The organism is Streptomyces deccanensis, from assembly GCF_022385335.1.
Lineage (GTDB): Bacteria > Actinomycetota > Actinomycetes > Streptomycetales > Streptomycetaceae > Streptomyces > Streptomyces deccanensis.
The window spans coordinates 2,571,684-2,627,938 of sequence record NZ_CP092431.1 but is presented as its reverse complement, the minus strand read 5'-3'; the positions used below and the strand labels follow the sequence as shown (position 1 = coordinate 2,627,938).

The window sequence follows — 56,255 nt, the reverse complement described above, 5'->3', positions numbered from 1 at the left end:
GGAAGACCCGTGGCAGCAGTTCGCCCGGACCCACCAGATCGGTCAGGTCGTGCCCGGCAAGGTCACGAAGCTGGTTCCGTTCGGTGCGTTCGTCCGCGTGGACGAGGGCATCGAGGGTCTGGTCCACATCTCCGAGCTGGCCGAGCGCCACGTGGAGATCCCGGAGCAGGTCGTCCAGGTCAACGACGAGATCTTCGTCAAGGTCATCGACATCGACCTCGAGCGCCGTCGCATCAGCCTCTCGCTGAAGCAGGCCAACGAGTCCTTCGGTTCGGACCCGGCCTCGGTCGAGTTCGACCCGACGCTGTACGGCATGGCCGCGTCGTACGACGACCAGGGCAACTACATCTACCCCGAGGGCTTCGACCCCGAGACCAACGACTGGCTCGAGGGCTACGAGACCCAGCGCGAGGCTTGGGAGGGCCAGTACGCCGAGGCGCAGCAGCGCTTCGAGCAGCACCAGGCCCAGGTCATCAAGTCCCGCGAGGCCGACGCCGCTGCCGCGGCCGAGGGCGGCGACGCCGCGGGTGCGGCTCCGGCCGCGGGTGGTGGCTCCTACTCCTCCGAGGGCGCGGACACCTCCGGTGCCCTGGCTTCGGACGAGGCCCTGGCGGCCCTCCGCGAGAAGCTGGCCGGCGGCCAGAGCTGAACGCACACGGCTGAGAACTAGCCGACACCACCTCGGGCCCGCGTCCTTCCTGGACGCGGGCCCGAGGTGCGTCATGAACTGGACGTCCCCGCCGAGGTGTTCACGCTCCCGGGAATGCCGGGCCTCCGCCCCGCGTTGTGCAGTACGAACACGAGGAGGAGCGGTCACAGTGCTTGATCCGCAGGGTTTGTACGCATGGGAGCCGAAAGGCCTGGCAGTCGTCGACATGGCACTCGCCCAGGAGTCGGCGGGACTTGTCATGCTCTACCACTTCGACGGATACATCGACGCGGGAGAGACGGGCGACCAGATCGTCGAACGGCTCCTCGGCTCACTGCCCCACCAGGTGGTGGCCCGCTTCGACCACGACCGGCTCGTGGACTACCGCGCCCGCCGCCCGCTGCTGACGTTCAAGCGCGACCGCTGGAGCGACTACGAGGTGCCGGCCCTGGAGGTGCGGCTCGTCCAGGACACCACCGGAGCGCCGTTCCTGCTGCTGTCGGGCCCCGAACCGGACGTGGAGTGGGAACGCTTCGCCGCCGCCGTCCAGCAGATCGTGGAGCGGCTCGGTGTCCGGCTCTCGGTGAACTTCCACGGCATCCCCATGGGCGTCCCGCACACCCGCCCGGTCGGCCTCACCCCGCACGGCAACCGGGCCGAGCTCGTCCCCGGCCACCGCAGCCCCTTCGAGGAGGCGCAGGTACCCGGCAGCGCCGAGTCCCTGGTGGAGTACCGCCTCATGGAGGCCGGACACGACGTGCTGGGCGTCGCCGCTCACGTCCCGCACTACATCGCCCGCTCGCCCTACCCGGACGCCGCTCTGACCGTTCTTGAGGCCGTCACGGCCGCCACCGGACTGGTGCTGCCCACCGTCGCGCACGCCCTGCGCACCGAGGCGCACCGCACGCAGACGGAGATCGACCGGCAGATCCGGGAGGGCGACGAGGAACTGGTCGCCCTCGTGCAGGGCCTTGAGCACCAGTACGACGCCGCCGCGGGCGCCGAGACCCGGGGCAACATGCTCGCCGAGCCCGTCGACATCCCCTCCGCCGACGAGATCGGGCGGGAGTTCGAGAAGTTCCTGGCGGAGCGGGAGGGCGACGGCTGAGCCGGCTGAGCCCTCCCGGGCCCGCTCTTCAGGTGTGTCAGTGGCAGGGCCTAAGCTGCCGGGCATGCTGAAAGTGGGCCTGACCGGCGGCATCGGCGCCGGCAAGAGCGAGGTGTCACGGCTGCTGGTGGAGTGCGGCGCCGTGCTGATCGACGCGGACCGTATCGCGCGTGAGGTCGTCGCACCGGGCACCCCCGGGCTCGCGGCGGTCGTCGAGACCTTCGGCGAGGGCGTCCTCGCGCCGGACGGCAGTCTGGACCGCCCCAAGCTGGGCTCCGTCGTGTTCGCGGACCCGGAGAAGCTCGCCGCGCTGAACGCGATCGTGCACCCCCTGGTGGGCGCCCGCTCCAGAGAGCTGGAGACCGCCGCCGCCGAGGACTCCGTCGTCGTCCACGACGTCCCCCTGCTCGCCGAGAACGGCCTCGCCCCGCTCTACGACCTGGTGGTCGTCGTGGACGCGGCGCCCGAGACCCAGCTCGACCGTCTGGTGCGGCTGCGCGGTATGACCGAGGAGGACGCCCGCGCGCGCATGGCCGCCCAGGCGACCCGCGAGAAGCGGCTGGAGATCGCGGACATCGTCGTCGACAACGACGTCCCCCTCGACGACCTGCGGCGACGGGTGCGGGAGGTGTGGGCGGACCTCACCCGCCGGGCCCACGCGTCCCGGGAGGGATCCGAACACCCGCAGGAATAGCCAGGTCGCGGGGGGCGTTGAACCGTCCCAGCAAGGGAAGGACTCAGCCGTGCCCGAGACCAGCGGTTCCACCGGACGTAGCCCTCAGACGCATGTCATCGACTTCCGCGCCGCCGAGCACCTGCTCGCCGCGAATGACCCGCGGGGCGCGGTCAAGCTGCTCGACCGTGTCATAGCCGAGCATCCCGAGAACACGGCGGCCCGGCTGCTGCGCGCCCGCGCCTTCTTCGCGGCGGCCCAACTGCGGCCCGCCGAGCTGGAGTTCACCATCGTCCTGGAGCGCGAACCGGACAACGCGTTCGCGCACTTCGCCCTGGCCCGCACCTATCAGCGCCAGGCCCGCCCCGACCAGGCCAAGCGCCACTTCCGGCTCGCCGCGGCCCTCGACCCGAACCCGCAGTACGTGGAAGCGGCCCGGTTCGACTCCTGAGGCACTCACCTGTCGCTACGGGTGGTGGGGCCCCGGCGGTGGGTACGGCGGGATGTCACGGCCCGGCTGGTAGTGCGGCCCCTGACGGATGTGGCGCACGACCATCACCAGGTCGACGGTGACGATCAGCCACAGCACCCCGCAGGCGACGGCCCAGCCGGTACGGCCGACGATCGCGAAGGCCGCCGTCCCGGCGATCGCCCAGATCAGGCCCCACACACTCAGCCAGAGCCGCATCCGCAGAGGACTGCGCGCTGTCGTCGGTTCACTGCCGGTACGCATCGACGCCACTCCTCCTCGTCCTGTTCGGAAACGTACTCCTCGTCCCACGCGTTTCCCCAGGAGACCGACGGAAACGGGGAGGCGAAGGTGCTGCTGGACGCGGTGCGGGCGGACGAGAGGCTCGCCGACTGGCTGGGGAGCCTGGAGGAGAGCGGGAGCGCCGCCCCGGTGCGGGCACGGCTGCCTGACACCGACGACGAACTGCTCGACGCGCTGCTGGATCTCGCCGTGCCGTACGAGGACGTCAACGACCTGATCGCGCTGCGCCGCGCACTGGCCGCCGACGAGGGGGCGACCTGGCTGCTCGGGCGGTGCGTCGACGGGTTGGTACGGGACATGGGGAGGGTCGGCAAGGGGCCGAGACTCCTGCCGCTGCCCCCGGACTCGGGCCCTCTCGGCCGCTACTTCCACGTGTACGTCTTCGTGGCGGCCCTGCCGTACGTGCGCGCGTACCACCGGGAGCGCGGCATTCCCGACGACGTCTCCCGGCGCACCCTCGCCGACCTGGGCCGAGGTCTGGTGCTGCACCGCCGGCGGTACGGCGTGGGCGGGCTCGTCGCGCCGACCTGGTACTCGCTGCACTTCCACGGAGAGCTGTTCCAGCTCGGCCGGCTGCAGTACCAGCGGTCCCGCGTGGGCGGACGCGAAGGCGTCGCGCTGGCGGCGGCGGGCCTTGCCCTGGGGCCCGGGGAGCCCTGCCTGGACCTGCACATACCCGACTACGCGGGGCCCCTGACGCCGACGGCGTGCGACCGGTCGCTGGCGTCGGCCCGCGACTTCTTCGCACGGCACTTCCCGGAGGAGCGGTACACGGCGGGCTGCTGCCACTCCTGGCTCCTCGACCCGCAGCTGCGGCGGTATCTGCCGGCGGACTCCAACATCGTCCGGTTCCAGGAGCGGTTCCGGGTCGCCGGCGGCACCGGCGAACCCGAGGACGACCTGCCGGTCCGTTTCGTGTTCGGGGACCCCGACCTGCCGGTGGAGAGTCTGCCGCGCCGGACGCGTCTCGAACGGGCGGTGGTCGATCATCTGCGCGCGGGCGGGCACTGGTACAGCGGGCACGGCTGGTTCACCTGGTGAGGCTCGCGCGGTCCGCCGGAACCGGGACGCCGAGGACACGCTGATTCACCTGATCGGGTGAGGGGTGAGGGGAACGGCCCCTGTCGGCCCGGCCGTTGGACGGACATGGGCATTCAGATGCGTGAGGGATACAAGGGGACCGGGTCCGGCGCGATCACCCCGGACGGCTGCGCGGTCGAGCTGTACACGCGACTGCCGGTGGGGGACGAACCGGAGGTGATCGCGGGCGTCGCACCCGCGGGCGCGCGCATCCTCGAACTGGGCTGTGGAGTGGGCCGGATGACCCACCCCCTGATCGAACGGGGTTACACCGTCACGGCCGTCGACGAGTCGGCGGAGATGCTGGAGCGGGTGCGCGGCGCCCGCACGATCCACGCCTCGATCGAGGACCTCGATCTGGACGAGACGTTCGACGTGGTGCTGCTCGCCTCCTTCCTCGTCCACACCGGGGACCCCGAGGTGCGGCGGAAAATGCTCGCGACGTGTGCGCGCCATCTCGCGGACGACGGCTTCATCCTGATCCAGCGCGAGGGGGAGGACTACCACAGCAACGTCCCCAGGGAACGGGTCGACCCCCGAGGCTTCACCATCCGCATAGCCTCGACCGAACCGATCGGCGACGGGGTCCACTCGGTGACCGCGGAGTACTTCTTCCCGGACGGCGAATGGACTCAGACGTTCCGCTCACGCCCCATGACCAAGGAGCAGTTCGAGGAGGCGCTGGCCGAGGCGGGGCTGAGGGTGGACCGGTATCTGACGGAGGACCGGATCTGGGTGAAGGTGGTGCCGTCGGGGTGAGCGGCCCGGCCGGGGCGCGGATCGAGGCGTGAACTCCTGGCGGGCGGCCATGAGTTCGCGGAAGTGGCGATGAGTTCGGGCGAGCGGCGATGAGTTCGGGGGAGTGGCCCGGTCTACCTCCGTGACAGCGAACACGGAACCGCTTCCCGGAGGAGATCCCATGTCCGAGACCACCGCTCCCGTCGTCCGTACCGAGGCCACCGCGCGCGGCAAGGGCGCGCGCATCTCGCTGCGCGCGCTGCAGATCGTGCTCGCGCTGTTCTACGGGCTCGCGAGCGCTCTGCCCAAGCTGATCGCCCACCCGTCGGCCGTCGAGTCCTTCGACACGCTCGGCTGGGGCAGCGCGGGGATGTACACCATCGGGGTGCTCGAACTGGCGGGCGCCGTCGGGCTGTTGATCCCCGTGCTGGCCCCGGTCGCGGCCGTGTCGCTGGGCGCGCTGATGGTGGGGGCGTTCATCACGCAGATCACCGCCTTCGACGGGGAGTACGCGGCCACACCGCTCATCCTGATCGTTCCGCTCGCCCTGATCGCCTGGGTGCGGCGGCAGGACGCGGCCGGGCTGACGAAGCTCGCACACGGCCGCCGGGCGTGACCGTCGCGGTCGGGCAGGGCAGGGCGTGGTGACGGGCGAGGGCGGCTCGGGGCCGCGCGGGCGGGTGGGGTCAGGTGGGGCCGCGGTGCCGGTCGGCGTTCGCCGCCTCGGCCAGGCCTCGCAGGCGCTCCATGTCCCGTCGGTCGCGCTTGGTGGGGCGACCGGTGCCCCGGTCACGGATGCCGGCGGGGGCGACGGCCTCGCGGGGCGGGGGCGGCGGCGAGTTGTCGACGTAGCACTCGGCGGCGACGGGCGCGCCGACCCGCTTGCGGATCAGACGCTTCACGATCACGATCCGCTCGTGGCCGCCGGCCTGGCGCAGTCGCACCTCGTCGCCGACGCGCACCGCGTAGGCGGGCTTGACGCGTTCGCCGTTGACATGGACGTGGCCGCCACGGCAGGCGGTGGCGCCCATCGAACGGGTCTTGACCAGGCGCACGGACCAGATCCAGCTGTCGATGCGCACGCTCTCGCCGCTCGCCGGTCGGGCCGCCACGGCGGACGTCGCCGCCGATCCGTCGGAGCCCCCGTCCGTCGCGGCCGGATCGCCCGCCCGCTCCTGCCTACCTTCAGAAGCCATGCCTCGACCTTAGCTCCCCGGCCGCCCCACGGGGCAGGCGATCACCGGACGTACCGTGGAGACATGGACGGCGGCGGCAGCGGTGGTGACGGGGTGGTGGCCGACAGCGGCGGCGGTCGAGGCGTCGGTGAGGGCACCGGTCTCGCCGCGCTGGACCAGCGGATCACCGGGTGCCGGGCCTGCCCCCGGCTCGTCGAGTGGCGGGAGGAGGTCGCGCGCACCCGGCGGGCCGCGTTCGCCGACCAGGAGTACTGGGGGCGGCCCGTACCGGGCTTCGGTCCGCCCGACGCCGCGCTGCTGATCGTCGGGCTCGCGCCCGCCGCGCACGGGGCGAACAGGACGGGACGGATGTTCACCGGCGACCGCTCGGGCGACGTGCTCTACGCGGCGCTGCACGACGTGGGCCTGGCCTCGCGTGCCACGGCGGTCGCCATGGACGACGGGCTGGAGCTGCACGGCGTGCGGATCACCTCCCCCGTGCACTGCGCGCCGCCCGCCAACAAGCCGACGCCCGAGGAGCGGAACACCTGTCGGCCCTGGCTGGTGCGGGAGTTGGAGCTGCTGCGGCCGACGTTGCGGGCCGTGGTCGTGCTCGGCGGCTTCGGCTGGCAGGCCGCGCTGCCCGCGCTCGCCGAGGCCGGTTGGGACGTGCCCCGGCCCCGGCCCGTCTTCGCCCACGGCACCCGGGTCCCGCTGGACGGTCTCGACCTCTTCGGTTGCTTCCACGTCAGCCAGCGCAACACCTTCACCGGCCGCTTGACCCCCGCCATGCTGCGCGACGTCCTGCGTACGGCGGCGAGGTCGGCAGGGCTGGCGGTCGTGTCGTAGCCGAGGGGAGAAGCACGCGGCGGCCCGGCGGAAAACCGGCTGCGGACCTCGTCGTACGCCGGTTAGGGTCGCGCAATGCCCCTCTATCCGGAGATCGAACCGTACGACCACGGCCTGCTCGACGTCGGGGACGGCAACCGCGTGTACTGGGAGGTCTGCGGGAATCCGCGGGGCAAGCCCGCCGTCGTGCTGCACGGCGGGCCGGGTTCGCACGCCAACGCCTGGTTCCCCCGGCTCTTCGACCCCGAGGCGTACCGGATCGTGCTGCTCGACCAGCGGGGCTGCGGACGGTCGACGCCGCCGGCGAGCGCGTACGAGACCGACATGAGCGTCAACACGACGGAGCGGCTGATCGCCGATCTGGAGCTGTTGCGGCGGCACCTCGGGATCGGGCGGTGGCTGGTGTGGGGGGTGTCGTGGGGGTCGGCGCTCGGTCTGCGGTACGCGCAGACGCATCCGGAGGCCGTGACGGAGCTGGTCCTCACCGGTGTCGCCACCGGGTCCGACGCCGAAGTCGCCCTGCTGACCCGGGGACTCGGGCAGTTCTTCCCGGAGGCGTTCGAACGGTTCGTGGCCGAGCTGCCCGAGGGGGAGCGGGACGGGAATCTGCCGGCCGCCTACAACCGGTTGCTCGAGTCGCCCGACGAGGCGGTGCGGGCGCGGGCCGCGCGGGCCTGGACGGACTGGGAGACGGCCATCGCGGCGCAGCCGCCCCGCTCGGTGCCGCGCTACGAGGACCCGGTCTTCCGCTACGGGTTCGCCCGTACCGTCACCCACTACTGGGGCAACGGCCACTTCCTCGGCGGCGACGGCGACGGCCACACGGACGGGGCGGTCCTGCGTGACGCGCCGCTGCTCAAGGGCATCCCGGGCACGCTCGTCCAGGGCAGCCTCGATCCCGGCAACCTCCTCGGTATCGTCTGGCGCCTCCACCACGCCTGGCCCGGCAGCGAGTTGATCCTCGTCGACGACGTGGGACACGACGCGGGCGCACCGGACATGACGGAGGCACTGGTGGCGGCGACGGACGGGTACGCCGGCAACGGCTGAGGCCGCACCGCCCGCCAGAGGCGACACGGGCCGCCGAGAGGGGCGGGGGCGCGGACGCCACGGTCCGGCGAGGCGCCGTCGAGCTTCAGCGGCAGCGGGAGAAGAGGCCGGTGAATCCCACGGCCCGCCGGGGCTCACGCCCACCGGGGCTCACGCCCGCCGGGGCTCACGCCCGCCGGGGCTCACGCCCGCCGGGGCTCACGCCCGCCGGGGCTCACGCCCGCCGGGGCTCACGCCCGCCGGGGCTCACGCCCGCCGGGGCTGACGCCCGCCGGGGCTGACGGCTGCCGGGGCTGACGCCCGCCGGGGCTGACGGCTGCCGGGGCTGACGCCCGCCGGGGCTGACGCCCGCCGGGGCTGACGCCCGCCGGTGCTCACGCCCACCGGGGCTCACGCCCGCTGGCGCTCACGCCCACCGGGGCTCACGCCCGCTGGCGCTCACGCCCACCGGGCCTCACGGCCTGCCGGCCCGGCCGGTCGGGGGTTCAGGGCCCGCACGGCTCGGCCGTCCTGTCCGGCCCGCCGCCCTCCCAGGCCGTCCTCCCAGGCCCCGGCCGCCCTCCGAGGTCCGACCGTCCTCTTAGGTCCGGGCGTCGTGTCCGGTCCGGCCGTCTTCTAGGTCCGGCCGTCGTGTCCGGTCCGCCGTTCTCCTAGGTCCGGCCGCCCTCGAGGTCAGGGCGCGAGAGTCCGGTCCCGCCGTCCTCCTAGGGCCCTCCGCCCTTTCCGTTTGTGCCGCCCTCCCTGTTTTCGTCGTCATCCCCGGTCTCGCCGAAGAGGTGGCGCACGGTCGATCGGTAGTTGGTTCGGACGTGGGTGAGGGCGTGTGCGCGGGCGCGGTCCGGGTCGCCCGAGGCGATGGCGTCGTACAACTCACGGTGTTCCGTGAGGAGTTGGGGCCACTCGGTGTTCTGGCGGGTCAGCCAGCGCAGTCGGCCGTCGACCGGCTCCATGACGGAGGCGAGCAGGCTGTTGCCGGCCATGGCGAGGACGCGGTCGTGGAAACGCGTGTTGATGTCGGTGATCGTCTCGGCGTCCCCGGCGCGGGTCGCCTCCGCGGCCCGGTCGAGCAGGGCCGACAGCTCGGCGAGTGACTCCGGCGTGGCGCGGGAGGCGGCGAGCCCGGCCGCGTACACCTCCAGCGCCTCGCGCAGCTCGAAGAGCTCCGCCACGTCCGCCGGGGTGAGGCGGCGGACGACCGTACGGCGCGGGGTCTCGAAGTGGACGAAGCCCTCGGCGACCAGCGCGCGGATCGCCTCGCGGACCGGGACCCGGGAGACCCCGAAGCGGTCGGCCAGCTCGCGCTCGACGAGCCGGTCGCCCGGACGGAGGCGTCCCGCGATGATGTCCTGCCGCAGGGTGCCGAGGACGCGCTCGCGCACCGCACCCAGGGGTTCGATCTTCGCTCCTTCCGGAGCCAGGGAGCTCATGGAGCAATCTTCGCCGACGCGAGGGGTGTTTTACGGGGCGTTAACGACAGCGACATCGGTCAGAACGGTTGACGGGAGCACTATGGGCGCAGTTTGGTATACCAAACAGCTCGTGGTGCTCCCCCGTTCCCGCACGCCGGAGCCGCACCCGTCCCCACCACCTACGCTCGTCTCCTCTCGCTCCTGGAGGCCCCGTGTCCCTCGCCGACAGTGTCGAAGCCACCGGCACCACAGCGTTCGTCCCCGACCCCCGCCTCACCAACGAAGACCTCGCACCCGCCAAGAAGCGGAACTGGAAGGTCTTCGACCTCTTCGCCCTGTGGATGTCCGACGTCCACAACCTCGGCAACTACACGTTCGCCGCGGGCCTGCTCGTCCTCGGCATGAACGTCTGGCAGGTGTTCACGTCGCTGCTCGTCGGCTTCGTGATCATCTACATCGGGATGAACTGGATGGGGAAGATCGGACAGCGCCACGGCGTGCCGTTCCCCGTGGTCAGCCGCATCAGCTTCGGCGTCTGGGGCGCCAACATCCCGGCCCTCATCCGGGCCGTGATCGCCATCATGTGGTACGGCATCCAGACCTACCTCGCGTCCGTAGCGGTCAACGTCATGCTGCTGGCCGCCTGGCCGGGCCTGGAGTCCTGGACGCACAACTCCTTCCTGGGCCTGCACCAGCTCGGCTGGTGCAGCTTCGTCGCCCTGTGGCTCATCCAGGCGCTGATCATCAGCCAGGGCATGGAGTCGGTCCGCAAGTTCCAGGACTTCTGCGGCCCGGCGATCTGGATCGTCATGATCGCGCTGGCGGTCTGGGTCCTCGCCAAGGCCGACTGGACCATCTCCCTCACCTCCACCCCGAACCCGGTCTCCGTCGGCGAGCAGTGGCGGCAGTGGTTCGGCGCGATCGGGCTGGTCCTCGCCACCTACGGCACGCTGATGCTCAACTTCTGCGACTTCTCCCGCTTCGCCCCCGACTACCGGACGGTCAAGCGCGGAAACTTCTGGGGGCTGCCGATCAACTCGACCGCCTTCGTGGTCGTGTCCGTCATCGTCACGGCCGGTTCGCTGGAGGTGTTCGGCGAGGCGATCACCGACCCGGCCGAACTCGTCGCCAAGGTCGGCAACACCTGGGTCCTCGTCCTGGGCGCCCTGACCTTCGCCATCGCCACCATGGGCGTCAACATCGTCGCCAACTTCGTCTCACCGGCGTACGACCTCGCCAACGTCTGGCCGCAGAAGATCACCTTCAAGGTCGGCGGCATGATCAGCACCGTCGCGGCGCTGGTCGTCACCCCGTGGAACCTCTTCTCCAACCCCACCGTGGTGCAGTACTTCCTCGGCGGCCTGGGCGCCTTCCTCGGCCCGCTGTTCGGTGTGATCATGCTCGACTACTTCTGGGTCAAGCGCGGCCGCATAGACGTCGACGAGCTCTTCAGCGCCGAGCCCGGCTCCCGCTACTACTACCGCAAGGGCGTCAACCCCAAGGCCCTGTGGGCGTTCCTGCCGGCTGCCGCGGTCTCGGCGGTGCTCGCCCTGGTCACCACCTTCAGCGAGGTCGCCCCGTACTCCTGGTTCATCGGCACGGCGCTTGCCGCCGGGCTGTACGCGGTGCTGTGCCGGGACGAGCGGGCCGCGGGGTCCTCCTCGACGGCTTCCCCCGGGACTCCCTCGGTCGCCTCGACCCCCGCCGTGGAGGGCTGAGCGTGCGCATCGTCGTCACGAACTGCAACACGACGCAGGGAATGACCGAGGAGATCGTGCGAGGTGCCCGGGCCGCAGCAGGCCCGGGCACCACCGTGACCGGACTGACCCCCGCCTGGGGCCCCGAGTCCGCGGAGGGCTGGCTCGACAGCTACCTCTCCGCCGCCGCCGTCCTCGACACCCTGCGGACCTACGAGGAACCGTACGACGCCGTCGTCATGGCCGGCTTCGGGGAACACGGGCGCGAGGGCGCGCGGGAACTGCTGGACGTCCCCGTCGTCGACATCACCGAGGCCGCCGCCCACCTCGCCTGCCTGCTCGGACGGCGCTACGGGGTGGTGACCACCCTGGACCGCACCTGCGGGCAGATCGAGGACAGCCTGGACGCCGCCGGCGTGGGCCGCAACTGCGCCGCGATCGTCGGCACCGGGCTCGGCGTCCTCGACCTCGCCGACACCGACCGCACCACCCGGGCCTTCCTCGCGGCCGGTCGGCGCGCCCGCGAGGCCGGGGCCGAGGTACTGGTCCTGGGGTGCGCCGGGATGACCGGGCTGCAGCGCACGGTGGGGGAGAAGCTGGGGGTGCCGGTCGTCGACGGGGTCGGAGCGGCCGTGAAACTCGCCGAGTCACTGGTGGCACTGCGGCTGACCACCAGCCGAGTGGGGAGCTACGCGAAGCCGCTGCCGAAGGGGAGGACGTGGGGGAACGGGGCGCGGTAGAGGGCGTGCGGGCTGCGGTCTTATAGGACCAACGCTCCTACGGGACCACCGCCGTCGCCGTGATCTCCACCAGCTGGCCCGTGTAGCCGAGGCAGGCGACGCCGAGGAGGGTGGAGGAGTGGGGGCCGATGCTCAGGCCGGACGCCTCGACGACGTTCCAGACGGCGGAGAGGACGGCCGGCTCACTGCTGACGACGTACACATCGGTGTAGGCGACATGCGCGAAGTCGCTGCCCACCGCCCGTAGTTGCTCCCCGAGATTGGCCAGCACCTGCTCGGCCTGCCGCACCGGATCGCCCTCCCCGACGAGTTTCCCGTCGGCGTCCAGCGGGACGGAACCGGCGAGGAAGGCGAGCTTCGTCCCGGCCTCGACGACGGACGCGTGCGCGTAGACGGGCGGTGAGAAGAGGCTGGGCACGTTGGTGCGCCGGATCATCGCTGAAGACACCCGTCGATGATGCGCGCTCCGCTCTCCCTCCGCATCCGAATTCCAGCGGGGCCCCTCCGCCGCGAGGAGACGTGCCCCCGCGGACCCGACGGCCTCCCGCCCTTCCGCATAGTGCCCCGAAATAATCCTTCGAAAGGGAGGGAGTTTCGCTGTTACCGTCCTCCGCGTGGCGAAACTCAATCAGATCATCGCAGTGGAGAAGGGCGTCAAGGCCAAGTCCCAGCAGGACCTGACGGCCGCTCATCACGGGCTGCAGAAGCCGGCTTTGCTGGCCGGTATCGCGCGTACCTATCAGCCGAAGGACGAGGAGGGCGAGCAGTTGCCGCCCGAGTCGACCCGGGTTCAGGTGCGCGCGGAGGACGTGTTGCGGGAGACGGCGGGAGTTCTCACGCGACTGTTCGACGTGACCGCCACCAAGGACTGGGCCAATTGCACCGCGCGGGCGGATGTACAGGTCGACGGACGGGTGCTCGTCGCCGACGTTCCGGTGGCCTATCTGCTCTTCCTGGAGAAACAGCTCGGGGAGATCAACACGCTGGTGCGGAAGTTGCCCGTGCTCGACGCCTCCGAGGCGTGGGCGCAGGATCCGTCCACCGACGCCTGGAAGACCGAGGCCGTGCGGACGGTGCGGACGAAGAAGGTGCCGCGCAACCATGTGAAGGCCGAGGCGACCGACAAGCACCCCGCCCAGGTCGAGGTGTACTACGAGGACATTCCGGTCGGCTACTGGACGACCGTGAAGTTCTCCGGGGCCCTGCCCGCCCGACGCGTCAACGAAATCCTCGACCGCGTCGAGAAGTTGCAGCAGGCCGTGAAGTTCGCACGGGAGGAAGCGAACGGCGTGGACGTCGTCGACCAGCGGGTCGGTGACGCCGTCTTCGGCTACCTGTTCGGATAGGGCAACCTGTTCGTGCAGTTCGGTGGCCCCATGAACTCCCCGGTCGGCCTGTGAGCCGGGCGGGGTGCGCGAGGAGCGCAAGCTGAAGCTGAGGCTTGTCGTGACGGAGCGGTCCGTACCCGCCCAGAAACTCAGGGACGGGCCGTGATCAATCTCAGACTATTGCTCCAGACTCAGTATTCGCCGCCGATCGCCGCAACGACCGGACTCAGGCCCCGGACGTCGAAATGCTGGTTCAAGTCCAGCCCGCGCAGCTCGATGCGTGGTGGTCCAAAGGCAGGACGCGGCGACATGATGACTGACCTGGGTTCTCAACCGTGGCGGCGTGCCCAAGTGGCGGCATATCAGGGCCCGGGGGCCGGCTACGCCCCCGGGTCCACCTTATTGCGTTCATAAAGAACATGGCCTCTACAGAGATCGTCACATCGCGGTAATGCGAGCGTCCCATATCCTCCAAGTCCGCGACCTACGGTGGAGTGCACGCACAAGCCGCGCACACACGTACACGAACCCGTACGCGCATGCGCACCCGCACCCGCATACGCATCCGCACACCGCCAACGCCCCGGCCACCGTCGCCCGAAGGCACACCCCCGCCCTCACCCGACGACAGGAGCCCTGTGTCCCGCCGCGCCGTCCTCTCCCTGCCGCCCTGGCTTGCCCATGCTCTGCGTGCGCAGCGGGGGCCGGTGCCCTGGAACGCGGTGCTGCGCGGGGCGTTGGCCGGTGGGTCGTTGCTGCTGGTCGCCGTGGTGTCGGGGCACCCCACCGTCGGGGTCGTCGCCGCACTCGGCGCCATGCTCGCCGGAATCAACGACCGCCCCGGCAGCAGGCGCGTCGCCGTGCAACGGCTCGGAGCGCCCGCGCTCGCCGGAGCCGTGGGGCTCCTCGTCGGGACATACGCCGGACAGTACGCCGGAGCCGTCGTCCTCACCCTGCTGCTCACCGCGCTGGGGCTGCTCGCCGGCGCGATGAGCGCGGTCGGGCCCGTGGCCTCCGGAGCGGGCACCCAACTGCTGGTCGCCGCCGCCATCGGCGCCGGGATGCCGCTGCCCGAACCGGGATGGCAGCGGGCGCTCGCCTACCTGGCGGGCGCCGGATGGCTGCTCGCCCTGCGCCTGGCCCTGCCGACCCCGGCGATCCTCACCGCCGGCGACTACCGCTTCGACGGCGAACGGGACGCCGTCGCCGCCGTGTACGACGCGATCGCGGCGCTGCTGGACGCCGTCGGCACCTCCGGCGCCATCGCCCGGCGGGCCGCGCTGACCGCCGCCCTCGACCACGCTCAGGACGCCCTCGCCGGACCCCGGCTGCGGCGCTACGCCAGCTCGTCGGCCGAACGGCGCCTGCACGCCCAGTACACGGCCGCCCTCCCGCTCGCCGAGGCGGCGACCGCCCTGGCCTGGGCCGGGGACGCCGTCGTCGGCCGCGCGTCCGAAGGCCCCCGGCGGCTCGCGGCGGCCGTACGCGGCAACACCGGCACCGGCCCGCTGCCCGCGCCCGCACGCTCGGCGCCCGCGCTGCGCGCCCTCGACGACGCGCTCCTGCGCGCCGCCGAGGCCTTCGACCGGGGCGGCGCCCCCCGCGACCTGCACACCCGCCGCCGTACCCTCGGCTCGCTCGTCCGGCTCGGCCTCGGCTCCGGCGGGCGCGAGTACGGGCTGCGGGTCGCCCTCTCCTTCGGCGCCGCCGCGGCCGTGGCCCAGGCGCTGCACCACCAGCACTGGTACTGGCTGCCCGCCACCGCCGTCTTCCTGGTCAAGCCCGACCTCGGGCCGCTCGTGTCCCGGGTGCTGTGCCGGGCGGCCGGGACCGTGTTCGGCGCCGTGCTCTTCGCCGGGTTCGCCGCGGTCCTGCCCCGGCCGGAGGGGCTCATCGCGCTGGTCGCGGTCAGCGGCGCGCTGATCCCCGTGGCCACCCGGCACTTCGCCGCCCAGACCGCGGTCGTCACCGTGCTGGTGCTCGCGCTCGTCATGGTCGGCGGCGATCCCCAGGCCTCCTGGAGCCGTATCGCCGAGACCCTGCTGGCCTGCGCCATCGTCCTGATCGTCGGTCACCTGCCGATGCCCAGGGGGCAGCGCGGCGGGGGCGTACGCGCCCGGCTCACCGAAGCGGGCACGGCGGCGCACGCCTATCTCGCACACGTCCTGCACGAGGCGCGCACGCCGGGCGCGGGCCCGGGAGGGGGCGGGGCCTCCCCGTCGGGCGGGACGTCCACGCCCCACGGGGTCACCGTGCCCAACGGCGTGACCGTGTCCGTCGGGGCCGCGCTGCCGGGCGAGGCCGACGAGCGGGCCGCCCGCTGGACCCTGCGCCGCGAGGCCTACCGCTCGCTCGCCGGCGCCCGCGCCGCGATCGCCCTCTCCGGGGCCGAACTGCCCGCCCTGGCCCGGCACACCGAGGGCACCGACGAGATCGCCGCCGTGCTCGAACGGCTGGTCGACACCACCACCGCCTGCGCCGTGCACCTCGACGACACGGGACGGCTCGGCCGCCACCACACCGAGCGGCTCACCGCACTTCTCGACGAACTCGCCCGCCACCGCAGGCACGCCGACATCAGCCTCCCCGCCCCACCGGACGTGACCGACCTCCTGCCGAGACAGGGCGTGACGGCGTGACGGCGTGACGGCGTGACGGGGAGGACGGCGTGACGGGGTGACCGGGCGGACGGGGGCATGGACGAGAGGGTGACGGCGCTGACCCGGCGTCGGAGTGACCGACCCGGTCGTGCGCGCGAAGCGGCCGGATCCCGCCCGTCGGATGCCCGAGTCACCCCCTCCCGAGCGGGTCCCGGTCGTACCGTGACGTCATGACGCCGTCTCCGCCCTCACCCCCCTCCTCCGTACCCCCCTCCTCGGTCCCGGCCTCGCCCTCGGCCGTGTCTCCCGCCGATCTCGTCATCACCGGCTGCACCGCCCTCGTCCACGACGAGCACGAGGGCATCGCGTTCGTCGAGGACGCCGCGATCGTCGTACGGGAGGGGGTGATCGCGAGCATCGGACCGGCGGAGGAGACGGCCCCCGTGGCCACGGCGGAACGCATCGACGCACGGGGCCAGGTCGCTGTGCCGGGGCTCGTCAACTGCCATACGCACGCGCCCATGGTGGCACTGCGCGGCATCGCGGAGGACATGCCGGCGGAGGAGTGGTTCAACGACGTCATCTGGCCCGTCGAGTCCAACCTGACGGCGCGGGACGTCGAGCTGGGGGCCCGGCTGGCGTGCGCGGAGATGATCCGAGGTGGCGTGACCTGCTTCGCCGACCACTACTTCACGATGGACACCGTGGCCGCCGTGGTCGAGGAGACCGGCCTGCGGGCGCATCTGGGGGAGGCCTTCTTCTCCTCGCAGGGGCCCGAAGGCCGCGAGAAGTCACTGGAGTTCGCGCTGCGGCACCGGGGCGCGGCCGGCGGTCGCATCACCACCGCGCTCGCCCCGCACGCCCCCTACACCGTCGACGACGCCGACCTCGCCGCGACCGCCGCACTCGCTCGCGACCACGGCCTCCCGGTGCACCTGCACGCCGCGGAGAGCCGCGACCAGACCGACAACAGCCTGGCCCGGCACGGCGTCACGCCCATCGAGGTCCTGGAACGCGCCGGACTGCTCGGCGTCCCCGAGGGCGTCCTCATCGCGCACGGCACCGGAATCGTCGAACGCGATCTGCCGGTCCTGGAGCGGGCGACGGGACCGGTGGCCGTCGCGACCGCGCCCCGGGGCTACCTCAAGTTCGCCTGGCCCACGACCCCGATCCGTGCCCTGCGCCGCATCGGGATCCCCGTCGGGCTCGCCACGGACGGGGCCGCCTCCAACAACTCCCTCGACGTGTGGGAGGCCATGGCCCTCACCGCGCTCGTGCAGAAGTCCACCGAGGGCGACCCGCGCTGGCTGACCTCCCGCCAGGCCCTGCACCACGCCACGCTCCAGAGCGCCCGGGCCGTGGGGCTGGGGGAGAGCATCGGCAGCCTCGCCCCCGGCCGGCGGGCCGACATCGTCCTGGTCGACCTCAGCGGCCCGCACACGCAGCCCGTGCACGACCTCGCCGCCACCCTCGTGCACAGCGCCCGGTCCGCCGACGTGACCACCACGATCGTCGACGGCCGCGTCCTCATGCGCGACCGGGAGCTGCTCACCGTCGACGTGCGGGCGACGGTGCGGGAGATGACCGGTCGTCTGGCCGCGCTCACCGACCGTGGCCACGGCGGCAGGATCCAGGACTACGACAGGCCGCCCGAATAGCCGCCGCTTGCCGCCCTCCCCGGGCACGACGCGTTCGAGAGTGACAAATAGTGCAAGTGTTGGCACGCGGCGTCACCGGAATGTGTGGTTTCTGAGAGGTACCTCACGATCCTTCGTTGACCTCGTGTCAACTACGTCTCAGTACCGTCACTTCGCGAGCCGTTCACCCCATGGTTGGCGTTTAAATCTACGAGCTGACTAGCCGCGGGCTACGGGCTCGCGGGTTCAGCGTGACATGGAGGTGCAGGGTGAACGGGCGAACGGTGCTGGGGCGCTTTCCCGCCGGTGGGCCGCGCGGCTCGTGGCCGGCGGAGGAGTTGGCGCACGCGGCCCGCCTCGAGGGGCAGCAGGCCGAGGTCGTCATGGACATCGCGACGGACATGTTCCTGGTCATCGTGCGCGGCGCCGAGACCGCCGCGACCGCGTCGGCCTGACCGTCACCCCGCCTTCGGTGCGGGAACCCTCTCCGGGGCGGTCCGCTCGGCCGGCACCCGTGCCGCGAACTGCTCCGCCTGGAGCGAGTACAGCTCGGCGTACACCCCGCCCGTGGCCAGCAGTTCGTCCGGGGTGCCGGACTCCACCAGGCGCCCCTGGTCGAGGACGTGCACGAGATCGGCGTGGCGGACCGAGGCCAGCCGGTGGGTGATCAGGACGACCGTCTGACCGGTGCCCGCCAGGGCGCGGATCTTCTCGAAGACCTCCAGCTCGGCGCGTGCGTCCAGGGCGGCGGTCGGCTCGTCCACGATGAGGATGCGCCCGCGCCGGTACGCGGCCCGCGCGATGCCGAGGCGCTGCCACTGTCCGCCCGACAGTTCGTGCCCGCCGCTGAACCCCTTGCCCAGCAGCGTGTCCAGGCCGCGCGGCAGATCGTCCATCACGTCCTGCGCCCCGGCCTCCGCGACGGACGCCGCGAGCCGCTCCTCGGTCATCGGCGCGGCGGGGCGGCCGATCGCCATGTTGACGCGGGCCGTGAAAGGCCAGCGTTTGAAGTCCTGCGCGACCATCGCGATGCGCTCGGCGAGCTGCCGCCGGTCGGCGCCCGCCGCGTCCACGCCGTCCCACATGATCTTGCCCTGGTCCGGGGTGTACAGCCCGGCGAGCAGCTTGACCAGGGTCGTCTTGCCCGAGCCGTTCTCCCCGACGAGCGCCACGATCTTGCCGAGCGGCACGGTCAGGGTGACGTCGCTGAGCGCGGGCCGGCCGGCCTTGCCCGGGTAGGCGAAGGTCACGTTCTCCACCCGGATCTCCTGCGGGTCCTCGGGCAGCGGATCACCGCCCTCCGGGATCGCGCGCTTGGCCGCCTCCACGTACAGCCGCTGCATGTCGCCCACGAACAGGGCCTCCTCGTGCAGGGAGTTCACCTCCAGGACCAGCGTGTCGAGGCTCGCTGAGCCGGTGCGGATCGCGATCACCGCCGTACCCGCGACGGACAGCGCCATGGCGCCGCCGAGCAGCAGACCGCCCAGCGTGGCGTACGTCGCCACGGTGGCCAGCCCCGTCCAGAGGGCCGCGTACAGGCCCGTACGGGCCGCCAGCCGGGCCAGGCGGGCCTGCTCGGCCTCCGCGGTCTCCGACATGGAGCGGAAGTGGCGCAGCAGGAACGGGCCGACGCCGTGCACCCGGATTTCCGGGGCCGCCTCCGGTTCGATCAGCAGCGAGCCGATCAGATAGCCCGCCCGGGCGTGCTGCACCCAGGCGTGGAACGACGTGTAGCGGCGGCGGGCGATCGTCAGGGAGCTCCAGGCGCTCGGCAGGGTCATCGTGACGAGCAGCGGCAGCAGGGCCGGGTGCAGCACGGTCAGCACACCGGCCGCGGCGATCAGCGAGATCAGCGCGTTGACCACACGCGCCGAGTAGCTGATCATCCGGCGGGCCGACTGGGCGCCGTACTTCGCGGTGTCCAGCAGCTTGTGGAAGCCGTCGTCCTCGATCGCGGACAGCTCCACCGCCGCCGCCCGCTCCAGGTACAGCTCGGTCGCGACCCGCTCCACCTTCGGTTCCAGCCGGCCCGTGGCGTACGTCGACGCGGCCCGCAGCAGCGTGGCCACCAGCGTGACGGCGGCGATGGTGACGAGGGCGGGGACCGCTTCCCGCAGCCGCTCCTCGACCGTGCCGTCCGTCATCAGCCGGGCCAGGATCGTGTTCACCGCGAGCAGGCTCACCGCCTGGGCGAGGCCACGGCCCGTCTCGGCGGCCAGCACGGTGCGGGCGGCCCGCCGGTCCGCCTGCCAGGCCAACCGGAAGCTCGACGCGAGCAGGGACGGCAGCCGCCGCACCATCGCGCGGAAGTTCAGCTCGAGAAAGGCGTCGGCGTGCTGCGACCAGCCCATGTCGTACCGCAGCGGCCCTCCGAAGAGCAGTGTCTCCGACTCGGACGTCTCCGGCTTGCCCCCATCACGCGCCTTCCGCACTCACGGCCTCCCCCGAGTCGTCGCAGGGAGCCACTATGCCGACGCCTTCCGCTCCCGACCAGGGCGCACGACGGTGCAAGGGGCGCGCGCTGAAGGGCCGAAGGCTCCTTCAGGGGCGCGGGGAACCGCGCGACCAGGCCCCACAACCGGGCAGCCGTACACGAGACGGATCCCACCTGAACCGAACGCGCACAGGGGCGCAACCCCTACCAGGAACGGCCCGACCGGCGGAGCCCTACGCGGTCATGCGCGACCACGTGGGCGTCGTCCCCGTCACCCGGCACAACGCCAGATACAGCGGTATCGGCGGCGTATAGGGAATCGTCCCTTCGGGCCTGAGGATGAGCCCGGGAGTGTCCGCACCGTCGGAGACCAGCGCCCCGGTGGTGTAGCGCACGGGCGACGGCCACTCCAGCGCGTAGTCGGAGTCGGCCGGCACCAGCCACCACCAGTGCGCGCGGTCCGCGTAGACACAGCCCACGCGGGGCAGCCGGGGCAGGACCATCGGGCCGAAGCGGGCCGGGACGGCGACCGCGTCGCATCCCATGGGCGCGGTCATGCCCTCGGGCAGTGGAATGGGGCGGGGCGGCGCGGCGGAACGCTGGGCGCGGCGCAGTCGGGTCAGGGTGTCGAGGCTCACCACGCGGGCCACTCTGCCCCCACCGGGGGGCCGAGGGGGACCGATCGACGCGCTCACACCCATTCGGCCCCCGCCCGCCGACCGGCCTGCGGCCGGACCCCGGCTTCCGTACGACATTCGAAACCCGTGCGGTACCCGGCCGGGGCACCGCCACGGTGGCTCTCGACGCCGGTGAGACGGAAGGCCTCGGCCTCACCGTCCCGGTCCTCCGTCGGTGGCTTCTTCGCACCCCAGCCCAGATCGGACCGGGCCGCCGTGTCCGCGCCGTTGCCCGCGCCGAGCGTCATGTCCGCACCGAGCGGCCTGTCCGCGACCGCGTCGGGCGCGTCGGCCGCGACGGTCTGCGGCGGGATCGCCGGGGCCGCGGCGGCGAGGAGGCCGCGCGGCACGTCCGCCCACACCAGGAGCCCCAGACCGACCGGCTGCGCACCCCAGGAGCGGCAGAGGGACTCTATGAGCAGCAGCCCCCGGCCGTGTTCCTCCTCGGGCCGCTGCGGCGAGGGGTGCGGCTCGCCGGGAGCGCAGCCCTCGTCCCGTACCGCTATCCGCACCAGTTCGTCGCCGTCGTGCAGCTCGCAGACGATCTGGCTGCTCGCGGTGTGCACGATCGCGTTGGTCACCAGTTCGGACACGACGAGGGCGGCCGTGTCGCAGGTGTCCTCGCAGAGGGCCCAGCCGGTGAGCTGGGTACGGGTCACACGCCGGGCCTGGGCCACGGCACCCGGGTGCGCGGCCAGCTCGAATCGAAACCGGCGCTCGGCGACTGTCTCGGGGCGCGCCCCGGCGGCCGGACCGGGACCGACACGGTCACCGGCGGCGTCTGTTCCTAACGGCGCAGGGGGCGGAATCACGCTTGCCACTATCGCCCCGCCGTGAACACTTGGCAAGTGTCACTCTGAAAATTGCAGAGTGCCGTGTGACTCTCTGAACGGTCGTGGCACACTGCACGCAACAGCACGTGTAGCGGCGCCAGTTGGAAATCCCTCGCACAACGTTCGTATGCACGCACAGTGTTCGTATGTGTACACGGACAGGTGCGGCGCGTGAGGCCTCCGAACGGCGCCGCAGGGCTGTCGGCACCGGGACGGGCCGGACATCGACGCAGGTCAGCGCAGAGTCAGAGGGAAGAGAGGCGAGATGAGCGAGCCGCGGTCCGCGCCGACGGTCGGGCAGGTCGTGCTCGGTCGGCGTCTGCTGGACCTGCGCGAGCGCGCGGGCATCAGACGCGAGGACGCCGCACGCGTCCTGCACGTCACCGCGGCCACGGTCCGCCGTATGGAGACCGCCGAGGTCGCCCTCAAGATTCCCTACCTCCAGCTCCTGCTGAAGGCGTACGGGGTGGGGGACGAGGAGGCCGAGACCTTCGTCCGGCTCGCCGAGGAGGCCAACAAGCCCGGCTGGTGGCAGCGCTACCACGACATTCTGCCGGGCTGGTTCTCCATGTACGTCAGCCTGGAGGGCGCGGCCTCCCTGATCCGCGGGTACGACCCGCACTTCGTCCCCGGCCTGTTGCAGACGGAGGACTACGCCCGTTCCGTCATGACCTCGGGAGCCATCGGCCAGACCAAACCCGCGGACATCGAGCGCCATGTCGACCTGCGCATGCAACGCCAGGATCTGCTCACCCGTGAGGGCGCGCCCCGGCTGTGGTTCGTGATGGACGAGACCGCCCTGCGCCGCCCCGTCGGCGGACCGGCGGTCATGCGCGCACAGATCGACCGACTGCTGGAGGCGATGGAGCTGTCCCATGTGACGCTGCAGGTCGCCACGTTCGACACAGGACCGCACCCCGGTACGTACGGGCCGTTCGTCCTGTTCCGTTTCGCCATGCCGGAGCTTCCGGACATGGTCTACAGCGAGTACCTGACCGGCGCCGTCTACCTGGACGACCGCTCCGAGGTGGCGACCCACCTCGAGGTCATGGACCGCATGGCGGCGCAGGCCGCCACGGCACAACGCACGAAGGAGATCCTCCGGGGTCTCCGCGAGGAGCTCTGAAGACACCGAATGGAACTCATCAAGCCGCAGTCGCAGGCGCGCACACGCACGCAGTCGCACATACGCGTCTACAACGGCATGCCCGCCAGAGAGCTGGGCAGCGAGGGCTGGCACAAGCCCTGGAGCGGAGGCAACGGAGGGAACTGCCTGGAGGCCATGAAGCTCGCCGACGGCCGGATCGCCGTACGGCAGTCCACCGACCCCGACGGGCCGGCGCTGATCTACACGCCCGACGAGATGAACGCCTTCATCCAGGGCGCCAAGGCGGGGGTGGCCGACTTCCTGCTCTCCTGAGGCCTGTTGCGCTCTCCCTGTTGCTCAGCCGATCCCCCTATGTTGGCCCTGAATTGATCACTTACTGCTGCGGAACCTCATGGAGTACGTCATGAACGGGCGTCCCCCCGTCGAGATCGACACGAGCAGACCCCATCCCGCGCGGATGTACGACTGGTACCTCGGCGGCAAGGACAACTACCCCGTCGACGAGGCCATGGGCCGGCAGATGCTGGCCCTCGACCCCCGGGTGCCGGTGATGGCACAGGTCAACCGGGCCTTCATGCACCGCTCCACCCGCTGGCTGGCGGAGCGCGGTGTCCGCCAGTTCCTCGACGTCGGCACCGGCATCCCGACCGAGCCGAACCTGCACCAGATCGCCCAGCGGGTCGCCCCCGACACGAGCGTCGTCTACTGCGACAACGACCCCATCGTGCTGGCCCACGCGGCGGCCCTGCTGCGCGGTACGCCGGAGGGGCGCACGGAGTATCTGCAGGCCGACGTGCGCGACCCGCACGCCGTCGTCGAGGGCGCCAGGAAGATCCTGGACTTCGACCGGCCCGTGGCGCTCTCGCTGATCGCGCTGCTGCACTTCGTCTCCGACGAGGACGGCGCACACGCGCTGGTCCAGCGGCTGATGTCCGAGCTGCCCTCCGGCAGCTACCTGGTCGTCACCCACGCCACCGCCGACTTCACCCCCGAGGAGTCGAAGGCGGCCACGGAGAAGCTCAAGGCCGCGGGCGTCACCCTGGCCCTGCGCTCCCGTGAGGAGTTCACCCGCTTCTTCGACGGCCTCGAACTGGTCGACCCCGGCGTCGAGGTGCCCCACCACTGGCACCCCGAACTCGGCGACCCCGTCCCCGGCCAGGACGACGGGGTCATCCCGGGGTACGGAGCGGTGGCGCGCAAGCCGTAGGGCCGCGCCGGGAACGGGTGTACGACTGCGCGGCGCGGGCCTCCTGGCCCGCGCCGCGCAGTCGTCACACCGTGCTGTGCGCTACACGTAGCCGTGCGAGTCACACGTAGCTGTGTGCGCCTACACGTACGACCAGATCCGGCGCGGCGCGTCCACGAGGCGGCTCACCGCGACCACCGGCAGCGGCGGCTGCGCGGTCTCCCGCTCGCGCTCCAGCATCAGCCCGTAGTAGATCTGCTCGATCGACGGCGGCCCGACCGACAGGTTGCGCCAGACCGCGCCGGGCGAGTCCTCCTGCCCGGTCCTCACGAGGTAGGCGGCGGCCATCGTCCCCGTACGGCCGACACCGGCGCCGCAGTGCACGAACACCGGCCCGGAGCTCTCGGAGACGGTGTCGAGCAGGCGCCGTACCTGCTCGGGTGTCGGGGTCTGCCCGTCACGCATCGGCACCCGTACGACGTCGAGGCCCGCCTCGCGCGGCAGGGCGAGCTGGGCGGCGCTCAGCTTCTCGGCACGCAGATCGACGACCGTGGTGAAGCCGAGGTCGGCCAGCGTCCGGTAACCGGCGGGGGAGGGGGCGGCCCCGCGCCACAGCTCGCCGTCCGTGCCGACAGGCTGGAAGTTGTGGATGCCCTTCACCGAGCGCGTCCCCTCGGGCACCGAGGTGGTCTCACGCGCCACGTACGACATGGCCAGGATGCCGAGGGAGCCCGTGGCCCACAGGGCGAGGTAGCCGAGCAGCACACCGATCAGCACGCGCACCACCTTGCCGCGCAGCGAGCGGGGGCGGGCGGAGGGGGTGGAGAGCGGATCCTGGCGTACGGGCGGGGGAGTGACAGCGACAGACATGGATGACCCGGGGGTTGGGGACGGGGGTCTGTCCGGCATCGTAGCCCGCCCGACGTAAGCGTTCTGTCTGTTTGTGTGCCACCTCACGTCATTTGAGGCAGTTGTGGTGATCTTGTTCGATCGGTGTCCTCGCAGGTCACGGCTTGTCCGCGTCGCCGATGCCCACCACCGTGAGGTGGGCGCGGTCCACGTCGGCGTCCTCCAGGCAACCGCGCAGCCGCAGACGGTCATGATCGGTCAGCGACGGGCGGACGACCCCCGCGAACAGTCCGTCGCCCAGTTCGCCGAGCGTGGTCCGCCGCAGCGGCACCGACGTGGAGTTGCGGCAGCGCTCCCAGGCCTGCGACGCGGCCATGGACTGCCGCTCGGCGCTCGTGGGCACACCCCGCATGTCCACGCGGACCAGCACGGACGTCGCCTCGGCCCCGTTCCGCTCCTCCTTCCTGGTCTGGGTGAGGTCGGCGAGACCGACCACCAGCGAGACCAGCAGCGCGACGCCGACGCCCACCGTGATCAGCCGCGCCGTCCGTCCCCGGCCGCCGCCGAGCGGAGCCCTGTCCTCCAGATCGGCGTCCGGCGCCGGATCGGGCGCGGTGAGCACCGCCAGCCGCCCGGCGAGGTGCCGCTCCGCCGTCGGCCGGGCCGTGACCGACGCGATCCGCTGGACCAGCCACGCGATCCCCGACAGCACCACACCGGTGATCAACAGCACGGGCACGAAGACATACGTCCGACTCGCCGGATCCTCCAGCCAGCGGAAACGGTCGCCGCGCTCACGTGCGTGCGCCTGCCGGAGCCGGGCCAGCGCGTCCTGCTGCCGCCGGTCGCTCTCCCGGATCCGCTCCTCGATCCGCGCCAGCCGCCCCAGCAGCACGAGCCCCAGCAACAGCACCCCGACGATCAGGAGCAGCACCCCGCTGAGGATGGCCCGCTGCCACTGCCACCGGTAGAGGTAGACCACGAAGTAGACGCCCGCGCCGACCGCCGCCGCGCCGCCGAAGAGGTAGGCGAGCCGCCTCATCACGAACCCTCCGTCCTCACCTCACGAACCCTCCGTCCTCACCTCGCCGGAGCCGCCGTCGACCGTCACCCGGGTGCCCGGCGGGAAGCGGCGCACCGCGTCCTCCACACCCACCACCGCCGGCACGCCGAACTCCCGGGCCAGCACCGCGAGATGGGACAACGGGCTGCCCGTTTGCGCCACCAGCCCCGTGACGCGGGGCAACAGCGGGGCCAGCGCCGGATCGAGCGTCCTGACCACCAGCACGGCGTCCGGCGGCCCGGCACCCTCGCCGTCCCACACCGTGCCGATGCCCCGACCGCCGGACACGCCTCGGCCTCCGTTCCTGTCCCCGTCTCCGTCTGCGTCTCCGCCCCCGGCGCCGGAACGCCCGGTGGTGGGTTCGGCGACGACCACGCCGCCCTCCGCGAGCCGGAACCGGTCCGGGAGCGGCGCGGAGACCGCCCGGGGCGCCCGATCCTGGAAGTCCCCCGGCAGCCCGCCGGTCTCCAGCGCGGTCACGAACTCCTTCCACCGCAGCAGCCCCACCCGCCGCGCCTCACCCAGCACACCCCGGACGAGCAACCTGCGCGCCGCCTCCCGCACCAGCCTGACCTGCAGCTCCTGCACCCAGCGGATCCGAAGCCGCAGGGCCTCACGCGGCGGAAGGGCACCCGGAGAGACGGAGCCCGCGCGCCGGGAGGAGGTGAAGGGGGCCGGGCCGTCGCCGGGGGCGGTGACGGCCCGGGTGGGGGTGGCGGGGGTGGGGGCCGAGGTTTTGGGGATGGAGGTGGATGTGGCGGCGGTCGCGGAGGCGCCGTTGTGGTGGACGGGTTCGGGTGGGGGCAGCCGCAGGTCGCCCCACAGGCTCGGCGCCGTCAGGGCGAGGACCACGGGCTCGGCGGCCACCACCTGGGGGTCCGACAGCTCCCGGTCCCGGTACCTCGACTCGGTGAGCGTGGCCAGAGCGGTGCCCGCGGCCGTGACGTGGGGCTCCGGGAGGAGGGCACCCGCCAGAGCCTCCTGCGCGTGGAGCGACACCAGGACCGAGCGCGTCCAGCGCAGGGTCGAGATCAGCTCGACGGTCGGCAGGTCTCCCGTCCGCGGTGTCTCGACCAGCCGCCGGTCGACGTCCGCGACCAGGTCCGTCGCCAGGTCCGGCAAGGTCGAGGTCAGCCGCCCCACCCGCCAGGCGGCACCGAGACGCCGGGCGCCCGGCGCCGGGTTGAGCCACGCCAGCCCGGGGTGGCGTGGCGGGACGGCACCCAGCAGCCGCAGGTCCGCCGCGGCCCGGCCACCGACCGCCGTGACGACCGGCGCGGACCGCAGCCGCCGACGCGACGCGCTCCCGCCGAGGTCCAGCGCGAACGCGAGCCCCCGGTCCATCGGCGCCACCCACAGATCCTCCTCCAGCGGCTCCAACTGCCCCGGCAGGGTCTCCGCCACAGGACCGGGCCCGAGCAGCCGGGCACCGCGCGTCGGACGGGGCCCCATCGCCGTGATCGGGCGGCTCTGGAGCAGCCACAGCCGCCCGTCCTCGTCGAAACCGAACTCGATGTCCTGGGGGCCGCCGAACACCCGGGCGGCCCGCCGCGCGAGCCGCGCCAGACGACGCAACTCGCCGGCCGTGAGCAAGGCCCCACCGCCGACCGCCCGTGAGGCGCCGGACGGTTCCACGCCGGAGTATTCCGCGCCGGATTCCGCCCCGCTTTCCGCCCCGGGTTCCACGCCGGACGATTCCGTCCGCAGCAGCCGCCCCCACCTGCTCAACCAGTGGGTCGTCCCCGGCTGCTCCCCGCTCACCAACGTGTGCGGCCCGCCCCGCACCGCGCTGACGAGCATCCGATCGGTCCGCCCGGCCACGGGATCCGCGCCGAACAGCACACCCCCGACCCGGGCCCTGAGCATCGGCTGCACCAGTACGGCCATGGGCGCGCTGTCACCGTCGGGCCGCCGCGCCGAGCCGAGCACCGTGCGCACCGCCGCCCGGAACTCCTCCCACCCCCGCACATCGAGCACGGAATCGAACCGCCCCGCCAGAGAGGACTCCTCCGTGTCCTCCTGCGGCGAGGAGGACCGTACGACGAGGGACCGCGTACCGCGCCGGGACAGCTCGGCCCAGGCACGCGCCACGTCCCCTGGGCCGTCGGGGTCCGCCATCGCGTCCGGGTCCCGCAGATCGTCAGCGTCCCGCCGCCGGTCATCCGCCGCCCCAGGGTCGTACGGGATCACGAAGCCGGGCAGCACCGGCAACCCGGCGCGGGCCGCTCGGGCGAGGTGGGCCGCCTTGGAACCGGTGAGCGGAGGCAACGAGGCCGTCGGCTGGTCCAGGGGGACGACGTGGGACGTGGGGGTGCCACCGCCCCGGAGCGGAGCCCCGCCGTGCGCGCCTTCTCCGTGGTCTCCGTGACGTTCGTCGAGCGTCGTCATCGAGCACCCTCCAGGACCGGCCGTCAACAGGGGGGACGCGAGGGAGGGCCCTACGCCTGACGACGGAACGAAGGATGGGGGCAGGCCACCACCGAATTGTGGGATGCCCGCGGCGACAGCGGTGACGTACCTCCTGACCTCAATGTTCCCACCGCCCCGCTTTTCCTGTCGACCGGGAACCCCCGGCCCCTCACTCGGGCGGGAGCGCCCCGCACAACGCCTCCAGCGCCGCCCCGTACGCGTGCTCCGGCGGTGTCGCGTACCCGACGACCAGCCCGTCCGGGGCGTCCTCCGTCGCCTCCGGATGACGGAACTCCGCCAGGCCGTCCAGCGCGACTCCCCGCCAGGCCGCCGCCTTCACCGCCGACCGTTCGGTACCGGGCGGCAACCGCAGCACGGCGTGCAGGCCGGCGGCGATCCCGGTGACCTCGATGTGCGGTGCGTGCGCGGCCAGGGCCGCGACCAGCCGGTCCCGACGCGCCCGGTACCGCTGCCGCATCCGCCGCACATGACGGTCGTACGCCCCGGACACCACGAAGTCCGCCAGCGCGAGCTGGTCCGGCACGCTGGCCCACGCCTCCCGCTCGCCCTTGGCCTCCCGTACGGCGTCCACGAGCCGCTCCGGCAAAACCATCCACCCCAGCCGCAGCGCGGGCGACAGGCTCTTGCTGACCGAGCCGAGGAGGACGACCCGGTCGGGATCCAGACCCTGCACGGCCCCGACGGGTCTGCGGTCGTAGCGGAACTCCCCGTCGTAGTCGTCCTCCAGGACCAGCCCGCCCCGCGCACGGGCCCAGTCCACCACCGCGGCCCGCCGCTCGGGATGCAGCGGCCCGCCGGTGGGGAACTGGTGCGCGGGCGTGAGCAGCACCGCCCTCTCCCGGTCCAGCCCGTCCACCCGGGCACCGTCCCCGTCGAGCGGCAGCGGGACGGTCCGTACGGACGCCGCCGCCAGCAGCTCTCGGTGGAAACCCAGCCCGTACGACTCCACGGCCAGCGGCCCCCGCAGCACCCGGCCGTGGAACAGCAGTCGCAACGCGTGCGCGAAACCGGAGCAGACCACGATCCGCGAGGGCTCGGTCCGCACGCCTCGGGCGCGTGCCAGGTACTCGGCGAGCGCCTCCCGCAGCTCGACCCGGCCCGCCGGATCACCCGGCCCGAAAGCCTCGTTGGGGGCCCGCGTCAACGCCCTGCGGTACGACGCCGCCCAGGCCGCCCGCGGGAACGCCGACGCGTCCGGCGTGCCCTGCCGCAGATCGTGCCGCGGCCCACGCGCGCGTGGCGGCCCCTTCCGGGGCACACGCGTGGTGGAGCCCAGGGGTTCGACGCGGTCCGCGACCCGTGTCCCCGACCCCTGCCGGGCGGTCAGCCAGCCCTCCGCGACCAGCTCCGCGTACGCGTCGGCGACCGTGTTGCGCGCGACGCCCAGGTCCGCGGCGAGCGAGCGGTACGGCGGCAGCCGGGTCCCGGGCGCCAGCCGACCACCACGCACCGCCTCCCGCAGCGCCCGGATCAGCGCCGCCCGCCGCCCACCCCCACCGGCCAGTTCGAGATGCAGATCGACCCCGATCGACTCCGCCGAATTGACCCACGAATCCACCATGGAAATGCACCCTACGGCAGGTCTTTCCACCCCATAGATTCATGGTCATGACGACGAACACGACAGCGACGAACACGACGGCGACCGAGACGACGGCGACCGAGGCGACGGCGACCGAGGCGACAGGGCCTGAGGCGGCAGCGGCGTACGCGGGGGCGGGCCCCGTCCCGCGTCTCGACTTCGCGAAGTCGGCGCGGAACGCCTTCCGCGCCCTCATCGGCTTCGACGCGGTGGCCCGCGAGGGCATCGACCCCGCCCTGGTCGAACTGATCCAGATCCGTGCCTCCCACCTCAACCACTGCGCCTACTGCCTCCACATGCACACCAACGACGCCCGCAAGGCCGGGGAGAGCGAGGACCGGCTGCACATGATCCCGGTCTGGCGCGAGGCCCGGCACTTCTTCACCGCCCGCGAACAGGCCGCGCTCGCCCTCACCGAAGCGGTCACCCTCGTCGCCGACGGAGGTGTCCCCGACGCGGTCTACGCCGAGGCCGCCACCCACTTCGACGACACCGAACTGGCCCACGTCCTGGCCCTGATCCTCACCATCAACACGTGGAACCGCATCGCCCTCGCCACCGCCAAACAGGCCGGCACGGACAACGCTAGCCCCCACCACCGGTGACCGGTGGCAGGGCCGTCATCGGGCGGTCGTAGGGTCCGATCGGGGCCGGCAGGCGGTCCGCCCCGGTCAGCGCCCGGTCGACCGCGGCGGCCACGGCCCGCCCCTCGGCGATCGCCCACACGATCAGCGACTGCCCACGGGCGGCGTCCCCGGCGGCGTACACACCGGGCACGTTCGTCGCGAAGTCCGGCCCCCGAGTGATCGTCCCGCGCGGATCGAGGGCCAGCCCGAGTTGGTCCACGAGACCGTCGTGCCGATCCGGACCGGAGAACCCGAGCGCGAGCAGGACCAGATCGGCGGGCAGCGTCCGCTCGGTGCCCGGCCTGGCCCGGCGCCGCTCGTCCACCTCGACCAGGTGCAACTCCCGCACCCGCCCGGACCCGTCCCCGGTGAGGCGGAGCGTGGACGCCGCGAAGAGCCGCGCGTCCGCGTCCGCCGCAGGCGCGGACCGAAGGTCTCGCGCCTCCTCGTGCGCCGCCGAGAGCCGGTACACCTTCGGATACGTCGGCCACGGATCGACATCCTCGTCACGTTCCGCCTCCGGCAGCGGATAGATGTCCAACTGGGTCACCGACGCGGCCCTTTCCCGTACCGCCGTCCCCAGACAGTCCGCCCCCGTGTCACCTCCCCCGACGATCACGACATGCTTCCCGGCCGCCGACAACGGCGACACCTCCAGATCCCCCTCGCACACCCGGTCGGCCAGCGGCAGATACTCCATCGCCTGATGGACGCCGGCCAACTCCCGCCCGGGCACGTCCAGTTCACGCCACGTCGTGGCCCCCGTCGCGATCACCACCGCGTCGTACCGGGTCCGCAGCTCGGCCGCCCCGACGTCCACCCCCACCGCGGTCGACGTCCGGAACTTCGTGCCCTCCGCCCGCATCTGCTCCAACCGCCGGTCCAGATGGCGTCGCTCCATCTTGAACGCCGGGATCCCGTACCGCAGCAACCCCCCGATCCGGTCGGCCCGTTCGTACACCGCGACCGTGTGCCCGGCCCGCGTCAACTGCTGCGCCGCCGCCAGCCCGGTGGGTCCGGAGCCGACCACGGCGACCGTCTTCCCGGACAGCCGGTCGGGCGGACGCGGCGGGGTGAAACCGTCCTCCCAGGCCCGGTCCGCGATGGCCACCTCCACGTTCTTGATGGTCACCGCGGGCTGGTTGATCGCCAGCACACACCCCGCCTCACAGGGGGCCGGGCACAACCGCCCCGTGAACTCGGGGAAGTTGTTCGTGGCGTGCAGCCGGTCGCTCGCCGCCCGCCAGTCCGCGCGCGACACGAGATCGTTCCACTCGGGGATCAGATTCCCCAGCGGACAGGCGTCGTGACAGAACGGGATCCCGCAGTCCATACAGCGGTCGGCCTGCTTGCTGATGATCGGCAGCAGAGCACCGGGAACATACACCTCGTCCCAGTCCCGGACCCGCTCCTCCACAGGGCGACGGGGCCAGTCCTCGCGAGGTGTGGTCAGAAAACCCTTGGGATCGGCCATGGCCGTCTCCCTCACGGAGAGGTACGCGTACCGGCCACGATACGACGGGCCCGCCGCCCCCGCCTCAGGCGAGCGCCAGCAGGTACGACAGGGCCGCAGCGGCCGCGGCGACCGCCCGTATGTGGTTCCACGTGGTCCACCGGCTCACGTAGTCGCGCCAGTACTCCGCCGCCTCGGGCGTACCCGCGTCCAACTTCGCGAGCGTGTCGTTGCGCGGCACGTTCGCCACCATCGTGACCCCGAAGCAGCCGAACAGATACAGCGCGCTGCCCAGCAGCAGTTCGACCCTGCCCTCGTCCGGCCACAGCACGAACGTCACCACGGCCAGCACGGCACACAGCACCGCCGTACCCACGAACACGAGCATGAACGCCGGCGTCAGCGCACTCACATTGATCGCCTGCATGGCCGCCACGCCCTGGGCGGGCGGCAGCGACGCCAGCCCCTTCATCACGAATGTCGAGAACCCGCAGAACACGCCCGCCACGATCGCCGTCCCGAGCAGCCCCAGCACCGTCAGCACGAAGTACGGCCCATCGATCATGTCCGCTCCCACCTCGATCCCTCGAAGAACCTGCCCACCGTCCGACCTCCCCACCAGTGAACCTCCGCACGGCCCCCGCCCCCATGGCCGAGCCGCTCACCCGCATACGCGAACGGCCGGCCCGCACGGCACCCTCCCTGCCCTCACCCCGCCGGCCGCCACCCCCGCAGCGTCGCCTCCACGGTGACCGCGATCCGCCTGCGTGCCTCATAGCGGGGCACGCCGGTCATCAGGAGCTGGTCGTACGGCGTGTCCACGTGGCGTACGGACGCGATGACCGCCGAGGTCACCGCGAACTCCGTCAGCGCACGCCCCGCCGCGCTACGACCGACGCGGCCGCTGCCGCGCACGGAGGCGTGGGCGGCGATCTCCCGGGCCCGCTCGGGCGGACAGCCGGGGAACAGCCGTCGGATCTCCGCGGCGAACGCGTCCGTGAAGCGCACGTCCTCCGCCGCTCGGCGGCGCGCGTCCCGCACCCGGCGTCGGCGTCGCACCTCCGCGTCGGCCAGACACCGCTCCTCGGCCCGGGCGAGCCCCGCCTCCTCGACCAGCACGCCCTGCCGCTCGTACCGGCTGCGGCGGCGGTTGAACCGTACGACCACGGCCGACAGCGCACTCTCCTCCCGCGCCCTCCGGGTGAGCGCGGTGTCGCCCCGGGGCAGGAACACCAGGTGCCCGAGATCCGCGCAGTCCAGGCAACGCGGCGCCCCCTCCTCCAGGACCAGCAGCGCCACCGGACCGCTCCGGCACTCGGCGCAGTGCTTCTTCCTGAGAGCCTGCACGACGACAAGTCCGGTACGGGGCGGGGGAGTAGCGAGCGCTGCCATACGCGGTTCATTCCCTGGTGGCCGCATGGTCACGCGGCCCTCGGCCCGGACCGCCGACCACGGTACCGACCGGACCGCCCCCGGCCGCGATACCGGCCGGGCTGCCGACCCGACTGTCGACCTGACCGTCGGCCGGGCTGGCGACCTGACCGTCGGCCGGGTCGGGCACGGCGCGCGGCGAGCGGCATCATGGGCGGTGTGCGATTCGAAGCGATCACCTGGGAGCGGCTCGCCGACCTGCTCGCCGACCGCCTCCTCGACCTGAAGCCGGACGACGGCTCGCCCTGGCCGCGGATCGCCTTCGACGGCGCCCCGGCAGCGCGACCCGGCGACCTCGCCGCCCTGGTCTCCGAGGCGCTGCGCATACGCGGCCGGTCCTCGCTCGTCGTGGGAACCGAGGGCTTCCTCCGGCCGGCGTCGCTGCGGTTCGAGTACGGCCACGAGGACGTGGAGGCGTACTACGACGGCTGGTTCGACACCGCCGCCCTGTGGCGCGAGGTCTTCGGCCCGCTCGACCCCGGCGGCACGGGGCGGGTCCTGCCCGACCTCTGGGACCCCACCACCGACCGCGCGACCCGCAGCCCCTACGTTCCCCTCCCGCCCGGCGCGATCCTGCTGACGCACGGCCCCCTCCTCCTGAAGCACTGGTTCCCCTTCGACCTGACCGTCCATGTCCTCCTCTCCCCGGGCGCCCTGCGCCGGCGCACCCCGGAAGGCGAGCACTGGACCCTCCCCGCCTTCGCGCGCTACGAGACCGAGACCGACCCGGCTGCCACGGCCGATGTCCTGGTGCGTGCCGACGACCCACGCCACCCGGCCTGGCACGGCTGACGCGGGCGCGGGGCGCGACGGGCGAAGAATCCGTCCGCCGCGGCGGTTGAGCCCCGCCCGCGCCGATCGAGCCCCGCCCGCGCGGTGGGGGCGCCGCTGTCGCTCCGAGTGCGGCCCGGTCCGGACGCGGCAAGAATGTAGGACGCCGGGACTAGCGGTGCGTCCTGCGCCGCGCCGGCCGTCCGGCCACGGGAGGTACCACATGACCACCGCCGGAGACATCATGCACCGCGGCGCCCAGTGGATTCCCGCCCACGAGACCCTCGACCGCGCCGCCCAGCTGATGCGCCAGCTCAACGTCGGGGCACTGCCCATCAGCGACGAGAACGAACGGCTCTGCGGCATCCTCACCGACCGCGACATCGTCGTCGGCTGTGTCGCCCTGGGCCACGACCCGTCGACGATCACGGCCGGCGAAATGGCCAAGGGCACACCCCGTTGGATTGACGCGGACGCCGACGTCAGCGAGGTGCTCCAGGAGATGAAGGGGCACCAGATCCGTCGGCTCCCCGTGATCGAGAACAAGCGTCTCGTCGGCATGATCAGCGAGGCCGACCTGGCCCATCATCTGTCGGACGACCAGATCGCCTCCTGGGTCGAGAGCGTCTACGCGAAGAGCGCGACACACTGACCCGTCACAGCCACCCGTTGCGCTTGAAGCCCCGGTAGAGAGTGACGCAGGCGGTGGCTATGACTCCGAGGACGAGCGGATAGCCCAACTTCCAGTGCAGCTCCGGCATGTACTCGAAGTTCATGCCGTACACCCCGCACACCATGGTCGGCACGGCGATCAGCGCGGCCCACGCCGTGATCTTCCGCATGTCCTCGTTCTGCGCGACGCTGACCTGCGCGAGGTGCGCCTGCAAAATCGAGTTGAGCAGTTCGTCGAACGCGGCGATCTGCTCGGTGGCCCGCAGCAGGTGGTCGGAGACGTCGCGGAAGTAGGCCTGTATCTCCGGGTCGACCACCCGGATCGGCCGTGAGGTGAGCTCCAGGAGCGGGCGGGCGAGCGGGGCCACCGCCCGCTTCAGTTCGAGCAGTTCGCGCTTGAGCTGGTAGATGCGGCCCGGGTCGACCCGTGCGCCGTTCGCGGCGAACACGTCGGTCTCGACCTGGTCGATGTCCGTCTGGACCGAGTCCGTGACGCTCAGGTAGTCGTCGACCACATGGTCCGCGATCGCGTGCAGCACCGCGGCCGGCCCCTTGGCCAACTGCTCGGGATTCGCCTCCAGTTCCTCCCGCAGCGGACCGAGCGAGCCGTGCCGTCCGTGGCGGACCGTGATCACGAAGTCCGGGCCGACGAAGACCATGATCTCGCCGGTGTGCACCACCTCGCTCGTCGCGGTCAGTTCGGTGTGTTCGACGTAGCAGACCGTCTTGAAGACCGCGAACAGCGTGTCGTCGTAGCGCTCCAGCTTCGGGCGCTGGTGGGCCTCGACCGCGTCCTCCACCGCGAGCGGGTGCAGGTCGAAGAGTTCGGCGATACCGGCGAACTCCCGCTGCGTCGGCTCGTGCAGCCCCAGCCAGACGAAGCCGTGGTCGTGCTTGCGGACCTGCTTGACGGCCTCGACGACATCGCGGACCGCGGGGGAGCGGACGCCCTTGTGGTAGGTCACGCAGTTCACCACCGAGGTGCCCAGCGGGGAGCGGGCCGGATGGCTGAGGTCGACGCGGGGACGCCGTCGGGCCAGCCGTGCCATCGTGCGCAGGCCGACGACCCTGTCTAGGCCGGTGACCTTCCGCAGATTCCCTGCCATGGACATCTGGCTTCTCCTTGCGTGGATCTCCTCGCACCGCACTCCGTGCCTTGTGGCGCCAGTTTGCCAGGGCCGAACGAGTGCCGGGTAAGGCTGTGGGAACGGAATGTTCCGCTTCACTTGTAGACGTCCGATCCGACACGGCCGTTCCGATCCGGCGCTCATCCGGTGGTTTCCCGGCCGCCCTTCCGGCCTTCCGGGTCCGTCGTCGTGGGGCGGCCTCGGCGCTGCGGGAGCGTCGCCACCAAGGGCAAGTCGGTCAAATGGGATGATCAGGGCATGATGCGAACCGACGGGTATGTCCTCGACCATCGGCGGGCCGAGACGGGGCAGGGCCCCGACGCCTTCGCCACCCTCTTCGACCCCACGACGTTCCGGCACATGGAGGCCTTCGGCCTGGGGTCCGGCTGGCGCTGCTGGGAGGTCGGCGCGGGCGGCGCCTCGGTGGTCTCCTGGCTGGCGAAGAGGGTCGGGCCGACGGGCAAGGTCATCGCGACGGACACCGACATCTCCTGGGCCGTGCCCTCGGTCACCCGCCCGCCGGTCGAAGCCCTCGTCCATCAGGTGGACGTCGACCAGCCCCCGGGGGACGGCTTCGACCTCGTGCACGCCCGGCTCGCCCTGGCTCACGTGGCGGACCACGAGCAGGCGTTGTCGTCGATGATCAAGGCGCTGCGTCCCGGCGGACGACTCCTGATCGAGGACATCGACCTCGCCCTCCAGCCCTTGGCCTGCCTCGAGGAATCCGGCCCCGAGCACCAGTCGGCCAACCGCCTCCGCAAGGCCGTGCGCGAGCTGCTCACCGAACGCGGACTCGACCCGGAGCACGGCCGCAAACTCCCGCGCCTGCTGCGGGCCGCAGGCCTGCGCGGTGTGGAGGCCGACGCGTACTTCCCCGTCGCCTCACCCGCGTGCGCCGCCCTGGAGGCGACGACCGTCGGCCGGCTCCGCGAAGCGCTCGTCACGGCGAACCTCGCCACGGTGGAGGAGATCGACCGGCACCTGACAGACGTGTCCGCCGGCGCGATGGACATCGCCGCCCCACCCCTGATCTCGGCCTGGGGCCGCAAGGCATAGCTGTGGAGGCCGGTCCACTGGTGGGCCGGGGCGCCCCCCTCGGCAGGTGCGGCGGATCCGGTCGCCCGGTCGCGCGGACGTCGCCCGGTCACGGGGGCTGGTCGGCCCCCGGCGGTCTTCCGCCCACCTTCTCCACCGCCCGGGCTCCCGCCCCGCACCCCTCAGCCGCCGCGCCCTCGGCATCCGCGCCCGCGAGCAGCGCCGCCAGGAACGCCCCCGTGAAGGCGTCGCCAGCGCCGGTGGTGTCGCGGGGTGTGGCGGGCGCCGCCGGGATCCGTGCCACCACACCGCCCCCACGCGCGACGAGTGCGCCCTGCGCTCCCTGCTTGGCCACCACCAGAGGCACGAAACGGCTCAACTTGGCCGCCGCGTCGGCCGGATCGGGCAGCCCCGTCAGCAGGTGGGCCTCGTCGCGGCTGGGCAGCAGCACGTCGATCCCTTCGACGAGCGTGAGGAAGCGGTCCACGCCGAGCCGCGCGAGGAAGCCCGCCGACGCGGGATCCACGCTCACCGGCACTCCACGCGCGCGTGCCGACTCCAGGGCCACGGCGACCAGTGAGCGACTCGGCTCGGCGAAGAACAGATAGCCCGACAGATGGAGGCGCGCGACTCCGTCGAGCAGGGCCGGCGACCAGTCGTCCGGGTCGAGGCGCAGCGCGGCACCGCTGTCGGTGAGGAACGTGCGCTCGGCCGCGGCGCCCGCGTCCACCAGGCAGATCACCGTCCCCGTGGGCGCCTCCGAGTCGACCACCAGCCGGGGGCGCACGCCCGAGGCCCGCAGCTCGCGCTCGTGCCACGCGGCACTGTCCGTGCCCACACGTCCGAGCAGCCGAACGTCCGCGCCGTGGTGAGCGGCCCAGCAGGCCACGTTCGCGCCCGCCCCGCCCGGCAGCGTCCGGATCGCGGAGGCCGTGTCGGTGCCCACCGCGAGCGGTCCGCGGTACCGGGCGACGACATCCGTGACGACGTCCCCCACGACGAGCAGCGCCCCGCCCCCACCACCACCGGCCCCACTCACCGCGCCACCGGACCCGCCCGCATCATCACCGGGCCGGTTCACCTCACGCCCTGGCCCAGGCCGCCGCGATGCGTGACGCGAGCCGTACGTTGCCGCGTACCGCCGCCAGGTTGGCGCTCAGGGAGGCACCGTCGGTGTGCCGTACGAGGTAGCTCAGCAGGAACGGTGTCACCGCCTGGCCTGTCACACCCTCCGCCTCGCACGCCGCCAGCGCCTCCGCGAGCACGCGCGCGTGCAGCTCGGGATCGAGCTGCTCCTCCTCCGGCACGGGGTTGGCGACGATCAGCGCCGACTCGGGGCCGCCGAGCGCGTCCTGCGCCCGCATGACGTCCGCGACCTCGCCCGGCGAGCCGAGTGTCCACTCCACCGGGTGGCCCGAGTCGGACAGATAGAAGCCGGGGAAGCGGTCCGTGCCGTACCCGGCGACCGCGACACCCAGCGTCTCCAGCCGCTGCAGGGTCGCCGGTACGTCCAGGATCGACTTCACGCCGGCGCACACCACCGTGATCCGGGTACGTGCGAGGAGTCCCAGGTCGGCGGACTCGTCCTGGGCCACCGTCCACTCCCGGTGCACGCCCCCGAGCCCACCCGTCGCGAACACCCGTACGCCCGCGAGGGCGGCCAGCTGGGCGGTCGCCGACACGGTGGTCGCCCCGCTCACGCCCGCGGCCACCGCCGGCGGCAGATCGCGGTGCCCGAGCTTGCGGATGCCGTCCTCGTTCGCGACGCGCTCCAACTGCTGCTTGTCGAGGCCGATATGGGGCCGCCCGTCCAGCACGGCGATCGTCGCGGGTACCGCGCCCTCCTGCCGTACGACCTCCTCCAGCTCCAGCGCCACCTGTAGATTGCGGGGGCGGGGCAGCCCGTGCGCGATGATCGTCGACTCCAGGGCCACCACGGGTCGACGCGCGTCAACCGCTTCCCGCACCTCTTCGGACACCACCAGCACGCGCTTGCCTCCTGTCTGACGTTCTTCCCTCATCCCTGGCGGACGGCGCGCCCGGCCAAACCCTTGCGCGCTGTGGTGCAGGACACCAGCCTGAGGTGCATGAAGGAGAACACGACCCGTCTCGACCATGTCGTCCTCTGGGTGCGGGAGCCGATCGCCGCGGCCGGCTTCTACGAGCAGGCCGTGGGCCTCGAACCCGTGAGGGTCACCGAGTACGCGGCGGGACAGGCGCCCTTCCCGTCCGTCCGTGTCAACGACGAGACCATCCTCGATCTCATGCCGCTGGACCTGGCTCCGAAGATGCGGATGGTGCCGGGCGCCGCCGCGAGCGCCGGGCACCCCGTCAACCACGTCTGCCTCGCCATGCCCGGCCCCGCCTTCGACGAACTGCGCGGTCGGCTGGAGGAGCAGGCGGTCCCCGTCTCGGAGGTCTCCCACGACTCCTTCGGCGCACGCGGAGAGGCCCGGCGAAGCTTCTACTTCCGGGACCCGGACGGCAACGTCTTCGAGGCGCGGCACTACGAGTAGCGCGCTCCGGCGGCCGTCGTGAGCGGTTCCCGGCCACCCGGGTCGTCCAGGGAGGCGCTCCTCCTCAGAACAACGGCTCCGGGAGCACCCCTTCCAGCGCCAGCAGTTTCCGCTTGGTCTCCAGCCCGCCGCCGAACCCGCCGATGCCGCCGTCGCTCTCCACGACCCGGTGGCACGGCACCACCACGGGCAGCGGGTTCGACCCCATCGCGACGCCGACCGCCTGCGCCGCGCCGGGCTGTCCCACGCGCCGCGCGAGATCGCCGTAGCCCACGACCGAGCCGTAGGGGACGCCCGAGGCCAGTTCGCGCAGCACCTCGCGGTTGAACCCGGAGATCAGCGACCAGTCGAGCGGCAGCGAGAAGTCGTGTCGCTCGCCCGCGAAGTACGCCTCGAACTGGCGTATCGCCTCGGCCAGCCGTGGTGCGTCGGGCGCTTCCACCGGGGTGGTGCCGAGGCGGGAGGCGAGCCGGTCGAGAGTCCGGTCGCGCACCGGCTCCGTGGCGTGGAACACGACGTTGACCAGGCCCTCGTCCGTCGCGGCCAGCAGCAGCGGTCCGATGTCCGAGCCGACGACGGCCCACACCACCTGCTGCTCGCCCTGCGCATGGCTGTTCATGGGACCACCGTAGAGGCCCCCACTGACAACGACCGTGGTGTGCGTTCACGCGGAACGCACACCACCCCGGGTGCGGACAGGTGTCAGCCCTGTGTGGCGTCCCTGATCACGTCCGGCTTGTTGGTGATGATGCCGTCCACGCCGTAGTCGGCCACCCGGCGGGCGTTGGCGGCGTCGTTCACGGTCCAGGTGAGGATCTCCAGCGGCTTGCCGTGCGGGCCTCCGAGCGCGTGGATGGTGGCGACGTAGGACTCGGAGATGGTCGTGTACGAGGAGTTGATCTGATCGCTGAAGGTCGCGTACTCGGGCAGGTCGGCGATGTCCGGTGTGCCGAGCAGACCGGTCTTCACCGCCGGGCTCAGTTCGTGGACCCGGCGTACGGTGTCGGCGCTGAAGCTCTGGATCACCAGCTTCTCCAGGTGGGCCGGGCCGAGCCAGCCCTCGTTGCCGAGCACCTTCAGGGTCTGTTGCTCGATCCCCGGGTAGAGCTGCGGGTTCTTGATCTCCAGGACGAGCTTCTGGTGGTTGCGTGACACCCGCCGCATGTACTGCTCCAGCGTGGGCACGCGCGCGCCCGCGTAGTCGGCGCCGAACCAGCTGCCCGCGTCCAGGCGTCCGATCTCCGCGGCGGTGAAGTCCGCCACGTTCCAGGGCGCGCGCTCGGGATAGAGCTCCTCGACATTGGTCGTCCGTGCCAGCGTCGCGTCGTGCAGGACGACGAGCCTGCCGTCACTGGTGCGCTGGACGTCGTTCTCGACCCAGTCGAAGCCCATCTCGTGGGCCTTGTCGACGGCGGCCAGGGTGTTCTCGGGCGCGTAGGCGGAAGCTCCGCGATGCGCGACGACCAGTGGGTTCCCGGCGTCGGCGGCCGCGTGCGCGGCGGAAGTGGGGAGCAGGAGGACGGTGGCCCCCAAGAACGCTGTGGTCGCGGCGGCAACGGCGCGCACGTGCATGCGTACTCCTCGCGTCGATCGATCACGGTCAGCTCAAGAGTGACAGCAGAGGGTCAACGGCAGAGGGGCGCAGGATGGCCACGAACTGAATGGAGTTGCCCAAGTCCGCTCACGCGCACCGCACAAGTGGGGCAAGGCCGTGTTTCTTTGCCGGAAAATCGTTCGACCATTCCGGTGGGGGTCATACTCTCTGCGACAACCCTGACCGTCGTGGCGGTGCCGGGGCCGGGGGCATTGCAGAAACTCCAGTGACGCGACAGGGCGGGAAAGGCAGCCGCGAATGCAGGGCACGGTCGACGGCTTCAGCTACGGACTCGTCACACCGGTGGTGGCCTACCTCATGGCCTGCCTCGGGGGCGCGCTCGGCCTGCGCTGCACCACCAGATCGATGCTCGTGGACGGCCGCTGGCGGATCGGTTGGCTCGCGCTGGGCTCGGCGGCCATCGGCTCCGGCATCTGGACCATGCACTTCGTCGCGATGATGGGGTTCAAGGTCCTGCAGACCCCGATCCACTACGACCCGCTGACCACGTTCGCGAGCCTCGCCGTGGCGATCGTGATGGTCGGCATCGGGATCTTCATGGTCGGCTCCAAGGGCGCCACCGGGGCCGCGCTGTTCACCGGCGGCACCATCACCGGCCTGGGCATCGCCTCCATGCACTACCTGGGCATGGCCGGCATGCGGCTCAACGGCTCGTTCCAGTACAACACTGTCACCGTGGCCGCTTCGGTCGTCATCGCCGTGGTGGCCGCGATCGCCGCCCTGTGGGCCGCCGGACAGGTGCGCGGCTTCCTGTGGAGCGTCGGCGCCAGCCTCGTCATGGGGATCGCCGTCAGCGGCATGCACTACACGGGCATGGCCGCCCTCAGCGTCCATCTGCACAGCGCCGCGGGCCCCGACCCGGCCGTCGGTTCGTCGTCCGCCGCCCTGCTGGCCCCGCTGATGATCGGCCCGCTGGTGTTCCTGCTCCTCGCGGGAGTCGTCGTGATGTTCGACCCGTTCATGATCATGGGCAGGTTCCACGCGAACCCCGTCGAGCGCCGACCCGGCATCCCGGCCCAGGCGACCGCCCACGTCTGCCGGCACCCCGAGTCCCGAACCGACCAGGAGCACCGCGAGCGGCGTGCCCGCACCCCGCAGAATCGCTGATCGGAGCCCGTTGTCAGTGCGGGGTCGTACGGTGGATTGCATGCGGCCCGTTTCCAAGATCGAACGCACGGTGGCGCCCTTCGAGGTCGTCAGCCCCTACCAGCCGAGCGGTGACCAACCCACCGCCATCGCCGATCTCGCCCGGCGTATCGGCGCAGGTGAGAAGGACGTCGTCCTGCTCGGCGCGACCGGTACCGGCAAGTCCGCCACCACCGCGTGGATGATCGAGAAGCTCCAGCGCCCGACCCTGGTGATGGCGCCGAACAAGACACTGGCCGCCCAGCTGGCCAACGAGTTCCGTGAGCTGCTGCCGAACAACGCGGTCGAATACTTCGTCTCGTACTACGACTACTACCAGCCCGAGGCCTACGTCCCGCAGTCGGACACCTACATCGAGAAGGACTCCTCGATCAACGAGGAGGTGGAGCGCCTGCGGCACTCCGCGACCAACTCGCTGCTCACCCGCCGTGACGTCGTCGTGGTCGCCTCCGTCTCCTGCATCTACGGCCTCGGTACGCCACAGGAGTACGTGGACCGCATGGTCCCCCTCAAGGTCGGCGAGGAGTTCGACCGGGACGCGCTGCTGCGCCGCTTCGTGGACATCCAGTACACCCGCAACGACCTGGCGTTCACCCGCGGCACCTTCCGCGTCCGCGGCGACACCATCGAGATCTTCCCGGTCTACGAGGAGCTCGCCGTCCGCATCGAGATGTTCGGTGACGAGATCGAGGCCCTCTCCACCCTCCACCCCCTCACCGGCGAGATCATCAGCGACGACCAGCAGCTGTACGTCTTCCCCGCCTCCCACTACGTCGCCGGCCCCGAGCGCCTGGAGCGCGCCGCCAACGACATCGAGAAGGAACTGGGGGAGCGTCTCGCCGAGCTGGAGAAGCAGGGCAAGCTCCTGGAGGCCCAGCGGCTGCGCATGCGCACGACCTACGACCTGGAGATGCTCCGCCAGATCGGCTCCTGCTCCGGCGTGGAGAACTACTCGATGCACTTCGACGGCCGCGAGCCCGGCTCCCCGCCGAACACCCTGCTGGACTACTTCCCGGACGACTTCCTCCTCGTCATCGACGAGTCCCATGTGACCGTGCCCCAGATCGGCGCGATGTACGAGGGCGACGCCTCCCGCAAGCGCACCCTCGTCGACCACGGCTTCCGGCTGCCCTCCGCCCTGGACAACCGCCCCCTGAAGTGGGAGGAGTTCCAGGAGCGCGTCGGCCAGACGGTGTATCTCTCGGCGACGCCCGGCCAGTACGAGCTGTCCCGCTCCGACGGTCACGTCGAGCAGATCATCCGCCCCACCGGTCTGGTCGACCCCGAGGTCGTCGTCAAGCCCACCGAGGGCCAGATCGACGACCTGGTGCACGAGATCCGCAGCCGCACCGAGAAGGACGAGCGCGTCCTCGTCACCACCCTCACCAAGAAGATGGCCGAGGACCTCACCGACTACTTCCTGGAACTCGGCATCCAGGTCCGCTACCTCCACAGCGACGTGGACACCCTGCGCCGCGTCGAACTGCTGCGCGAGCTGCGCGCCGGTGAGTACGACGTCCTGGTCGGCATCAACCTCCTCCGGGAGGGCCTCGACCTCCCCGAGGTCTCCCTGGTGGCGATCCTCGACGCGGACAAGGAGGGCTTCCTGCGCTCCGGCACCTCGCTGATCCAGACCATCGGCCGCGCGGCGCGCAACGTGTCGGGCCAGGTCCATATGTACGCCGACAAGATCACCCCGGCGATGGCGAAGGCCATCGACGAGACCAACCGGCGCCGGGAGAAGCAGGTCGCCTACAACAAGGCCAAGGGCATCGACCCCCAGCCGCTCCGCAAGAAGATCAACGACATCGTGGCGCAGATCGCCCGCGAGGACGTCGACACCGAGCAGCTGCTCGGCTCGGGCTATCGCCAGGGCAAGGACGGCAAGGGTGCCAAGGCCCCCGTGCCCACCCTCGGCGGCAAGGCGGCCAAGTCCGCCAAGGGCAGGGCCAAGGCCGGCGAGACCGTCCCGACCGACCGTCCCGCGGCCGATCTCGCCCAGCAGATCGAGGACATGACGGAGCGCATGCGCGCGGCCGCCGCCGAGCTGCAGTTCGAGATCGCCGCCCGGCTGCGTGACGAGGTCTCCGAGATGAAGAAGGAACTGCGGCAGATGAAGGAGGCGGGCCTGGCCTGACCGCCCCCACGGACGCCGGGGAGGGGACACGCCCCGGCGTCGACGCGCTGTGTTGCAAGACCGACACAAAGTGCGACACGGGCTGCGGCAATGTCAGTGCCGCTGCGTAAGGTGCTGCACATCCGCGGACTCCGCGGGAACAGGGGACAGTTCGAGAGGGGAATCAGCGCGTGACCGTCAACATGACCAAGGGTCAGGCCATCAGTCTGCAGAAGAACGACGGAGGCAGCCTGACCGCGGTGCGCATGGGTCTCGGCTGGCAGGCTGCCCCCAGGCGCGGCCTGTTCGGATCCCGCACCCGTGAGATCGACCTCGACGCCTCCGCCGTCCTGTTCGCGGACAAGCAGCCCGTCGACGTCGTCTTCTTCCGCCACCTGGTGAGCGACGACGGCTCGGTCCGTCACACCGGCGACAACCTGGTCGGTGGCGTCGGCCAGGGCGGCGACGACGAGGCGATCCTCGTCGACCTGGCCCGGGTGCCGGTCCACATCGACCAGATCATCTTCACGGTGAACTCCTTCACGGGCCAGACGTTCCAGGAAGTGCAGAACGCGTTCTGCCGGCTCGTCGACGAGACCAACGGCCAGGAGCTGGCGCGCTACACCCTCGCGGGCGGCGGCCAGTACACCGCCCAGATCATGGCCAAGGTGCACCGCGCGGGCGCGGGCTGGCAGATGACCGCCATCGGCTCGCCCGCCAACGGCCGCACCTTCCAGGACCTGATGCCGGCGATCCTGCCGGTCCTGTAGGCACGCACCGAGTAGACACAGCACGCGACACAGGGGGACGAAGCGATGACGGCCGAGCTGGTCCGGGGGCAGAACCATCCGCTGCCCGAGGTCCGACTGGAGATCCGCGTCTCGGCCGGCACGCCGATCGTGGCCGGGGCCACCCTCGGCGACGAGCAGGGCCGGGTGCGCGGTGTCGAGTGGGTCGCCCACCCGGGCGCGCCCACCCTCCCGGGCATCGAGGTGCCGAGGCAGGCGGCGGCCGACCATCGCCTCGCCGTGGACCTCGACGCCCTGGCGCCGTCCGTGCACCGGGTGACCGTGCTGCTCGCCCTCCCCACGGGGACCGGCGGCCCGGCGCGCTTCGGTGCCGTGGCCGCCCCCTTCGTCGCGGTCACCGGCCTCGACGGCACCGAGGTCGCCAGCTACACCATCACCGACCTCGAACCGGAGTCGGCCGTCGTCGCCCTGGAGCTGTACCGCAGGCAGGGGGCCTGGAAGGTCCGCGCGGTCGGCCAGGGGTACGCGGGCGGCCTCGCGGCGCTGCTCGCCGACCAGGGCCTGCCGCAGGCCCAGCAGTTGGCCGGCAGCATCAACGAGGCAGTGGCCCAGGGCCTCGCCCGCTCGGTGGCCGCCCCTCCGCCCCGGCTGCCGGAGGCGGACCGCCCACGCCGGACGACCGCCCCCGCGACGGGCCCCGACGAGACCCACGGCGGCGCGACACCTCAAGGCGCGACACCCCAGGGCGTGACCGGCACCCCCGCACCCTCCCAGGGCCACCAGCCCACCTCCCCATACGGCACGACACCTCCGTACGGCTCCCCGCACGACGCCACGCGGCCCGACCACGCCGCCGCCGCGCAGCACGGCGGCGCCACCCCGGCCGACCCGGCCACCGGACAACCCGGCCCGGCCACCGCCGGCGGTCCGGTCAACTACAGTCACCCCGGCCGCCAGACCACCGCGCCGCCACCGCCCGCGTCGGCCGCGCCCCCGGCCGAGCCGGGACAGCCCGCGCGGCCCGTCGCCGGGGACGCGACCGGCTGGTCCATGGAGGAGCGGCTCTACAACCAGGTGTGGGGCATGTTCGAGGACCTCGCCCGCACCACGGCCGCGTACCGCAGCGCCGTCGATTTCGCCGAGTCGCGGATGGAACAGGAGCTGGACAAGGTCCTGTCCGACCCGCGCAGCCGCATCAGCGGCCAGGGCGACGCCGCGCGCGAGGCGGCCCGCGCCAAGCACGCCCAGCTCGTGGACCAGGCCAGGGCCGCCCTCGACCGGGACCTGGCCCAGCTCGGGGCCGAGGCGGACGTCGTCGAGCCCGCCCTGCCCCCGGCGTTCGCGAGCTGGGACAACCCCGTCTGGCACGGCTACCGGGTGCCGATGGAGATCCCGATGGCCCTGCGCCTGGGCGACCTCCATCTACCGGAGAGCGAGGACGTGCGCATACCGATGCTGGTCCGGCTGCCGCTGGAGCGCGGCCTCTGGATCGACAGCGGCCGCTCCGGCTCCCGCGACCCGCTCGCCGACTCCGACGGGCTGCGCCGCCTCGCACTGGACACGGCGGTCGCTCTCGCCGCACGCCTGCTCGCCGTCTACCCGCCGGGCGAGTTCGCCGTGCACGTCGTCGACGCGGCCGGGGCGGGCTCGTCCGCGCTGGCGCCCCTGACGCAGGCCGGTGTGCTCGCCGGGCCGCCCGCCGCCGGAGCCGCGGGTGTCTCGGAGGTGCTGGGGCGGCTCACCCAGCGCGTCGACCTCGTGCAGATGGCGGTGCGCGGCGGCGTGGTCGACGCGTTGCCCCAGGGCTTCGACACCGCCGAACAGCTGCTGATCGTCAACGACTTCCCGCACGGCTTCGACGACCGTGCCGTCACCCAGCTCCGCTATCTCGCGGACGAGGGCCCCGCCGTCGGGGTTCACCTGATGATGGTCGCCGACCGGCAGGAGGCCGCCGCCTACGGGCCGTTGCTCGATCCGCTGTGGCGTTCGCTGATGCGACTCACCCCCACCCCGGACGACCACCTCGCCGACCCCTGGGTCGGGCACGCGTGGACGTACGAGCCGTCGAGCATCCCGCCCGGCAGCAGCGTCATGCGCGACGTGCTGGCCCGGGTCGCGGAGGCCCGCCGCTCGTGGAACCGCTGAGAACTGTCGTCCCCGTAGTCCGCAGGCAGCCCGCACCAAGCCCTCGTAAAGCCATCTGACCTGCTGTTTTGATCCTTTCTTTGCCTCGCCCTTTACCTATTCTTGGTGATTGGGTACTCTTTTCGTGCGGAGGGGAGTACTCCCTACATGCTGCGGCGTACCCGTCAATACGGATCGATCCAGATCCCGGGGCGTCGGCCCGGCGGCACCAGGCGTTGTGGAACGCCCTGGAGGACCGGGTGGAAGAGACCTCCGGTAGCGACGACGCTGAAATTTGCCGTTACGTACTGCCGGAGGCGCAGTGGATGTTTCCGTGACCCTTTGGGTCCTCACAGTGGTGGGCCTTGCCGCCCTCATCGCGGTCGACTTCTTCATCGGCCGCAAGCCCCATGACGTGTCCATCAAGGAAGCCGGGATCTGGACGGTCGTCTGGATCGTCCTGGCCGCCCTCTTCGGACTCGGGCTCCTCGTCTTCGGCGGCGGTCAGCCGGCCGGAGAGTTCTTCGCGGGCTTCATCACCGAGAAGTCGCTGAGCGTCGACAACCTCTTCGTCTTCGTCCTGATCATGGCGAAGTTCTCGGTGCCGTCGCAGTACCAGCAGCGGGTGCTGCTGATCGGTGTGCTGATAGCCCTGGTGCTCCGCGCGATCTTCATCGCCGCCGGCGCGGCCATCCTCGCCAGCTTCGCCTGGGTCTTCTACATCTTCGGCGCGTTCCTGATCTACACCGCCTGGAAGCTGATCCAGGAGGCCAGGGCCGACGAGGCGGACGAGGAGTACGAGGAGAACAAGCTCCTCAAGGCCGCCGAGAAGCGCTTCGGTGTCGCCGACCGGTACCACGGCACCAAGCTGTGGATCGAGGAGAACGGCAAGCGCGTCATGACGCCGATGCTCGTCGTGATGCTCGCCATCGGCACCACCGACGTCCTCTTCGCCCTCGACTCCATCCCCGCGATCTTCGGCCTGACCCAGGACCCGTACATCGTGTTCACGGCCAACGCGTTCGCGCTCATGGGCCTGCGACAGCTGTACTTCCTCATCGGCGGGCTGCTGAAGAAGCTGGTCCACCTGTCCTACGGTCTCTCGGTCATCCTCGGCTTCATCGGCGTGAAGCTGGTGCTGCACGCACTGCACGAATCCGGGGTACACGTCCCTGAGATCTCCATCCCGGTGTCCCTCGGCGTGATCTGCGCGGTGCTGATCGTCACCACGATCACCAGCCTGATCGCGTCCAAGAAGCAGGCGCAGGCCGAGGCCGAGGCCGAGCAGCACAAGGCCGAAGGCGCGGAGAAGGACAGCGTCGAGGCCTGACGGACCGGCCGACACCGCACAGCACACACGGATGGGGCCCCGCACGACGGAGACGCAGTTCCACGCGTCCACCGGAGTGCGGGGCCCTGCACGTCTGAAAGGATCACCGCATGCTCGCTCGGCTCCGGTCGCTCACGACGCGATGGACTGCTGTCGTCCCGGTGGCCGCGGTCGTCCTGCTCGCTCTCACCTGGGGGCGTGATCTGCCCCCTGCGGCTGTCGCTCTGGTGACCCTGGTGCTCGCGGGAGCCGTCCTGGCCGCCGTGCACCACGCCGAGGTCGTCGCGCACCGGGTCGGTGAACCCTTCGGCTCCCTCGTCCTCGCCGTCGCCGTCACGATCATCGAGGTCGCCCTGATCGTCACGCTCATGGCCGACGGCGGGGACAAGAGCTCGACCCTCGCCCGCGACACCGTCTTCGCCGCCGTGATGATCACCTGCAACGGCATCGTCGGCATCTGCCTGCTCGTCGCCTCGCTGCGCCACGGGCTCGCGGTCTTCAACCCGGAGGGCACCGGCGCCGCCCTCGCCACGGTCGCGACACTGGCCACGCTCAGCCTGGTGCTCCCCACCTTCACCACCAGCAAGCCGGGCCCCGAGTTCTCCACGCCCCAGCTCACCTTCGCCGCCCTGTCCTCACTGGCGCTGTACGGGCTGTTCGTCGCGACGCAGACCGTGCGTCACCGGGACTACTTCCTGCCGATCACCAGGCTGGGCGAGGTGATCACCCAGGACGACCACGCCGAGGCGCCGTCGGCCCGTACCGCAGGGATCAGCCTCGGACTGCTCGGCCTGGCGCTCGTCGGCGTGGTCGGCCTCGCCAAGGGCGTCTCGCCGACCATCGAGTCCGGTGTCGAGGGGGCGGGACTGCCTCACGCGGTGGTCGGTGTGATCATCGCGCTGCTGGTGCTGCTGCCGGAGACGATCGCCGCGCTGCGCGCGGCCCGCCGCGACCGCGTGCAGACGAGCCTCAACCTGGCCCTCGGCTCCGCCATGGCCAGCATCGGCCTCACCATCCCGGCCGTCGCCCTCGCCTCGATCTGGCTCTCCGGACCGCTCGTCCTCGGCCTCGGCGCCACGCATATGGTGCTTCTCGCCCTGACCGTCGTGGTGGCCTCGCTGACCGTGGTCCCCGGGCGCGCGACACCGCTGCAGGGCGGGGTGCACCTGGTGCTGTTCGCGGCGTATCTGGAGCTGGCGGTGAACCCGTAGGCCCGGGTTCATCCCGCCGCGGGTTCCGCTTCCGCCTGCGTCGTCAGGGGCACCGGCCGGGTCTCCGGCAGCAGGGCGAAGCAGCCCAGGCTCAGCAGGGCGATCCCGGTGAGATAGGCGCCCACACCCCAGGGCACCCGTCCGCCCTGGGCCACGGCGGTGGCCACGATCGGGGTCAGGGCTCCGCCGAGCACCCCGCCGAGGTTGTAGCCGACGGCCGCCCCCGTGCAGCGCACCCGGGGCTCGTACAGCTCCGGCAGGTACGCGGCGATGACGGCGAACATGGTGACGAAGCCGAGCATCGCCACGAGGAACCCGAAGAAGATCAGCAGGGGTTCGCCGGTCGCCAGGAGCGCGACCATGGGGAACATCCACAGCACGGTGACGCCGCAGCCGATCAGACACATCGGGCGCCGCCCGTACCGGTCGCCGAGCACCGCAGCCACCGGTGTGAGGGCGCCCTTCACCACCACGGCGCCCATGATGCAGGTCAGCATGACCGTGCGGCTCACCCCGAGGCGTTCCGTGCCGTACGCGAGGGACCAGGTCGTCACCGAGTAGAACACCGCGTACCCGATCGCGAGCGCGCCCGCCGTCAGCAGGACCAGGCGCCAGTGGTCGCGCACGACCTCGGCGAGCGGCACGCGCGCGGGCTCGGCGATCTCCAGGAACCGCGGGCTCTCCGTGAGCGAGGACCGCAGCCACAGTCCCGCGAGGGCGAGCACACCGGCCGCCCAGAACGGCACCCGCCATCCCCAGGCGGCGAACTGGGCCTCCGTCAGGCTCGCCGACAGCGCCAGCATCACCCCGTTGGCCAGCAGGAATCCCACGGCCGGCCCGACCTGGGGGAAGCTCGACCACAGTCCGCGCCGGTCGGCCGGAGCGTGCTCCGCCGTCAGCAGCACCGCGCCGCCCCACTCGCCGCCGAGCCCGAGCCCCTGCAGGAAGCGCAGCACGAGCAGGAGGAAAGGGGCTGTGACACCGATCGAGTCGAAGGTGGGGACGCAGCCGACGGCCACGGTGGCGCCCCCGGTCAGCAGCAGCGAGGCGACGAGGACCGGCCGGCGTCCGTGCCGGTCCCCGATGTGTCCGAACAGCACCGAGCCGAGCGGTCGCGCCACGAACCCGACCCCGAAGGTCGCGAAGGCCGCGAGGGTCCCGGCCAGGGGTGAGAACGTCGGGAAGAACAGCGGCCCCAGGACGAGGGCCGCCGCCGTCCCGTAGACGAAGAAGTCGTAGAACTCGATGGCCGTTCCGGCGAGCGAGGCGGACGCCAGGCGCAGCATGGAGGGCGGTTTCACGGTGCGTACAGGTTGCATGCCGCGTCAACTACCCACGGTGACGGGCGGTTACGGGGGCGTGCGGAGGCCCGTGCGAGGCCAAGGTGGTTCAGGAGGCGTCAACGGGTCTCAGTAGCTCACCGTGATGCGCCGGGCGGGCCCGTCCACCCGGATTACGCCCCCGTAAGGGATGACGACCTGTGGTTCGGTGTGTCCGAGGTCCACGTCGAAGACGATCGTGGCGTCGGGGGCGTACGTCCGCATGGCGCGCAGGACGGCCTCCCGTTGCCCGGAAGCGTAACGGGCCTCCTCCTCCGGGCTGTTGGGCCGGTCGAAGGACCAGGTCTTGGGGCGGCCCATCAGCAGCGCGGAGAAACGGTGCAGCAGGCCGCGTTCGCCCATGTTGCGCAGGGTGCGGAAGACCTCCTCGCCGCTGGGCAGTTCCTCCGAGGTCTCCAGGAAGAGCACCCCGCCGTCGAACACGGACAGATCACGCGGCACCTCGCGGTCGGCCATCAGCAGCCAGCCGAGGATCTCCAGACAACCGCCCCAACTGCGGCCCTCCACCACGCGGTCGGCGTTCACCCAGGTCCATCCGGAGCCCGGCACGGTCTCCGGCTCCGCGTCGAAGGTCGACGGGTCGGCCCAGTCGCGGTCGATGTCGTTGAAGCGCTCGGCGGGCCGCAGTTCGTACGGCCCCGAGGTGAACAGGGCCGCGCGCAGGGAGTCGGCGGTCAACGGCTCCATGGCGCCGGGCCTGCCCAGCGCGGTCATCACGGTGCCGCCGTGATAGCCGACGATCCCGGTGTGGTGCAGATACGCCAGCAGATTGGTGTTGTCGCTCAGCCCGAAGAACGGCTTGGGGTTGGCCCGCAGCAACTCGCGGTCCAGGAAGGGCAGCACGGTGATCTGGTCGTCGCCTCCGATCGACGTCAGCACCGCCTTGACGTCCGGGTCGGCGAAGGCCGCGTGCAGGTCGTCCGCCCGCTCCTTCGGCGTCGTGCCCATCTTCCGTGTCGTCGGATACTCGACCGGCACGAGACCGTACTCCTCGCGCAGTCGCTCCAGGCCCAGTTCGAAGGGGCGCGGAAAGAGCTCGGGCAGACCGGCGCCGGGCGAGACGACGGCGACCCGGTCGCCGGGGGAGGGCTTGGGAGGGTACGAGGGCGTGGTCATGCGGGGAGGGTACGGCCTCCTGCCGCACGGTTTCACCGTGATAAACCGGGGCGAGCGGCGGTCCCGACGGGCCGCCCACCCCGAACGGACCGGAGGAACCGTGCCCCGCACCCTGGCCCACGCCCCGATCATGATTCTCAACGGCCCCAACCTGAACCTCCTGGGGCAGCGTCAGCCCGAGATCTACGGCTCGGAGACCCTCGCCGACGTCGAGGCGATGTGCGCCAAGGCGGCGGCCGCGCACGGCGGCACGGTGGACTTCCGGCAGTCCAACCACGAGGGCGAACTGGTCGACTGGATCCACGAGGCCCGGCTCCACCACAGCGGGATCGTCATCAACCCGGGCGCCTACTCGCACACCTCCGTGGCGATCCTGGACGCCCTCAACACCTGTGACGGCCTGCCGGTGCTGGAGGTGCACATCTCCAACATCCACCGGCGCGAGACCTTCCGGCACCACTCGTACGTCTCCCTGCGGGCCGACGGGGTGATCGCCGGGTGCGGGGTGCAGGGCTATGTGTTCGGCGTGGAGCGGGTCGCCGCGCTCGCCGGGGCGGGCCGGGCGGACGCCTGAGCCTCGCGCCCGACGCCGTAGACACGAGGGGCGCGCCCTGCGTGGTAATGCCCGATCTCCAGGCAGGCGCCCCTTACAAGCTCCCCCTACAGTCGGCCCGCGTCGACGATCCGGCGCAGGAACTGACGCGTCCGTTCCCGCTGCGGGTCGCCGAAGACCTGGTCCGCGGTGCCGCGTTCGAGCACGACACCTCCGTCCAGGAAGCAGACCTGGTCGGCGACGTCGCGGGCGAAGCCCATCTCGTGCGTGGCCAGCACCATGGTCATGCCGTCGGCCTTCAGATCACGGACGACGTTCAGGACCTCGCCGACCAGCTCCGGATCGAGGGCCGCGGTGATCTCGTCGAGGAGCAGCAGGCGGGGGCGTACGGCCAGGGCGCGCACGATCGCCACGCGCTGCTGCTGACCGCCGCTGAGCCGGTCGGGATAGGCGCTCGCCTTCCCGCTGAGCCCCAGCCGGTCCAACAGCTCCCGCGCCCGCTCCTCGGCCTCCGCGCGGGGAACGCCGTGCACCCGGCGCGGGGCGAGGGTGATGTTGTCCAGCACCGTCATGTGCGGGAACAGGTTGTACGACTGGAAGACCACGCCGATACGGCGTCGGACCGCGTCCTGGTCGACGCGCGGGTCGGTGATCTCCTCGCCGTCCAGCCAGATCGCCCCGTCGTCGATGTCCTCCAGGAGGTTGGCGCAGCGCAGCAGCGTCGACTTGCCGGACCCGGAGGCGCCGATCAGCGCGGTCACGGTGTGCGGGGCGACCTCCAGATCGACGTCCCGCAGCACGACCGAGCCGCCGAAGGTCTTGCGCACGGACTCCATCCGCAGCACGGGGGCACCCTCGGCGGCGCGCCCGGGCTCCACGGTCTCTCGGCTGTCGCTCATGTCGTCCCTCCCTGCGCCCGCTGCCGGTCCATCCGGGCCGTGACCCAGTCGGTGAAGCGGGTCATCGGGATGGTCAGGGCGACGAAGACCAGTCCCGCGACGATGTAGGGCGTGTAGTTGAGGCTGCGGCCCACGATGATGTCGGCCGCCCGCACGGCGTCGATCGCACCGCCGATCGAGACCAGGCCGGTGTCCTTCTGCAGCGACACGAGGTCGTTGAGCAGCGGCGGCACCTGACGGCGTACCGCCTGGGGGAGCACGACGTGCCGCAGGGCCTGCCGGTTGGTCAGGCCCAGCGAGCGGGCCGCCGCGCGCTGCGAGGGGTGCACGGACTCGATGCCGGCGCGGAACACCTCGGCGACGTACGCCGAGTACGTGAGCGTCAGGGCGGTGCCGCCGAGGAGGACCGGGTCGACGGTCACTCCCTGGAGGCGGAGTGCGGGGACGCCCAGGACCACGATCATCAGGTTGATGATCAGCGGCAGGCCCCGGAAGAAGTCGGTGTACGCGGCCGCCAGCGCCCGCAGCGGGAAGAACACCGGGCCGCGCAGGGTCCGCGCGACGGCGATGAGCATGCCGAGGACGAGCACGGCGACGCCGCAGACCAGCAGCAGCCGTACGTTGAGCCAGAGCCCTTCGAGGACCTTGGGGAGCGCCTCGCGCGCGTACTCCGCGCTGAAGAACGTCTCCTTGGTCCGTGGCCAGCCGGGCGCGTTGACGACGACCAGGTAGAGGACGACGGCCGTGACGAGGGTCGACAGGGCGGCGACGGCGGTGGCGCGCAAGGCCCGGTCGCGCCGGTAGCGCTCCCGGTCCAGCCGCCGGCGCGAGGGGACGTAGCCGTCGTCCGCGCCGGACGGGTCACCGCGGTCGCCCGCGTACTCCGGGCCGGGCTCCTGCTTCACGACCGTCACTTGAGGACCGGGGCGTCGACGGCGTCGGAGAGCCACTCCTGCTCGATCTTCGCCAGTGTGCCGTCCTCGCGCAGGGCGTCCACGGCGGTCGTCACGCAGGACGTGAGGGCGCTGCCCTTGTCGAGGACGAGCCCGAACTGCTCGGGCGTGCCGCCCTGGTTCTCGAACTGACCGACGATCTTCGCGTCCGTCACCTCGGCCGAGGTGATGTAGAACGCGGTCGGCAGATCGACCACGATCGCGTCGATCTGGCCGTTCTTCAGCGCGGACTTGGCCTGGTCGTTCTTCGCGTACGCGGCGGCGTCCCGGGTCGGCTTCACCACGTCCTGGATGTAGTTCAGGCTGGTGGTGCCGACCTGGGCGCCCAGATGCAGCTTCCTGAGGTCCGCGATGCCCGTCGCCTTCGCGGCGGCGGAGCCCTTCAGCGCGACGACGGCCTGGCGCACGTCGTAGTAGCCCGACGAGAAGTCGACGGCCTTCTTGCGCTCGTCGCTGATCGAGACCTGGTTGATGTCGAAGTCGAAGGTCTTCGCCCCCGGCGCGAAGGCCTTGTTGAAGGGCACGCTCTGCCAGACGACATCCGCCTTGTCGTAGCCGAGCTGCTTCGCCACGGCGTAGGCGACCGCCGACTCGAAGCCCTCGCCGTTCTTCGGGTCGTCGTCCTTGAACCAGGGTTCGTACGCCGGTTCGTCGGTGGCGACGGTCAGCTTGCCGGACGTCTTCGTGCTCAAGTCGCCCTGGGCGCAGGAGGATCCGGACGCCGAGGTGGAGGCCGAGCCGGAGGCGTCCTCCTCCGGCTGCGGTGCGCAGCCCACCGCGACGACGGCGAGCAGGGCGGCTATGGCGGTGGGGACGGCACGGCGCGGGGAACGCGCGGTTCGCAGGACAGGACGCATGGCGTGAGATTGGCAGCGCGATGTGCTGTCTGTCGAGGTCACGCGGGTGTTTGTCCGCATTCTGGGAACGGGTGTTGCGGCTGCGTGAACACGTGCGACCGAGTGGGCGGGGCCGCCGGCCGAGGGCGGGGTTGGTGAGGCCGGCGGCCCATCCACGCGGGAGCCGTCATCCCGTGCGGACCTGCTTCCAGTGGACTACGCCACGGCGTGCGCCGGGAGCGCGCGCGGGACACCGGCGTGTGCGTTCGATTCACACGGGGCGCGTGCGGGAGCGCTCACGCCCCTGACCGGTCGTCCCTCCAACTGCCCTACGGCACCAGGGAGTTCACCAGCCCCGTGCGCGCCACTCCGGCAGGTGCGGGCGCTCCGCGCCGAGCGTCGTGTCGTTGCCGTGGCCCGGGTAGACCCAGGTCTCGTCGGGCAGCACGTCGAAGATCTTGGTCTCGACGTCGTGGATCAGGCTGGCGAACGCCTCCGGATCCTTGCGGGTGTTGCCCACGCCGCCCGGGAAGAGGCAGTCCCCGGTGAACACATGCGGATGCCCGTGCGGGTCGTCGTAGACCAGGGCGATCGAGCCCGGCGTGTGTCCCACCAGGTGGCGCGCGGTGAGCTCCACGCGCCCCACCCGGATCGTGTCCCCGTCGCCCACGGGCACGTCGGTCGGCACCGGGATGCCCTCGGCGTCGTCCCGGCCGGCGTACGTACGGGCGCCGGTGGCCGCCACGACCTCGGCGAGCGCCTGCCAGTGGTCGCCGTGCTGGTGCGTGGTGACGACGGACGCGATGCCGTCGTCACCGATCAGGGTGAGCAGGGTGCGGGCGTCGTTCGCGGCGTCGATCAGCAGTTGCTCGTCGGTGGCGCGGCAGCGCAGCAGATAGGCGTTGTTGTCCATCGGGCCCACCGCGACCTTGGAGATCATCAGGTCCGGCAGCTCGTGCACATCCGCAG

The 56,255-nt window shown here is 71.8% G+C and carries 55 protein-coding genes (2 of these 55 cut by a window edge); 30 read left to right on the top strand and 25 right to left on the bottom strand.

Annotated elements, in window-relative coordinates; all coding sequences use genetic code 11:
• From rpsA to L3078_RS11745, 4 genes are all read left to right on the top strand, one after another.
• A protein-coding gene (gene rpsA / locus L3078_RS11760; protein WP_184895379.1) for a 30S ribosomal protein S1 crosses the window boundary here: on the top strand, positions 1 to 649 show its final stretch. The gene continues 848 nt to the left of window position 1, outside the view; the window shows 649 of its 1,497 coding nt (coding positions 849-1,497); its start codon lies beyond the left edge, outside the window; its stop codon occupies positions 647 to 649.
• Between the two features lie 169 nt (positions 650 to 818).
• Positions 819 to 1,757: a PAC2 family protein gene (locus L3078_RS11755; RefSeq protein ID WP_239753387.1), complete on the top strand. Its 939-nt coding sequence runs from the start codon at positions 819 to 821 to the stop codon at positions 1,755 to 1,757.
• A 64-nt stretch (positions 1,758 to 1,821) separates the two neighbouring features.
• Positions 1,822 to 2,451: a dephospho-CoA kinase gene (gene coaE, locus L3078_RS11750; RefSeq protein WP_239753386.1), complete on the top strand. Its 630-nt coding sequence runs from the start codon at positions 1,822 to 1,824 to the stop codon at positions 2,449 to 2,451.
• Positions 2,452 to 2,500: 49 nt separating this feature from the next.
• The gene (locus L3078_RS11745) at positions 2,501 to 2,881 is read left to right on the top strand and encodes a tetratricopeptide repeat protein (RefSeq protein ID WP_239753385.1); all 381 of its coding nucleotides are present in this window, start codon (positions 2,501 to 2,503) and stop codon (positions 2,879 to 2,881) included.
• Between the two features lie 15 nt (positions 2,882 to 2,896).
• On the opposite strand, the gene L3078_RS11740 is transcribed toward L3078_RS11745, so the two are convergent.
• Entirely contained in the window at positions 2,897 to 3,163 is a 267-nt protein-coding gene (locus L3078_RS11740) for a DUF6343 family protein (RefSeq protein WP_239753384.1), read from the bottom strand.
• A gap of 87 nt (positions 3,164 to 3,250) precedes the next feature.
• Between L3078_RS11740 and L3078_RS11735 the strand changes: the two genes are divergently transcribed.
• The 3 genes from L3078_RS11735 (at position 3,251) to L3078_RS11725 (ending at position 5,636) form a co-directional block, all read left to right on the top strand.
• Entirely contained in the window at positions 3,251 to 4,243 is a 993-nt protein-coding gene (locus L3078_RS11735) for an acyltransferase domain-containing protein (RefSeq protein WP_239753383.1), read from the top strand.
• Between the two features lie 117 nt (positions 4,244 to 4,360).
• A complete protein-coding gene (locus tag L3078_RS11730) occupies positions 4,361 to 5,041 on the top strand; it encodes a class I SAM-dependent methyltransferase (RefSeq protein WP_239753382.1) in 681 nt (226 codons plus the stop codon).
• Between the two features lie 160 nt (positions 5,042 to 5,201).
• Positions 5,202 to 5,636, top strand: coding sequence for a DoxX family protein (locus L3078_RS11725; protein WP_239753381.1), 435 nt, complete (start codon positions 5,202 to 5,204; stop codon positions 5,634 to 5,636).
• 70 nt (positions 5,637 to 5,706) lie between these two features.
• On the opposite strand, the gene L3078_RS11720 is transcribed toward L3078_RS11725, so the two are convergent.
• Positions 5,707 to 6,216 (bottom strand): RNA-binding S4 domain-containing protein, encoded by a 510-nt coding sequence (locus L3078_RS11720; RefSeq protein WP_239753380.1) that lies wholly within the window; start codon positions 6,214 to 6,216, stop codon positions 5,707 to 5,709.
• A 63-nt stretch (positions 6,217 to 6,279) separates the two neighbouring features.
• On the opposite strand from L3078_RS11720, the gene L3078_RS11715 reads away from it, so the two are divergent.
• Positions 6,280 to 7,044, top strand: a complete 765-nt coding sequence (locus L3078_RS11715; RefSeq protein WP_239753379.1) for a uracil-DNA glycosylase — start codon at positions 6,280 to 6,282, stop codon at positions 7,042 to 7,044.
• A 75-nt stretch (positions 7,045 to 7,119) separates the two neighbouring features.
• Entirely contained in the window at positions 7,120 to 8,094 is a 975-nt protein-coding gene (pip, locus tag L3078_RS11710; RefSeq protein ID WP_239753378.1) for a prolyl aminopeptidase, read from the top strand.
• A gap of 704 nt (positions 8,095 to 8,798) precedes the next feature.
• Here pip and L3078_RS11705 read toward each other — a convergent pair.
• Complete coding sequence (locus L3078_RS11705; protein ID WP_239753377.1) at positions 8,799 to 9,521, bottom strand: GntR family transcriptional regulator; 723 nt, start codon at positions 9,519 to 9,521, stop codon at positions 8,799 to 8,801.
• A gap of 194 nt (positions 9,522 to 9,715) precedes the next feature.
• On the opposite strand from L3078_RS11705, the gene L3078_RS11700 reads away from it, so the two are divergent.
• Complete coding sequence (locus L3078_RS11700; RefSeq protein WP_239753376.1) at positions 9,716 to 11,221, top strand: NCS1 family nucleobase:cation symporter-1; 1,506 nt, start codon at positions 9,716 to 9,718, stop codon at positions 11,219 to 11,221.
• 2 nt (positions 11,222 to 11,223) lie between these two features.
• A complete protein-coding gene (locus L3078_RS11695; protein WP_239753375.1) occupies positions 11,224 to 11,940 on the top strand; it encodes an aspartate/glutamate racemase family protein in 717 nt (238 codons plus the stop codon).
• A gap of 37 nt (positions 11,941 to 11,977) precedes the next feature.
• On the opposite strand, the gene L3078_RS11690 is transcribed toward L3078_RS11695, so the two are convergent.
• Positions 11,978 to 12,376 carry a RidA family protein gene (locus tag L3078_RS11690; protein ID WP_239760283.1) on the bottom strand — a complete coding sequence of 133 codons (399 nt, stop codon included), beginning with the start codon at positions 12,374 to 12,376 and terminating at the stop codon, positions 11,978 to 11,980.
• Positions 12,377 to 12,554: 178 nt separating this feature from the next.
• Here L3078_RS11690 and L3078_RS11685 point away from each other — a divergent pair, with 178 nt between their 5' ends.
• The 4 genes from L3078_RS11685 (at position 12,555) to L3078_RS11670 (ending at position 17,960) form a co-directional block, all read left to right on the top strand.
• On the top strand, positions 12,555 to 13,286 hold the full coding sequence (locus L3078_RS11685) for a DUF7873 family protein (protein ID WP_239753374.1): 732 nt from the start codon (positions 12,555 to 12,557) through the stop codon (positions 13,284 to 13,286).
• 620 nt (positions 13,287 to 13,906) lie between these two features.
• On the top strand, positions 13,907 to 15,907 hold the full coding sequence (locus L3078_RS11680) for an FUSC family protein (RefSeq protein WP_239753373.1): 2,001 nt from the start codon (positions 13,907 to 13,909) through the stop codon (positions 15,905 to 15,907).
• Between the two features lie 191 nt (positions 15,908 to 16,098).
• A complete protein-coding gene (locus L3078_RS11675; protein WP_239753372.1) occupies positions 16,099 to 17,526 on the top strand; it encodes an amidohydrolase in 1,428 nt (475 codons plus the stop codon).
• Between the two features lie 248 nt (positions 17,527 to 17,774).
• Positions 17,775 to 17,960 carry a hypothetical protein gene (locus L3078_RS11670; RefSeq protein WP_045555207.1) on the top strand — a complete coding sequence of 62 codons (186 nt, stop codon included), beginning with the start codon at positions 17,775 to 17,777 and terminating at the stop codon, positions 17,958 to 17,960.
• A gap of 3 nt (positions 17,961 to 17,963) precedes the next feature.
• Here the strand turns inward: L3078_RS11670 and L3078_RS11665 are convergent, their stop codons facing one another.
• The 3 genes from L3078_RS11665 to L3078_RS11655 all read right to left on the bottom strand — a co-directional run bounded on the left by L3078_RS11665 (position 17,964) and on the right by L3078_RS11655 (position 21,428).
• Complete coding sequence (locus tag L3078_RS11665; protein ID WP_239753371.1) at positions 17,964 to 19,937, bottom strand: ABC transporter ATP-binding protein; 1,974 nt, start codon at positions 19,935 to 19,937, stop codon at positions 17,964 to 17,966.
• 235 nt (positions 19,938 to 20,172) lie between these two features.
• Entirely contained in the window at positions 20,173 to 20,640 is a 468-nt protein-coding gene (locus L3078_RS11660) for a hypothetical protein (RefSeq protein ID WP_239753370.1), read from the bottom strand.
• Positions 20,631 to 21,428, bottom strand: coding sequence for an ATP-binding protein (locus L3078_RS11655; protein ID WP_239753369.1), 798 nt, complete (start codon positions 21,426 to 21,428; stop codon positions 20,631 to 20,633). Before L3078_RS11655 ends, L3078_RS11660 begins: the two co-directional genes overlap by 10 nt.
• A 286-nt stretch (positions 21,429 to 21,714) precedes the next feature.
• Between L3078_RS11655 and L3078_RS11650 the strand changes: the two genes are divergently transcribed.
• The 3 genes from L3078_RS11650 (at position 21,715) to L3078_RS11640 (ending at position 23,764) form a co-directional block, all read left to right on the top strand.
• Positions 21,715 to 22,575, top strand: coding sequence for a helix-turn-helix domain-containing protein (locus L3078_RS11650; RefSeq protein ID WP_239753368.1), 861 nt, complete (start codon positions 21,715 to 21,717; stop codon positions 22,573 to 22,575).
• 9 nt (positions 22,576 to 22,584) lie between these two features.
• Positions 22,585 to 22,869 carry a DUF397 domain-containing protein gene (locus tag L3078_RS11645; RefSeq protein ID WP_239753367.1) on the top strand — a complete coding sequence of 95 codons (285 nt, stop codon included), beginning with the start codon at positions 22,585 to 22,587 and terminating at the stop codon, positions 22,867 to 22,869.
• A 79-nt stretch (positions 22,870 to 22,948) separates the two neighbouring features.
• Complete coding sequence (locus L3078_RS11640) at positions 22,949 to 23,764, top strand: SAM-dependent methyltransferase (RefSeq protein ID WP_239753366.1); 816 nt, start codon at positions 22,949 to 22,951, stop codon at positions 23,762 to 23,764.
• 120 nt (positions 23,765 to 23,884) lie between these two features.
• On the opposite strand, the gene L3078_RS11635 is transcribed toward L3078_RS11640, so the two are convergent.
• The 4 genes from L3078_RS11635 to pdxR form a co-directional block, all read right to left on the bottom strand.
• Positions 23,885 to 24,613 carry a phosphatase domain-containing putative toxin gene (locus L3078_RS11635; RefSeq protein ID WP_239753365.1) on the bottom strand — a complete coding sequence of 243 codons (729 nt, stop codon included), beginning with the start codon at positions 24,611 to 24,613 and terminating at the stop codon, positions 23,885 to 23,887.
• Between the two features lie 136 nt (positions 24,614 to 24,749).
• A complete protein-coding gene (locus tag L3078_RS11630; protein WP_239753364.1) occupies positions 24,750 to 25,634 on the bottom strand; it encodes a hypothetical protein in 885 nt (294 codons plus the stop codon).
• 21 nt (positions 25,635 to 25,655) lie between these two features.
• Positions 25,656 to 28,043 (bottom strand): PEP/pyruvate-binding domain-containing protein, encoded by a 2,388-nt coding sequence (locus L3078_RS44550; protein WP_275593135.1) that lies wholly within the window; start codon positions 28,041 to 28,043, stop codon positions 25,656 to 25,658.
• A 190-nt stretch (positions 28,044 to 28,233) separates the two neighbouring features.
• A complete protein-coding gene (gene pdxR, locus L3078_RS11615; protein ID WP_239753363.1) occupies positions 28,234 to 29,646 on the bottom strand; it encodes a MocR-like pyridoxine biosynthesis transcription factor PdxR in 1,413 nt (470 codons plus the stop codon).
• A 41-nt stretch (positions 29,647 to 29,687) separates the two neighbouring features.
• On the opposite strand from pdxR, the gene L3078_RS11610 reads away from it, so the two are divergent.
• Positions 29,688 to 30,272, top strand: coding sequence for a carboxymuconolactone decarboxylase family protein (locus L3078_RS11610; protein ID WP_239753362.1), 585 nt, complete (start codon positions 29,688 to 29,690; stop codon positions 30,270 to 30,272).
• On the opposite strand, the gene L3078_RS11605 is transcribed toward L3078_RS11610, so the two are convergent.
• The 3 genes from L3078_RS11605 to L3078_RS11595 all read right to left on the bottom strand — a co-directional run bounded on the left by L3078_RS11605 (position 30,253) and on the right by L3078_RS11595 (position 33,138).
• Entirely contained in the window at positions 30,253 to 31,767 is a 1,515-nt protein-coding gene (locus L3078_RS11605) for a glutamate synthase subunit beta (RefSeq protein WP_239753361.1), read from the bottom strand. The two genes, L3078_RS11610 and L3078_RS11605, sit on opposite strands and share 20 nt — an antisense overlap.
• Before the next feature lie 64 nt (positions 31,768 to 31,831).
• The gene (locus tag L3078_RS11600; protein WP_239753360.1) at positions 31,832 to 32,311 is read right to left on the bottom strand and encodes an anthrone oxygenase family protein; all 480 of its coding nucleotides are present in this window, start codon (positions 32,309 to 32,311) and stop codon (positions 31,832 to 31,834) included.
• A 143-nt stretch (positions 32,312 to 32,454) separates the two neighbouring features.
• Complete coding sequence (locus tag L3078_RS11595; RefSeq protein ID WP_239753359.1) at positions 32,455 to 33,138, bottom strand: DUF2293 domain-containing protein; 684 nt, start codon at positions 33,136 to 33,138, stop codon at positions 32,455 to 32,457.
• 189 nt (positions 33,139 to 33,327) lie between these two features.
• On the opposite strand from L3078_RS11595, the gene L3078_RS11590 reads away from it, so the two are divergent.
• Positions 33,328 to 33,969, top strand: coding sequence for a nucleoside/nucleotide kinase family protein (locus tag L3078_RS11590; protein ID WP_239753358.1), 642 nt, complete (start codon positions 33,328 to 33,330; stop codon positions 33,967 to 33,969).
• A gap of 202 nt (positions 33,970 to 34,171) precedes the next feature.
• On the top strand, positions 34,172 to 34,600 hold the full coding sequence (locus L3078_RS11585) for a CBS domain-containing protein (protein ID WP_239753357.1): 429 nt from the start codon (positions 34,172 to 34,174) through the stop codon (positions 34,598 to 34,600).
• A 4-nt stretch (positions 34,601 to 34,604) separates the two neighbouring features.
• On the opposite strand, the gene corA is transcribed toward L3078_RS11585, so the two are convergent.
• Positions 34,605 to 35,732, bottom strand: a complete 1,128-nt coding sequence (gene corA / locus L3078_RS11580; protein ID WP_239753356.1) for a magnesium/cobalt transporter CorA — start codon at positions 35,730 to 35,732, stop codon at positions 34,605 to 34,607.
• Positions 35,733 to 36,005: 273 nt separating this feature from the next.
• On the opposite strand from corA, the gene L3078_RS11575 reads away from it, so the two are divergent.
• Positions 36,006 to 36,803 carry a methyltransferase domain-containing protein gene (locus tag L3078_RS11575; RefSeq protein WP_239753355.1) on the top strand — a complete coding sequence of 266 codons (798 nt, stop codon included), beginning with the start codon at positions 36,006 to 36,008 and terminating at the stop codon, positions 36,801 to 36,803.
• Positions 36,804 to 36,891: 88 nt separating this feature from the next.
• Here the strand turns inward: L3078_RS11575 and L3078_RS11570 are convergent, their stop codons facing one another.
• On the bottom strand, positions 36,892 to 37,821 hold the full coding sequence (locus L3078_RS11570; protein WP_239753354.1) for a carbohydrate kinase family protein: 930 nt from the start codon (positions 37,819 to 37,821) through the stop codon (positions 36,892 to 36,894).
• A 43-nt stretch (positions 37,822 to 37,864) separates the two neighbouring features.
• Entirely contained in the window at positions 37,865 to 38,803 is a 939-nt protein-coding gene (locus L3078_RS11565; protein ID WP_239753353.1) for a pseudouridine-5'-phosphate glycosidase, read from the bottom strand.
• A gap of 66 nt (positions 38,804 to 38,869) precedes the next feature.
• Between L3078_RS11565 and L3078_RS11560 the strand changes: the two genes are divergently transcribed.
• The gene (locus L3078_RS11560; protein ID WP_239753352.1) at positions 38,870 to 39,298 is read left to right on the top strand and encodes a VOC family protein; all 429 of its coding nucleotides are present in this window, start codon (positions 38,870 to 38,872) and stop codon (positions 39,296 to 39,298) included.
• Between the two features lie 64 nt (positions 39,299 to 39,362).
• On the opposite strand, the gene L3078_RS11555 is transcribed toward L3078_RS11560, so the two are convergent.
• Together L3078_RS11555 and L3078_RS11550 are read right to left on the bottom strand one after the other, a co-directional pair.
• Positions 39,363 to 39,917, bottom strand: a complete 555-nt coding sequence (locus L3078_RS11555) for a methylated-DNA--[protein]-cysteine S-methyltransferase (RefSeq protein WP_239753351.1) — start codon at positions 39,915 to 39,917, stop codon at positions 39,363 to 39,365.
• Positions 39,918 to 40,000: 83 nt separating this feature from the next.
• Positions 40,001 to 40,870: a glycerophosphodiester phosphodiesterase gene (locus L3078_RS11550; protein ID WP_239753350.1), complete on the bottom strand. Its 870-nt coding sequence runs from the start codon at positions 40,868 to 40,870 to the stop codon at positions 40,001 to 40,003.
• 280 nt (positions 40,871 to 41,150) lie between these two features.
• Here L3078_RS11550 and L3078_RS11545 point away from each other — a divergent pair, with 280 nt between their 5' ends.
• The 6 genes from L3078_RS11545 to L3078_RS11520 all read left to right on the top strand — a co-directional run bounded on the left by L3078_RS11545 (position 41,151) and on the right by L3078_RS11520 (position 49,589).
• Complete coding sequence (locus tag L3078_RS11545) at positions 41,151 to 42,020, top strand: MHYT domain-containing protein (RefSeq protein WP_239753349.1); 870 nt, start codon at positions 41,151 to 41,153, stop codon at positions 42,018 to 42,020.
• A 40-nt stretch (positions 42,021 to 42,060) separates the two neighbouring features.
• Complete coding sequence (uvrB, locus tag L3078_RS11540; protein WP_239753348.1) at positions 42,061 to 44,196, top strand: excinuclease ABC subunit UvrB; 2,136 nt, start codon at positions 42,061 to 42,063, stop codon at positions 44,194 to 44,196.
• A 170-nt stretch (positions 44,197 to 44,366) separates the two neighbouring features.
• Positions 44,367 to 44,945, top strand: coding sequence for a TerD family protein (locus L3078_RS11535; RefSeq protein WP_239753347.1), 579 nt, complete (start codon positions 44,367 to 44,369; stop codon positions 44,943 to 44,945).
• A gap of 45 nt (positions 44,946 to 44,990) precedes the next feature.
• Positions 44,991 to 47,069 (top strand): TerD family protein, encoded by a 2,079-nt coding sequence (locus L3078_RS11530; RefSeq protein WP_239753346.1) that lies wholly within the window; start codon positions 44,991 to 44,993, stop codon positions 47,067 to 47,069.
• Between the two features lie 301 nt (positions 47,070 to 47,370).
• Positions 47,371 to 48,378, top strand: a complete 1,008-nt coding sequence (locus tag L3078_RS11525; protein WP_239753345.1) for a TerC/Alx family metal homeostasis membrane protein — start codon at positions 47,371 to 47,373, stop codon at positions 48,376 to 48,378.
• Between the two features lie 110 nt (positions 48,379 to 48,488).
• Positions 48,489 to 49,589 (top strand): calcium:cation antiporter, encoded by a 1,101-nt coding sequence (locus L3078_RS11520; protein WP_239753344.1) that lies wholly within the window; start codon positions 48,489 to 48,491, stop codon positions 49,587 to 49,589.
• Positions 49,590 to 49,597: 8 nt separating this feature from the next.
• Here the strand turns inward: L3078_RS11520 and L3078_RS11515 are convergent, their stop codons facing one another.
• Both L3078_RS11515 and L3078_RS11510 read right to left on the bottom strand, forming a co-directional pair.
• Complete coding sequence (locus tag L3078_RS11515; protein ID WP_239760281.1) at positions 49,598 to 50,875, bottom strand: MFS transporter; 1,278 nt, start codon at positions 50,873 to 50,875, stop codon at positions 49,598 to 49,600.
• A gap of 123 nt (positions 50,876 to 50,998) precedes the next feature.
• On the bottom strand, positions 50,999 to 52,045 hold the full coding sequence (locus tag L3078_RS11510) for a S66 family peptidase (RefSeq protein WP_239753343.1): 1,047 nt from the start codon (positions 52,043 to 52,045) through the stop codon (positions 50,999 to 51,001).
• A gap of 100 nt (positions 52,046 to 52,145) precedes the next feature.
• Between L3078_RS11510 and aroQ the strand changes: the two genes are divergently transcribed.
• Positions 52,146 to 52,619, top strand: coding sequence for a type II 3-dehydroquinate dehydratase (gene aroQ / locus L3078_RS11505; protein WP_239753342.1), 474 nt, complete (start codon positions 52,146 to 52,148; stop codon positions 52,617 to 52,619).
• Positions 52,620 to 52,705: 86 nt separating this feature from the next.
• Here aroQ and L3078_RS11500 read toward each other — a convergent pair whose 3' ends face one another.
• From L3078_RS11500 to L3078_RS11485, 4 genes are all read right to left on the bottom strand, one after another.
• A complete protein-coding gene (locus tag L3078_RS11500) occupies positions 52,706 to 53,497 on the bottom strand; it encodes an amino acid ABC transporter ATP-binding protein (protein WP_239753341.1) in 792 nt (263 codons plus the stop codon).
• Positions 53,494 to 54,411: an amino acid ABC transporter permease gene (locus L3078_RS11495; protein WP_239753340.1), complete on the bottom strand. Its 918-nt coding sequence runs from the start codon at positions 54,409 to 54,411 to the stop codon at positions 53,494 to 53,496. Before L3078_RS11495 ends, L3078_RS11500 begins: the two co-directional genes overlap by 4 nt.
• Positions 54,408 to 55,307, bottom strand: a complete 900-nt coding sequence (locus L3078_RS11490) for an ABC transporter substrate-binding protein (protein ID WP_239753339.1) — start codon at positions 55,305 to 55,307, stop codon at positions 54,408 to 54,410. The genes L3078_RS11495 and L3078_RS11490 overlap by 4 nt, the downstream gene beginning before the upstream one ends.
• 325 nt (positions 55,308 to 55,632) lie before the next feature.
• Positions 55,633 to 56,255 carry the 3' portion of an MBL fold metallo-hydrolase gene (locus L3078_RS11485; protein WP_239753338.1) on the bottom strand. The gene runs 34 nt beyond the window's last position, so only the last 623 of its 657 coding nucleotides appear in the window; the start codon falls outside the window, past its right edge; its stop codon occupies positions 55,633 to 55,635.

Coding starts and splice junctions, on each gene's coding strand:
- L3078_RS11740 (WP_239753384.1), bottom strand. CDS start 3,163: ATGCGTACCGGCAGTGAACCGACGACAGCGCGCAGTCCTCTGCGGATG.
- pip (WP_239753378.1), top strand. CDS start 7,120: ATGCCCCTCTATCCGGAGATCGAACCGTACGACCACGGCCTGCTCGAC.
- L3078_RS44550 (WP_275593135.1), bottom strand. CDS start 28,043: ATGACGACGCTCGACGAACGTCACGGAGACCACGGAGAAGGCGCGCAC.
- L3078_RS11725 (WP_239753381.1), top strand. CDS start 5,202: ATGTCCGAGACCACCGCTCCCGTCGTCCGTACCGAGGCCACCGCGCGC.
- L3078_RS11705 (WP_239753377.1), bottom strand. CDS start 9,521: ATGAGCTCCCTGGCTCCGGAAGGAGCGAAGATCGAACCCCTGGGTGCG.
- L3078_RS11560 (WP_239753352.1), top strand. CDS start 38,870: ATGAAGGAGAACACGACCCGTCTCGACCATGTCGTCCTCTGGGTGCGG.
- L3078_RS11630 (WP_239753364.1), bottom strand. CDS start 25,634: ATGAGGCGGCTCGCCTACCTCTTCGGCGGCGCGGCGGCGGTCGGCGCG.
- L3078_RS11500 (WP_239753341.1), bottom strand. CDS start 53,497: ATGAGCGACAGCCGAGAGACCGTGGAGCCCGGGCGCGCCGCCGAGGGT.
- L3078_RS11595 (WP_239753359.1), bottom strand. CDS start 33,138: ATGGCAGCGCTCGCTACTCCCCCGCCCCGTACCGGACTTGTCGTCGTG.
- L3078_RS11600 (WP_239753360.1), bottom strand. CDS start 32,311: ATGATCGATGGGCCGTACTTCGTGCTGACGGTGCTGGGGCTGCTCGGG.
- coaE (WP_239753386.1), top strand. CDS start 1,822: ATGCTGAAAGTGGGCCTGACCGGCGGCATCGGCGCCGGCAAGAGCGAG.
- L3078_RS11550 (WP_239753350.1), bottom strand. CDS start 40,870: ATGCACGTGCGCGCCGTTGCCGCCGCGACCACAGCGTTCTTGGGGGCC.
- L3078_RS11660 (WP_239753370.1), bottom strand. CDS start 20,640: ATGGGTGTGAGCGCGTCGATCGGTCCCCCTCGGCCCCCCGGTGGGGGC.
- L3078_RS11490 (WP_239753339.1), bottom strand. CDS start 55,307: ATGCGTCCTGTCCTGCGAACCGCGCGTTCCCCGCGCCGTGCCGTCCCC.
- L3078_RS11635 (WP_239753365.1), bottom strand. CDS start 24,613: ATGTCTGTCGCTGTCACTCCCCCGCCCGTACGCCAGGATCCGCTCTCC.
- L3078_RS11675 (WP_239753372.1), top strand. CDS start 16,099: ATGACGCCGTCTCCGCCCTCACCCCCCTCCTCCGTACCCCCCTCCTCG.
- L3078_RS11510 (WP_239753343.1), bottom strand. CDS start 52,045: ATGACCACGCCCTCGTACCCTCCCAAGCCCTCCCCCGGCGACCGGGTC.
- pdxR (WP_239753363.1), bottom strand. CDS start 29,646: ATGGTGGATTCGTGGGTCAATTCGGCGGAGTCGATCGGGGTCGATCTG.
- L3078_RS11555 (WP_239753351.1), bottom strand. CDS start 39,917: ATGAACAGCCATGCGCAGGGCGAGCAGCAGGTGGTGTGGGCCGTCGTC.
- L3078_RS11690 (WP_239760283.1), bottom strand. CDS start 12,376: ATGATCCGGCGCACCAACGTGCCCAGCCTCTTCTCACCGCCCGTCTAC.
- uvrB (WP_239753348.1), top strand. CDS start 42,061: ATGCGGCCCGTTTCCAAGATCGAACGCACGGTGGCGCCCTTCGAGGTC.
- L3078_RS11565 (WP_239753353.1), bottom strand. CDS start 38,803: ATGAGGGAAGAACGTCAGACAGGAGGCAAGCGCGTGCTGGTGGTGTCC.
- L3078_RS11530 (WP_239753346.1), top strand. CDS start 44,991: ATGACGGCCGAGCTGGTCCGGGGGCAGAACCATCCGCTGCCCGAGGTC.
- L3078_RS11645 (WP_239753367.1), top strand. CDS start 22,585: ATGGAACTCATCAAGCCGCAGTCGCAGGCGCGCACACGCACGCAGTCG.
- L3078_RS11520 (WP_239753344.1), top strand. CDS start 48,489: ATGCTCGCTCGGCTCCGGTCGCTCACGACGCGATGGACTGCTGTCGTC.
- L3078_RS11585 (WP_239753357.1), top strand. CDS start 34,172: ATGACCACCGCCGGAGACATCATGCACCGCGGCGCCCAGTGGATTCCC.
- L3078_RS11730 (WP_239753382.1), top strand. CDS start 4,361: ATGCGTGAGGGATACAAGGGGACCGGGTCCGGCGCGATCACCCCGGAC.
- L3078_RS11590 (WP_239753358.1), top strand. CDS start 33,328: ATGGGCGGTGTGCGATTCGAAGCGATCACCTGGGAGCGGCTCGCCGAC.
- L3078_RS11720 (WP_239753380.1), bottom strand. CDS start 6,216: ATGGCTTCTGAAGGTAGGCAGGAGCGGGCGGGCGATCCGGCCGCGACG.
- L3078_RS11515 (WP_239760281.1), bottom strand. CDS start 50,875: ATGCTGCGCCTGGCGTCCGCCTCGCTCGCCGGAACGGCCATCGAGTTC.
- L3078_RS11650 (WP_239753368.1), top strand. CDS start 21,715: ATGAGCGAGCCGCGGTCCGCGCCGACGGTCGGGCAGGTCGTGCTCGGT.
- L3078_RS11610 (WP_239753362.1), top strand. CDS start 29,688: ATGGTCATGACGACGAACACGACAGCGACGAACACGACGGCGACCGAG.
- L3078_RS11605 (WP_239753361.1), bottom strand. CDS start 31,767: ATGGCCGATCCCAAGGGTTTTCTGACCACACCTCGCGAGGACTGGCCC.
- L3078_RS11715 (WP_239753379.1), top strand. CDS start 6,280: ATGGACGGCGGCGGCAGCGGTGGTGACGGGGTGGTGGCCGACAGCGGC.
- L3078_RS11640 (WP_239753366.1), top strand. CDS start 22,949: ATGGAGTACGTCATGAACGGGCGTCCCCCCGTCGAGATCGACACGAGC.
- L3078_RS11575 (WP_239753355.1), top strand. CDS start 36,006: ATGATGCGAACCGACGGGTATGTCCTCGACCATCGGCGGGCCGAGACG.
- L3078_RS11545 (WP_239753349.1), top strand. CDS start 41,151: ATGCAGGGCACGGTCGACGGCTTCAGCTACGGACTCGTCACACCGGTG.
- corA (WP_239753356.1), bottom strand. CDS start 35,732: ATGTCCATGGCAGGGAATCTGCGGAAGGTCACCGGCCTAGACAGGGTC.